Source organism: Psychrobacter okhotskensis (assembly GCF_965638355.1).
GTDB lineage: Bacteria > Pseudomonadota > Gammaproteobacteria > Pseudomonadales > Moraxellaceae > Psychrobacter > Psychrobacter okhotskensis.
The window spans coordinates 1,557,129-1,614,799 of sequence record NZ_OZ281822.1 but is presented as its reverse complement, the minus strand read 5'-3'; the positions used below and the strand labels follow the sequence as shown (position 1 = coordinate 1,614,799).

Sequence of the window (57,671 nt, the reverse complement as noted above, 5' to 3'; positions counted from 1 at the left end):
GTCAAGACGATGCACATGGTATTATTTTTCAGACCAAGATAAACAACAGCAATGACAGCATGGCGTTCTTCCAATTTAAAGAGGATACGCTGACCATTGATAGCCAAGATAAATATGCATTAAACTATTTTTGCTCAGGTGGCGGGACGCTAGCCGGAAACTATGAGAAACTTGAGGGGGATTTAGAGCTGAATTAGAATTCGATGAGGCGATAACATAAGGTAATACGTAGCTTTAAATAATCTAGCTTTAGAGCAGAAAAAAGGTGTCAGATTTATCGTCTGACACCTTTTTTCATTTTTTAGTACTAGCTTTATTTGCTAATAAGACAAATGTTAATTATACGGCTGATGCGCCAGTAAGTTTGATCTCTGCACGCTCTTCACGAGCGATACCAGCGTAGTAATCACGCAAAATCTGCAAAACTTCTGGACGGCTAAAGTTGTCTGGCACATCCTCATCTTCTGATAAGGCTTTACGTAGCTTAGTACCTGATACCTTAACGTGTTCACTTGCATCATGCGGGCAAGTCTTGTCTGATGCCATCGCATTACAAGCATTACACCAAAAGGTCCAGCCAATTTTTAACGGCTGAGTGATAAGGTCGTCTTTACCAACATATTCAAAGATAGTCTGCGCATCAAAGGCACCGTAATAATCGCCGACACCAGCGTGGTCACGACCAACAATCAGATGGCTACAACCGTAGTTTTGACGGAATACTGCATGCAGTAGCGCCTCACGCGGACCGGCATAACGCATGTCTAGCGGATAGCCTGCTTGGATCACGGTATCAGCTCTGAAATAATTATCAATCAAGGTCTTAATGGCTTCTTGGCGTACCTCAGCTGGGATATCTCCTGGTTTTAATGCGCCGAGTAGCGAATGAATCAGTACGCCATCACAAATCTCGATCGCAATCTTGGCCAGATATTCGTGTGAGCGGTGCATAGGGTTACGCGTTTGGAAGGCGGCGACTGTTTTCCAGCCTTTGGCATCCAATATCTCGCGCGTCTCAGCTGGCGTTTTATAAATCTCTGGGTATAAGGCGGGGAACTCGCCTTCGCTTAGTACTTCGACGCGACCTGCGATGTTGACTTCGCCTTGGTTCAGGACTTGCTGCACGCCCGGATGTTCAGGATCAGTTGTGGTAAAGACTTGCTGGCACTCATGGTCTTTGTCGATATCATAAGTTTCTTCGACAGTAATGATGCCCATCACTTCCCCATCATCCGCGACCAAAGCCACTTTATCACCTTGGCTCAAAGTATCGGTCAGTGCTCTTGGAGCAGATAAAGTAATGGGGATTGGCCAAAACAAGCCAGCATTCTCACCACTTTGCAGACGCATGTTGTCAACAACGCCTTGCCAATCGGCTTGATTCATAAAGCCATTTAGCGGGGTGAAGCCACCAATACCAAGCATAATCAAATCACCACGCTCACGTGAGCTTAGCGTGATAGTCGGCAAAGTGCTGGCAAGTTCTAGAGCCTCTTCGCGTGCTTTACCTTTTAATAATAGTGGCTTTAGGGTGTCGCTACCATGAGGGGGTACTAGTTTTGAGGCTGCTTGATTGGGGACTGAAGATGTCATATTAATTTAAAACCTTAATGATGAGTGAGAAAGCTGAGTAAATGGGTTATAAATAGAATACGCATAGGCTACCGAATTTTCGTTATGAAAATTTATGCTGACTTTGGATATGGATATGACTTATAGGAATTTATGTTTTAACGCTATAGCTTATATGATGTGACGCTAAGCTAAACTAAACTGTCACTGAGCAGTTTTTAAGCTATCATATACGTCTATCATTATTGAGATTACGTCATGTACCAATATAATTATGCTGACCAAACCTTGGTAGAAGAACGAGTCGCCCAATTTCGCGACCAAACCGAACGGTTTTTGGCAGGCGAGCTGCCAGAAGAGCAATTTTTGCCGCTGCGTTTGCAGAACGGTCTTTATATCCAGCGTTATGCGCCGATGTTGCGTATTGCGGTTCCATATGGCTTGCTGGCAACCTATCAATTGCGTAAGCTCGCCGAGATTACCCGCAAATATGACAGAGGTTACGGACACTTTACCACTCGTACCAATATGCAGCTGAACTGGCCAAAACTTGAAGAAGTGCCAGATATTTTGGCGGAGCTGGCATCGGTACAGATGCATGCCATTCAGACTTCGGGCAACTGTATTCGTAATACCACCACTGACCCTTACGCCGGTATTCATAAAGAAGAGATTGCTGATCCACGTCCTTATTGTGAGATTATTCGCCAGTGGTCAACCTTTCATCCTGAGTTTGCATTTTTACCGCGCAAATTTAAGATTGCCGTCATTGGTACCGCCAATGATCGGGCAGCGACGCAGGTGCATGATATCGGACTGCATTTAAAAGCCAATGAAGAAGGCGAGCTTGGATTTGAGGTGATTGTTGGTGGCGGGCTTGGACGTACGCCAGTGATTGGCAAAACCATTAATAAATTTTTACCACGCCATCATTTACTCAGCTATTTAGATGCGATTTTGCGCGTCTATAATCTGCATGGTCGCCGCGATAATAAATTCAAAGCGCGTATCAAAATATTAGTCGAGAGCATGGGCGGTCCTGCCTTTGCTAAACTGGTCGACGCTGAATGGGAAGCACACACCAAAGATGGCTCATTAACTCTAACCGATGCCAGCTTTGACAAAGCCAGTAGTTATTTTACCGAACCTGATTATCTAAGCTTTGATGCGCTCCAAGTACAGTCGGACTTGCAGCAGCAATTAAACGCTGATAAAGACTTTGCCAATTGGTATAACCAAAATACGGTCGCCCATAAAATCGCAGGTTATCGCGCCGTGGTGATTTCGTTAAAAGCAGGGTTGGTCAATGGTAAGTACGTGCCTTCAGGTGATATCAGTGAGTCGCAAATGGACGCCCTCGCCGACCTCGCTGATGAACATAGCTTTGGTGAATTGCGTGGTACTTATCAGCAAAATCTGGTTTTCGCTGATGTACAAACCAACCGCTTATACGAGCTATGGCAACAGTTGGTTGCGCTACATTTGGCCCGTCCAAATATCAATACCCTCACCGATATGATCGTCTGCCCAGGCTGGGACTTTTGCTCGCTCGCCAATGCCACAACCCACAATATCGCTGAACAAATCGAAAAGCAATTTGATGATCTCGACTATCTTTATGATTTGGGTGAAATCCGCCTCAATATGTCTGGCTGTATGAATGCCTGTGCGCATCATCATACCGGCGATATCGGTATCCTTGGTGTCGATAAAAAAGGCGAATACTGGTATCAAATCAGCCTCGGCGGAAACTCTAGTAACGACGCCAAAATCGGCAAGATATTGGGTAAAGCGGTGCCATCTGATGATGTCGCGACGACGATACAAAAGATAGTAGACGTCTATCTAGAGCAACGCGTGGCTAATGAGAATGAGGTAGAAGGCTTTGGTGAGCTGATCAATCGTATTGGCCTTGCACCCTTTAAGGAGAAGGTCTATGGGTAATCATCATCTTTTCAATAGCGAGGCTGTGGACATCAGTCAAAACGATACTTGGCATGTACTGACGACTAACGATCTACCAGATGGTATCGCACTGACCCACATATCATTGCTCGAAATTTTACAAAAGCAAGAAAAGCTCGATGTGCTCTTACCGCTTAGCGATTTATTGGATACTAAGGGCAATATTGCTGGCGGTCTATTGCAAGAGGTGTATGAATTACTCGCTCAACATACCAGCAATCTTGGTGTCTGGGTGACATCGAATAGCGATACGGAAGTGCTAACTCGCATACCAGAGTTTTTATTGCAGCAAGATTTAATTGTGATTAATGTGCCAGTGTTCACCGATGGACGCGGCTTTAGCTTTGCCCAGACCCTACGCCAGATCGGTTACCAAGGCGAGATTCGTATGGCTGGCAAGTTTGGGCGTGACCAAATTGCCTACCTACTACGTGCGGGCGCGGACAGTTTTATGATAAGCGAGCATGACCTACAGTCCATCTCCGACATCAGCCAAGCATTTAACGCGCTGGCTAGCAGTTATGACGGTCGCAACGCCGCCGACTTACCGATGTTTGCGGACGCCTAATTTGTATTATTTCAATTTAAATTATGACAGCAACGACCTATTTTTGTAGGCTGGGTTTTTAACCCAGCATTTTACTTTTATAAATTTTCACAGCTGGGTTAAAAACCCAGCCTACGATTACTATTAAATACTTAATTTTTTTATCATCTTTAACTTTATGCATTTAAATTATTAACCACCATTAAGGAACATATTATGAGTCAATTACACCCAGATCTAGACCTTGATCAAGCCAACCAAGCGCTACAAGGAAAATCACCAGAGCAAATCGTTGAATGGGCACTCAGTCAGGCTAAAAACCCTATCATTACCACCAACTTCCGCCCTTACGAGTCGGCTATCTTGCATTTAGTTGCCAAGCAACGTCCTGATATCACCGTATTATGGGTAGATTCTGGTTATAACACGGACGCCACTTATCGTTTTGCTAATAAAGTGATCAAAGACTTAGATCTTAATGTCGTTACCTATATCCCTAAGCAAACGGCGGCGCATCGTGATGCCACGATGAATGGCATCCCAGGGATTGATAACCCACAGCATGATGAATTTACAGAACAAGTGAAACTTGAGCCATTCCGTCGTGCACTAGATGAGCTAAAGCCTGACGTTTGGTTCAACGCCATTCGTAAAGATCAAACCGAATTCCGCCAAGGTCTTGATGTACTCAGCCTATCAAAAGATGGCGTACTAAAAGTAGCCCCATTATTTGAGAAAACAGATGCAGATCTAGATGTATACTTGGACGAGCATAACTTACCTAACGAGCATGACTACTTTGATCCAACGAAAGTAGAAGAAAGCCGTGAGTGTGGTTTGCATACTCAGCTGTAATTTTCAGTAGATTTATAACCAAAACACCTCTTAAATATAAGAGGTGTTTTTTTATTTTCGTTCAGTTTATTTCGAAAAAATTAGAATAGCTGGTGAGTGAAAAGTCATATCTATACATGAATACATGACGCAATGCTGATATTCATTATTCTTGTTTGCTGTGCCTACGCAGAAGAGGCGACAAAAAATTGATTTCAGCGATACCATAGCGTTTTTAGTATATTTTGACTATGTCCTTACCTATTCCAGATTCACCCAAAAACCCTCACTAACATGACAAAAACGAATATGCTAATGCCAATACACTAGGTGAGACGCGCAGCCTGATACCTCATAATGGCAACATATTTCAACTTAATGAATAACTGGTGATGCTATGAACACCTTTCCACTGTTTTTTAAATTAGAAGACCGCAAAGTGCTGATCGTCGGCGGCGGCGATGTGGCGCTACGTAAGGCTGACTTGCTCAGCCGCGCTGGTGCGTGTATCACTGTCCTTGCACCAAGTATCAGTGCTGAGATACAAGCTTTACTATCAGATAGCAAGCACCAACTTATCTATGATAATTATAATAAAACCTATATGACAGGCGCGCGCGTTATCATTGCCGCGACCGATGACGAAATGCTTAACCATCAAGTCCACGCTGATGCTACGGAACTCAATATTCCAGTGAACGTCGTCGATACCCCGCCACTCTGTGATTTTATTTTCCCCGCCATCGTCGACCGCAATCCTATCGTGATTGGTATCTCGTCCAATGGCAAAGCGCCGGTGCTGGCACGTCTATTACGGGCGCGGCTTGAAACTTTGATTCCGCAAGGCTATGGAAAATTGGCCAAACTAGCAGGCGACTTCCGTACTGAGGTAAAAAGCAAGATTCCAACCTTAACGGGTCGTCGGCAGTTTTGGGAGCGTGCTTTTGAAGGTCAAGTCAGTGAGCTGATGTTTGCGGGTAACGAAACCCAAGCCGCCGCGCAACTAAAAGCCGACTTGGATGAAACAGCTGCTAAAATTAAAACCAGCAGCGCCGACACCCAAACATTACAAACAGAGTCTTCGTCTGTATCAACCACCGATACAATAGATCAGCTACAACATATCGAACATCCATCAACATCGCCTAAGCAAACGCCTATCGGCGAAGTGTATATCGTCGGTGCAGGCCCCGGCGATCCAGAGCTGCTTACGTTTAAAGCGCTGCGCTTAATGCAGCAAGCCGATATTGTCTATTACGATGCGCTAGTATCACCGCAAGTATTAGACTTATGCCGCCGCGATGCCGATAAAGTATTTGTCGGTAAAAAGCGTAGCAACCATGCGGTCGCTCAGCTTGGTATCAATGAGCTGTTGGTCAATAGTGCAAAAGAAGGTCGCCGTGTAGTACGTTTAAAAGGTGGCGATCCCTTTATCTTTGGACGTGGCGGCGAAGAGATTGAAAGCCTACGTGCGCACGGCGTACCTTATCAAGTCGTTCCCGGTATCACCGCTGCTAACGCCGCTGCCAGTTATGCAGGTATTCCGCTCACTCACCGTGACCATTCACAATCCGTGCGTTTTGTCACTGGCTTCTTAAAGGCTGGCGCGCCCAATAGCAACTTTAAGAGCTTTTTAAATACTGACGAAACCGTGGTGTTCTATATGGGTCTGCATTCGCTGGCGCGTTTGACTGAAGGCTTGATTGATGCTGGTCGTCGTGCCGATACGCCAATCGCTATCATCTCTAATGCCAGTATGCCAAACCAGCAAGTATTGACTGGTACGCTTGCTAATATCGTTGAATTACAAGAACAAAATCAGCTACCCACGCCAGCTTTACTCATTATGGGTGATGTCGTCGCGCTACATCACGATTTGGCTTGGTATAACCTGCAAAATAAGCAGCATAATCGAAACACCCGTGACACCGCAAACAATTGGTTGCGTGGCGGTACAGCTGCTACACCAAAAGAAGGACATACTGATGCTAACCAGCAGGCCCATGCATTATCAATGGTGGCTAATTTGGCAGCGGCTGATAATGGTTTGGAACAGTTGGTGATTAATTAGTTTATATCTATGCTCAGTAGTATAAATTTATATCTAGATTGCTAAAAAAAGAATCATTGAGCTTCGGCCTAATGGTTCTTTTTTATTCCAAATAGGTACTAAATACTAAATAGCTACTAAGCCAATGCTTACTTTAAACCAGACACTAACAGAGAAAACCAAAGCAAATCTTGCTAGAATGACTACTTTCTACTAAATATCCTAAAGCTCAACTATGTCCATACCTGCTGATACCAAGTTTATGCCTACCAAACCTCTCACTATACTGCATACTTCTGACTGGCATTTGGGACGCAGGCTTTATGGCCGCATGCGTTATGAGGAATTTGAAGCCTTTTTAAGTTGGCTACAAGACACCATTAGCGCGCAGCAAGTAGATGTATTAATCGTCGCAGGCGATATCTTCGATACCATGACCCCAAGTAATCGCGCCCAAGCACTCTATTATGAGTTTTTAGGTAGGGTCTCAAAATCATGCTGCCAACATATCGTCATCGTCGCGGGCAATCATGATTCCCCTACTTTTTTGGACGCCCCAAGTAATGTGCTTAAATTCTTAAACGTGCATGTCATCGGTACTGCTTGTGAAGATTTACACGATGAAATCCTTGTTTTAGATGATGCAGATGGTACACCGCATTGCATCATCGTCGCTGTCCCTTATTTGCGTGATAGAGATGTCCGCAGTAGCAGCGCTGGCGAGTCCGCAGATAGCAAAGACGCCAATGTCATAAACGGCATTCGTGCCCACTACGATGAAGTCGCTAGGATTGCTAAAGCCAAGCAAGCCGAATTAGCCGAAGCAAACCAACGGCACATTCCTATCATAGCCACAGGGCATTTATTTGCGGCTGGTGGTCAGACTACGGATGACGATGGTGTGCGTGAGCTTTATGTCGGCTCACTCGGCAAGATTTCTGCTGATATGTTCGATGAAGGCTTTGATTATGTGGCACTTGGGCATTTGCACGTACCGCAGCGCGTCGGCGGCTGTGAGCATATCCGCTATTCAGGCTCGCCTATTGCGATGGGCTTTGGTGAGGCCAAGCAACAAAAGCAAGTATTGCTGGTACAGTTTGGCGCAGTAGAAAATGATTTTAGCAATCAAAAAGCAGCGTCAAATAGTACATCTGAAAGCAATATGCCTAAGCTTACTAATACAGTGACTAAGATTGAACAATCGGTAGAAAAAGCCGCTAAAAAAGTAGCAAGTCGGTCAACTGGTTTTATAGATGACTTGTTTGACTTTGATGACTCAGTAGAAAGTGATGTAAAGGAAGAAAGCACGGTTGAAGAAGGTTTAACTCAAACAGGTGCTAAGTTAGCATATCAACTGCTGCATGATGATGAGTCACGTCAGATGCAAGTGGTTTCCCTACCCATTCCAAAATTCCAAAAATTGGCGCAAATCTCAGGTGATCTGGAGTCTATTAATAAGACTATCGATAAAACCATTCAAGCTCTTGATGCAACAGAATCTGTTTGGCTTGAAATTATTTATACGGGTGATGAGGTGGTCAGCGAGTTGCGTGAGCATATTCAGGCGATGGTAGATGGTTTGCCGTGTGAAGTATTAAAAATTAAAAACACGCGCACCTATAATAAAGTTTTGAACCAACAGCAAATCTCTGAGACCCTACAAGATTTAAATGAGGAAGAAGTATTTGAGCGCTGCTTAATTGCTCACAATATTCCTGATGAGCAAAAATCATCCTTACGTGACGCCTATGATCAAATCGTTTATAACCTGCGTCATGAAGATACTCAGGCCGAATAATAGCAGCGCATTTTGGATGCCAGCCAACAACTTCTTCACTTTTCATCACTGTTCTCTTTATAACTGTTCTATATAAAAATAAGACCTACCCATGCGACTGATTGAACTACGACTTAAAAATTTGAACTCCCTAAAAGGCGAATGGCACATTGATTTTAGTGATCCGGCTTTTCTGAATGAAGGGATTTTTGCCATTACTGGGCAGACGGGCGCTGGCAAGACCACCATCTTGGATGCGATTTGCTTAGCACTATATAGTCAAACGCCAAGATTGGGTGATATTACCGGCTCAACGAACGAAATCATGACCCAAGGTACGGGGGAATGCTCGGCAGAAGTTATCATCGAGATAGATTCCAAACGCTATCAATGCTACTGGTACCAGCATCGCGCCCACAAAAAAGCCAAGGGCAACTTATTACCGATTAAGCATGAGATTAGTGAGGTCAAAACCAGCAAGATTTTAGAAGAGAAAAAATCTAAGACTTCCGCCTACATTCAAGACCTCATCGGCATGGATTTTAATCAATTTACCCGCTCTATCATGCTAGCACAGGGCAGTTTTGCCGCGTTTTTAAAGTCTGATATCGGCGATAGAGCCGCCATTTTAGAGAAAATAACGGGCACTGCTATCTATGCCAAAATATCGTTAAACGTCCATGAAAAGAAACGCTTTGAAGAAGAAGTGCTTGGTAAGCTACAAGCGGGCGTTAATAGTTTATCATTATTAAATCTTGAAGATGAAAAGCTACTGGTAGCAGAGCTACAGACCCTTAATCAACAGCAAAGCACACAGCGACAAACTTTCAAAACCCTGAGCGAGCAGCTGCAGTGGCTGGATAATGTACAGCAGCTACAACAAAATCTATCGACCTATCAGGCCGAATTTGCAGCGGCACAGCAGGCTCAGCAAGCCTTTACTCCAGAAGCGCAGCGCCTAGATATTGCTAATAAAGCCTTGGAGATTGATAGTCAATTTCGAGAGCTTAGCTATAGCCGAGAGTCGGTCAAGAGGTTGGGTTTCGAGCAGCAAGATTTGCTTAATAAGATTCCAACACAGCAAGCAGCGCTGGCACAAGCCACGACCCATTTAAACAATATCAATACCATTGAAAAGCAAGCCACGGACAATCTGCAGACCACCTTACCTATCATTGCAAAAACGCGCGAGTTGGATGCTGAAATAAAACAGCAATCCCATTCTTTGGAAGATGACAATCAACGTAAAGACGTCTTAGTCAATAATACGCAACGATTACGCCAAGAAATAGCCAGCCACAAACAAACAGAACAAGAGACCAAAGCTCAGCTTAGCAGTATAGAAAAATATTTTAGCGATTATGAAGAGCTAAACGATCTCGATACAGATATGGCGACCTTTGATAGCAGCTGTCGCCGATTAGTGGTGCTGCTGGAAGATAATGTCAGCTTAGCGGCGGATAAACTTGCGCATGACAACCAATCAAGCAAGCTACAAGCTCATTTCGATAAGCTCTCTAAGCAGCAAGATGCTGATAAGTTGTTAATAACTGAGCAACGCGAGCAATTGGTCAGCGTACAACAGCAGCAAGCAATACTCATCGAAAAACAGTCGCTTGCGAGTATGCGCTTCGAGCAAGAGCAAGTGGATCAGATCAACAATCATATTGCGCAAGCCAGCTTTAAATTACAGCAGATGTCTGAACTTGCTCGCCAAATCAAAAAGACTAACCTCTCGCTACCTACGCTAAACGAGGAATTAACGACCTTAGAAGAACTCATTGCTAGTCGTCAGTCAGATATTCAAGATGCTAAGCTCAAGAGGCAAGAAAAGCAAGAACATCTGAATTTACTACAAAAGGTCGCTAAGCTTGAAGACTACATAGCAGAGCTAGAAGATGGGTCGCCCTGCCCGTTATGCGGCGCGCATGAGCATCCTTATGGTAAGCATCATCCGTTATTAGACAGTAATAATATCGATGACAATGCCAAGCAAAACCAGTCGTCCACAATAAAACAGACTAAGACGCAACAAACTCAGCAGCAAATAGCTGAACTAGAAACCATTATTGATAACCTTGAGCAGGCTTTATCAACATACAATATCGAATATGCTACAAAGAAAGAAACGCTTAACAACCAGCAACAACAGCTAGCCCCACTACAGCAGAAATCCGAAATATTATATGGCGATATTCAGTCTTACCTATCTTCACTATTTGAGACTAAGAACGATTACTCTGAAGCAATCGCAGCAATTATCAATCCTCTTACTCAGATAAACGATGATATTAATGCGACCATCACGAATATAGATCATAGCTTATCCTTATTAGACACCGCCAAACATGATCTGACTGAACATAAACAGTCTCTTAAAATTATAGTGGTCGAATATGACAACTTAACTGAGAGTGCGGCAAAGCTCAGTACTGCCATCGAAACCGACGAAAAACAGCAACAAACAGTTAGTCACGATATTAATAATCTAACAACTGACATCAAGCTTAACTCACAAAAGATTGATGGGATAAAAGATAAGATTGCCGCTAATTTCTCGGAGTTGGCACCCCTGATGACCACCGTTTCATCTCTAACGCATAAATACCCAGCGGATAAATATAAAGAACACTTAAACTCAACTATAGCGCTCAATGCGGCAGACTTATCTAATGCACTTAAGCAATTGGGTAATAGTTTTGATGAGCAAACGGTAATAGACAGCGCAGATTATGACCGTCATATTGAAAAACTGCGTCAACAGCGCAGCGCTTTAAACCAGTTAAAACGACAATTTAATGAGCAGAAAAACCGCCAGCAGCAGCTAACCAATAGCTTAAGCAGTTTGACCGCGCAGATTGAAACCAAGCAAGCACAGCTTAGCAATGATGAAGCAGCGCTCAAAGAGTTAGAGAACTTAGTTGCTCATAAAACCAATGCTATCGAACAATTAAAGCAAGATAGAAAAGAGATTTTTGCAGATAAAAATACAGACAATGAAGAAAATCAATTACGCCGTGCGGTTGATGAGGCTAAAGCCAAGCAAGTAGTAGCACAAAGGCAGCTAGACACTGTACAGCAGACTCTAGAGCAATTAACAGCTAGAGAACAACAGCTAGACACAGAGCTACAGGCGGCGATGTCTATACTGAATACGCAGCAAAGCGGATTTACTAACTTGCTCGCAGAATCACAGTTCGTAGATGAAGCTGCTTTTGTGAGTGCCCGCCTGCCTAAAGAAGAGCGTGAGTCACTACAGACACGTAAATTAGCGATTGATAATGCATTGCATCAAGCTAAATTACAGTTGGATAGCACCCAGCAAGCGTTAGAGCAAAAACTTGCCAATCCTATGACGGATGAGGACCGAGAAATACTTGCTGGCCAGCACCATCAAATACAAATAGATATTGATGAGTTAAGTCAAAAAATCGGTGCGATTGACCAAAAACTTAAGGATAACGACAGTCAAAAAGGCCAACAAGCGGCACAGCTCATTGCTATCAATGAGCAAAAACAAAAACTACAAGTTTGGCAACAGCTACATACGCTCATTGGTTCCGCTGATGGCAAGAAATACCGTACCTTTGCCCAAGGCTTAACGTTTGAGGTCATGATTAGCCATGCCAATACTCAGCTACAAAAAATGAGTGACCGTTATTTGCTCATTCATGATGACAGCAATCCCCTTGAGCTTAATGTCATCGATAACTATCAAGGCGGCGATATTCGCAGTACCAAAAATCTCTCCGGCGGTGAAGGCTTTATTATCAGCTTAGCGCTGGCGCTCGGACTATCACAAATGGCCAGTCACAACATCCGCGTCGACTCGCTATTTTTGGACGAAGGTTTTGGCACGCTTGATGAAGAGTCGCTTGATATTGCGCTCGACACCTTAACCAGCTTGCAGCAAGAAGGTAAACTTATTGGCATTATCTCGCACGTACAGGCGTTAAAAGATCGTATCCTAACCCAAATTAAGGTCGAAAAACTCTCTGGCGGCTTTAGCCAAATCAGCGGTCAAGGCTGTCGCCGAGTTACCAATGTTACCGACGAAAAAGCCTCGTAAATTAAGACAGCAGTTAAGGCAGTTAATAAAAATTATGACAATAAGGCAATAAAAAACCACCGTCAATTAATAACGGTGGTTTTTTTGAAAAGACGTTTATCTTGTTATTTATTTCATGACTCTTTACTTAGTCACTTGCTCACTTTCACTCATTTAGTCACTAGGCCGCTCAGCTCACTCATAAGGACAGAGAGCGTTGACAAGCTAATAGCACTTTCATCATTGCTATCGAGCTTATGCATCTCCGTCGTTACCCCTTCAAGATGGTCTTTATGACGCGCTTTCCATTCGCTAAATGCCTGCTGTGCATCTGGCTTGGACAATATGGCGTCCATTAACAGACGCAGACTACGTGACAGCTCATTCACTAAGGCATGACGGGCACGGCGATCCCAATAGTCTTGCTGTGGTAAGTTGGCGATATTATCCATCATCCAATCTAGCTGCAAGACATGGTAGGCCTCGAAGTATAAGGTCGCAATCTCATCGACAGGACGCTCATATTGCTCGGCAAGGCGCGCTGCATCTAACGCATCAACATGATAAGGCAGCATAGCAAACAAGGTAGCATCCGTATCGGATAGCTCTTTTTCCACCAAGCTATGGGTGTCTGCCTCTAAGTACTCGGAAAATTGCTGCTCAATAAAACCGCCTGATTTGGTTAGTTTCTCAACACTTTCACTAAAGCGGCTAATCATATCTGCCACTTGCAAGTTTTGCCCAAAGGCATTGATGAACCACACCACACCGCGCTCGAGAGCATCACGTAGACGCAGCTCGAGGTTCAATAACAGCGTCGCATCGACTTTATTATCTAACGACTCAAGCGTGTTCCAAGCTTTTGCCACATTGAAGACATCACGGCTAATCGCATAACCACGAATAATAGTCGCTAGAGACTGATCGGTTTCTTCATAGAGACGGAACAGTGCCTCGATACCCAAACGGTTGACCACACTATTGGTCAGATAGGTACTGATAATCTCACGATGCAGACGATGTTCAGTCATCTCATCAAAGAAACGCGTAGCCAGCTCGTCTGGGAAGTACTTACGCAGCTCATTGATAAAGTATGGATCATCTGGCAAGTCCGATAGCAACAAGTTGTCATAAACCCACATTTTGCCATAGGCCATGACCACCGCCAGTTCAGGATTGGTCAGACCGGTATCCGCTTTTTGACGTTTGGCGATCTCTTCGTCTGCTGGCAAGTATTCAATGGCACGATCAAGACGACCTTCGCTTTCTAGCATTTGGATAAAACGCTGGTGATCGCTTAGGTTAGCAGCGGCGCGGATATGGCTAAGCTCAATTGCTTGTGGTTGTAGATAGTTTTGGCGCAACACCAGCTCTGCAACAGTATCGGTCATACTTTCTAGCAGCTCGTTACGCTGCTTCAGGGTCATGTCACCTTGCTCAACGACTTTGCCGAGTAAGATTTTGATATTGACTTCATGATCTGAGCAGTTCACGCCGCCTGAGTTATCGATGGCATCGGTATAAATACGTCCGCCCGTCTGTGCGTATTCAATACGCCCTTGCTGGGTAAAGCCCAAGTTCCCCCCTTCACCGACGACGGCTGTACGCAGCTCGTTACCATTGACGCGGACTGCATCATTGGCACGGTCACCGACATCAGCATGGCTTTCATTTTCGCTTTTCACGTAAGTACCGATACCACCGTTCCAGATGAGATCCACTGGCGACTTCATTAGTGCACTAATAAGCTCATTAGGGGCCAAGTTGTCTTCGCTAATATCAAAAATCTCTTTCATCTCAGCGCTAATAGCGATGCTTTTGTCCGTGCGTGAGAAAACCCCACCACCTTGACTAATGAGCGACTTTTCGTAATCGTCCCACGTCGAGCGCGGCGTTTCATACAAGCGTTCCCGCTCGGCATAAGACGCAGCAGTATCTGGATTGGGATCAATAAAGATATGTAGATGGTTAAAGGCCGCGACCAGCTTGGTATGGGTAGATCTCAACATGCCATTACCAAATACATCACCGCTCATGTCACCGATACCGACCACGGTAAAGTCATCACGGTTTTGAATATCCATACCGCGCATACGGAAGTGACGTTTGACTGACTCCCAACCACCGCGGGCTGTGATACCCATGGCCTTATGGTCATAACCGACCGAGCCACCGGAGGCAAAGGCGTCATCAAGCCAAAAGTTGTATTCGGCAGCTAAGGCATTGGCTATATCGGAGAAGCTTGCCGTGCCTTTATCAGCGGCAACGACCAAATACGGGTCGTCTTCGTCATGACGCACGGTATCGGCTGGCGGGACAATTTTTCCATCAACGATATTGTCAGTGATATCGAGCATACCGCGTAGGAATGTCTGATAACAAGCAATCCCTTCAGCTTGGAACGCTTCGCGACCATCTGCCATCGACTTGGTCTTAACGATAAAGCCGCCTTTTGAGCCAACCGGTACGATAACTGCGTTTTTGACCATTTGCGCTTTGACCAGACCCAGTACTTCAGTACGGAAATCTTCCATACGATCTGACCAACGCAAGCCACCACGGGCAACTTTACCACCGCGTAGATGCACGGCTTCAACGCGTGGTGAATAGACAAATATCTCAAACATCGGCTTCGGTTTTGGCAAGTTTGGAATATCTGCAGCTAAGAACTTAAACGACAGACGGTCTTTACGTGCGCCTTCACTATCCGTTTGATAGAAGTTGGTACGCACCATGGCATTGATTAGGTCTAAATACCAACGCAAGATACGATCTTCATCCAAGCTATCAACGTCTATCAAGGCGGCGGTGATTTGCTCTTGAATTTTCGTAGTTTTTTCTGTGCGCGCCTCTTCACTATACTTAGGATTCATACGTGCATCGAACAAGCTGCTTAGTGCCACGCTAATGTCGTTGTTTTTTACCACCGTTTGCTGAATATAAGCACTAGAGAATGGCGCGCGTGCTTGCATCATATAGCGGGACAAGGCACGGAGTACGACCACATCATAAGTGTCTAGTTTGGTGATTAATACCAGCTCGTTAAAGGAATCACTCTCAACGCGTCCCGCCCAAATCTGCTTGAGACTGTCTTCAAATTGATTACGCACCACTTGCATATCAACCGTATCGACATGCTCCAAGGTCAGTTCATACTCTTGCATCCAGATAGGCAGCTCAGGTAAGTCAAACTCATAGGTTTGCGCAGAAATCACTGAAACACCAAAGTTCTCTAATATTGGCAAGACTTTGGACAAAATAACGGGTTGCTCACGTCCATACAGCTTAAGATGCAGCTGATTGCTTGCGTCACCGGTTGACTGATATAGGTGCCAAATCATTGGCTGCTCATCGGTCAATCCTGATAAGCGTTTAACATCTTCGACAGCCGTACGGGTATCAAAGTGCTCTTGGTAAGCGGCAGGTATGTAGTTGAAGAAACGACGATTAAGTGCATTGGCTTGTTGCTCACCGACATTGTCGAGTAACATTTTTTGATAGTGGTCGCCCCATGATTGCATGAGTGCCGACAGCTTTTCTTCTAAAGCGGCTGTATTCACATCATTAACTTGACCGGGCACAGTACGTACGTGGACATGCACACGGGCGTGGGCAGATTCATTAAATTCAGTGGTAAAGCCAGATGACGTGCCACCATACGCGTCTTTCAAGACATTTTGCACTTTGATGCGCAGTTCAGTGTTGAATTTATCGCGGGGAATATAGACCAAGCAAGAAACAAAACGCTGATAATGGTCGATACGACTGAATAAGCGCAGGCTCTTTTTGTCTTGTAATTGACTGATACCAGAGACAATCGGATAAAGCTCTTCGACGCTGGCTTGAAACAAATCATCACGCGGTAAAGTATTAATGACGTGCATCATCTTATGATGTGCATGACCATCACGCGGTAAGTCTGCCATTGCCATGATTTTATTGGCTTTTTCACGCAGTAATGGTATCTGTTGGACAGTAAGTTGATAGGCTTGCGACGTCAGTAAACCAATAAATCGATATTCACCGACCAGTTTGCCATTGTCATCAAACTTATGAATACCTAAGAAGTCCATATATACAGAACGATGTATAGGTGAGACACGGCTCGATTTGGATAACATCAATACTCGCGGCTCGGTCAACAGCTGCTTTAACACTTTTGGCAATTGGCTAAAGCTTTCTGACAAAGTGTCTTCTGCGGCACCGCGTAGCAAACCAAGACCGCTATTGCCAATGGCAAATAAATCCAAATCTGCGTTCTTAGAATTGGTAGCGTCGCTGTTGACATCCATCATGCTATCGCCTTCTAAGCGATATTCACGGTAGCCTAAGAAGATAAAATGATCGTCCAATATCCAATCTAAGAACGCTTGAATCTCTTGCTGCGAATAGAATACTTCTGGCAATGGTTTTTTTGACAGCTCCGACTGGATGTCCGTTAGCTTCTCGCGCATTTGTTTCCAGTCACCAACGACGGTATCGAGCGTATCCACTTTTGCCAACAACAGTTGCTGTAATGCGGCCAACTCTTCGTTGTCTTGATAGGCAATTTCACAATGAATCATAGATAAGTGCGACGTCGCGCTTTCATGAGCACCTTCAATATGAGCAATGTTGCCGTCATCATCGCGTTCAACACTGATAATAATGTTATAAGTGCGATGCACGTCGATACCTTGAGCCTCAAGACTCATCAAAATAGTATCTACTAAAAATGGTCTGTCGTACGCCACTATTTGTATGACCGTGTGCGAGCTGTGGAAATGCTGCTCTTCTGCTTTTGGGTTCAAAATAGCGAGTTGCGGTTGTTTACCATCATAAGACTTGAGTAGCGTAAAATGATGGAGCGCCATGCCTGCTAAGTCAGTATTGCTGATAGCCTCTGCCGTCTCTTGATGCAGGGGCTGATAATAACTATGAATAAAATGATCAAATAGTGATTTGTCATTTTGTACATAATTGGTGGCAATATCGCTTATCTGGCTGATGCGCTCTTTTGCGATACTTAGGGAGTTTGGCATGTCCTTTGTCCTTTTTATAGGTTTAGTATTTCAAGTGTTTTTCTTTTCAAGTGCTTTTCTTTGTTAGCACTTAGTTGGTTTCTACTTATTAATCAGTATTAATTATTAGCAAGGTCTGAATGTAATGAATCACCAATATCAGATAGCAGTACATCCATTAACGAGCTTCTAAACATCCATTAACGAGCTTCTAATAAACCACATCGTTCTCTTTGGCATCCTCTGTTGTTTTTTATTGCCTAATGTTTATAAGAGCAAACGGCTGGCTAGATTTAATACCATTAATATATTGAAGTGTAACGCACCTAGGCGCATAGCTAAAGCGTACAACATCATTTCATGAATCAGCAACATGCCGATAACCTTTGCTAATGAGACAACACACCTTAATTATTGATGAATAACGGCTGGCAGGTGGATACTCATGGCAATCAAGGCACTTTTTTTGTTAGAATACGGCTATCTCTCAGAGTGTATGACTAACTCATTATTAACTTTAATGCTAAGGGCAAGACGTATGATGAATATTTTGGTGATTGGCTCAGGTGGTCGTGAACACGCGCTAGCATGGCAATGTGCAAAAGATAACAACGTCCAACACGTCTACGTCGCCCCAGGTAATGCTGGTACTGCCCTTGAACCCAAATGCCAAAACGTTGTTCTCGAGTCTACAGGTAGCGGAACTGATGAACACAATGCTGTCATTGAGTTTTGCCAAAACAACGCCATCGATATGGTCATCGTTGGACCAGAAGCCCCATTGGTGACGGGTATCATCGATGCCTGCCGTGCTGCTGGTATTAAGGCGTGGGGCCCAACGGCATATTGTGCGCAGTTAGAAGGCTCAAAAACCTTTGCCAAAGAATTTATGGCACAGAACAATATTCCGACGGCAGCTTATCAAGGGTTCACAGATACTGACGCTGCCAAAGCTTATATTGATGAGCAAGGCGCGCCCATTGTTATTAAAGCGGATGGTCTGGCTGCTGGTAAAGGCGTCATCGTCGCGGAGACTATCGAACAAGCATATGAAGCAATCGATGATATGCTGGCCGACAATAAGTTTGGCGATGCAGGCAGCCGTGTGGTGATCGAGCAGTTCTTGCAAGGTGAAGAAGCCAGCTTTATCTGTATGATTGATGGTGACAATATATTACCGATGGCGACTAGCCAAGATCATAAACGTGCTTTTGAAGGCGATACAGGTCCCAACACTGGCGGCATGGGTGCTTACTCTCCTGCGCCAGTTGTCACCCAAGATGTCCACGACAAGGTCATGGCACAAGTTATTCAACCAGTGGTCGATGCGATGAATGAGGCCGGTCATCCTTATACTGGATTTTTATATGCAGGACTCATGATTAATGACGCAGGTGACCCTTATGTCATCGAATTCAACTGCCGCTTCGGTGATCCAGAGACACAGCCAATTTTGATGCGCTTGCAATCGTCGATGGTAGATTTGGTCGCTCAAGGGCTGGCAGGCCAGTTACCAAGCGATGCTCAATGGGATGCGCGCCCTGCCCTTGGTATCGTTGTTGCCTCAAAAGGCTATCCTGAAACTTCTTCGAAAGGTGATGTGATTGCTGGCTTGCCTGAGCTGGATGCTAACAATAATAGCGCAGTTAAGGTCTTTCACGCAGGCACGGCATTTTCGGATGATAACAATGCTGATGCGGACAACGTTAATGCAGAAATCATTACCAACGGCGGGCGAGTATTATGTGTGACGGCGTTAGCAGATAGTATTGCAGACGCTCAGCAAGCAGCACTGGCAGTGACAGGTGCGATTAGTTTTGATGGGGCACAGTATCGCCGCGATATTGGTCATCATGCCATTGCCCGCGAACAGGCGTAATTCATCATCAGCTATTTAGCAATATTGGATAATTCACTTATCTGGTACGTTTAAACCATCGTTGACGTTATGTATTGTATTGAGTGCTATGTTCTCTAAGTGAGTTATGATTCGACCTAGTACTATACTAGGTCGAATTTTTTGCTACCTTATTAGGGCGTATCATCATTTAGATTAATACGTTAGCTTACAAACTAACTGCTAGCGGTCGGCTAAGGCTTATAAACCCCTGCCCCTTTATATGATACAATTTTGTACCCGTTTGTACCTGCGCGTCGCATCTCTCTTGTATTGTCGGTTTCAAACCCGCACATCAATACCAACCGGATGAATGATTATATTTATGGCAAATGATACGTCTAAACCTTCTAATAATAAGCAATCAATTGACAATCTAAAAACCTCAGGGTTTGAACGTCGAATGTCGATTGCCAAAACTTCTCTAAACATTGGTCGTCGTTGGGCAGGTAACAGCGTGTCTGGTATGTTTTTGAATAAAGAAGCGCGCACGGCACGTAACCAAGCTTTTATGGAAGCGCAGGCAAATTATGTCGCAGAAGAGCTGGGCAAACTAAAAGGCTCCGTGGTCAAAATCGGTCAGATGCTGGCTATTTACGGTGAGCATGTATTGCCACCTGAGATAACGCGCGCACTACAAACACTCAATGACGATACCGCTACCCTGTCATGGCCAACCATCGAGCAGACCTTGCGTCAATTATTAGGCGATAGACTCAGCGAGCTCGACGTCGATACTATTCCGATCGGTACGGCTTCTCTCGCCCAAGTTCATCGCGCCACGGTATTAGCCACTGGTGAGCAAGTGGTGTTAAAAATTCAGTATCCAGGGGTAGCAGATGCCATCAATTCTGATCTTGCCTTGTTTAAGCGTTTGCTAAAAGTCAGTAATATTGTCCCGCAAACGCGCTCGCTCGATGCATGGTTTGAAGAGATACGCGACCTACTTCATCATGAAGTCGATTATGAGGCAGAAGCTGCAACTACTGAGCGTTTTTATGAGCGGCTGATAGATGATCCGCGCTATGCTGTGCCCAAAATTAATCGCGCTTACTCAAGCAAACGCCTATTGTGTATGTCTTACGAGCCCGGCATTAGCGTCGTCTCGGAAGCACTGCAGCTTTTACCGCACGAACGTCGCAATGCCATTGGTCAGTCGGCAATAGAGATCATGATGCAAGAGATTTTTGTTTGGGGCGAGATGCAAACAGACCCAAATTTTGGTAATTATCTCGTTCGTGTCAGCGACAATGACCACGAGGTCGATAAGTTAGTATTATTGGATTTTGGGGCGATTCGTCAGTTTGATAATACTCTTTTGACAATTGCTCATGGCTTACTAAAAGCTGGCTACCGTCACGACCATCAGGCAATGATGCAAGCCATGACTGGTTATGATTTTTTTGACACGATGAGTGAAAAAGTTTGTTCCGATATCGCCTCTTTGTTCCTCTTGGCAACTGAGCCTTTTAGCGATCCAGCGACCAATCCTGATATTCCTACTGAGTGTTTGGATGAACAAAATCGTTATATCTGGGCAAATAGTAAACTACACTCACGCCTTTCCTCTGCTGCGACGCGCGCTATGCAGTCTTTTGAATTTAATCTGCCGCCAAAAGAATTTATGTTCATTAGCCGTAAGTTTATCGGCGCCTATACCCTTCTAACGGTTTTAGATGCTTATACGGATTCTAATAAACTTGTGAAGCCTTATCTGTAATATGAAATGAGTGTAATTTTTGAACTGCCTTTTAGGGGCAGTTTTTTGTTTTGCAATTTTACTTGCTTAGGCTATTTCATATGTAACAACTGTCTTATTTATACGGAAGCTAATCCTTATTAGGTTTATTTTTTGCTTAGGCTATTTTTTAATGTCCATTTCGCTAACTTGCTAATCATCAAACCTTGTTTTATAGCCTTTTGGCTTATGCATAGTCAACTCCCAACATGTTTCTCCACGCGCTAAGTACTTTACCTCAAAGTGGGTACGCTCGCTGTCTATCGGCACATGATAACGCTTGTTTGGTAAGCACCATACCGTGCAAGCTTGTTGCTCTGCAGTATCCATATACGCTTCGATATTCGTCGCTAATACTACCTCTCCTCCTACTTGTAGTCGCGATAATAAAAACTCAAAAAACGGCATATTCAGCCATTGCTGGTTGGGATTGTGCTGCTCTGGGTTAGGGTATAATATAAAAATTTTGGCGATACTACTGGCCGCGACGGCATGTACGATCCAGGCGATGGCATCCGCATGAATGGCGTTTAAGTTGGATAAATTCTGCTGTGTTGCAATCTTAGCAAAGGCTTCAAACTTATTACGGGTACGCTCAATGGCAATCAGTTGCTTATCAGGATTTTGTGTGGCAAAACTGAGCGCGTGCTTGCCCTTCCCGGCACCAATCTCTAACAATAAAGGGGCGTTGTCTTGGTTTTCGCTGATTATCTTTGGAACAATAAAGTCGCGCGGCGCTGACAGCTTTTGTGGTTGAAAGGCACGATTTTTCTGATGGGAAAGCGTTGCTTGTTGCGTCATAGTAGGATTTCGTCCTGTAAGCGATAGTCTTTAGTAGGCTATCAATTTGATTATTAAACTATTACTGATTTAGTTGTAATGTCTATTTTATAAAAACTCTGTTAAGCACTACAGCATATGCTTTAGGTGTATTCTTTATTCGCTTTGTTTAGGCTGGTTTGACATAGAAAGCTATTTGCCTTTTGTCATTCTTTAGCCTCATGCTATTATACCGACTCCCATTCGCTGAGCATACTTTTCCTACTACCTATGAGGATGACCTCACTTATTATGACTGATACTGCCAACACTGTGCCCAAAACTTACCCTTGTCCATGCTGCGGCACTCAGACCGCATGGCAAGACAATAAATATAAGCCTTTTTGTAGTGACCGCTGCAAGCTTATTGACTTAGGTGCTTGGGCCAACGAAGAGTACACCCTACCGGCCGAGTCGACTCCATTTTCGGATGAGCTATAATCAATCCGTCTAATCACTTTATAACGTTATCACCGCAAGGATATTTTGTATGTCAGCTACTTACCTGATGCCCACTTATAATCGTCAGCCGATCAGCTTTACTCGTGGTTCAGGCAGCTGGCTGTATACCAAAGATAATACGCCTTACTTAGATGCCCTGACGGGTATCGCTGTTTGTGGCTTGGGGCATTGCTACCCTCAAATCACCGATGCCATTCAACAACAAGCTGCTACTTTGGTGCATACGAGCAATTTATTCGGTATCGATTGGCAAGAGCGTGCTGGCGAAGTACTGTGTACGGCAGCTCAGATGGACAACGTGTTTTTTGCCAATAGTGGTGCTGAAGCAAATGAAGCTGCGTTAAAACTGGCGCGTTTATACGCTCATCAGCAAGGGTTTAAACGTCCAAAAGTCATCGTTATGGAGCAATCATTCCACGGTCGCACCTTATTGTCATTATCAGCAACAGCCAATCCAAAAGCGCGCGAAGGCTTTTATACCTTAGACGATGACTTTATCCGTGTCCCCTTTGGCAATATCGCAGCGATCAAGCAAGCCGCGCAAGAACATGATGATATTTGCGCTATCTTTGTAGAGCCTATTCAAGGCGAAGGCGGTCTCAATACTGCTCCCAATGGCTTTACTTATCTAGAAGAGCTGCAAGCAGAGTGTGATGCTCATAACTGGCTATTCATGCTAGATGAAGTACAAACTGGCAATGGCCGCACTGGCAAATATTTTGCGTATCAGCATAGCAGCGCGCGTCCTGATGTTTTGACGACAGCGAAAGGCTTAGGCAATGGCTTTCCAGTCGGTGCTTGTATGGTACGTGGCCGCGCCAACGGTTTGTTCGGTGCTGGTAGCCATGGCTCTACTTACGGTGGCACGCCCTTAGCCAGTCGTGTGGTGCACAGCGTCTACGAGGTATTGGCAAATAGCGATATTATGGATAATGCAGTGACGGAAGGTCAGTTCATTCGCGAATGCTTGGTCAATAGCTTAGGACAACATGGTGTCACCAGTCGCGGTGCTGGGATGATGATCGGTATTGCCTTACCTGAAGACATGGACTGTAGTCAGCTGGTCGATCGAGCCCGTGATGAGCAAAAGCTGATTATCAATGTGACTGGTGGTCATGTGGTGCGCTTACTACCACCGCTTAACATGAGCCGTGATGAAAGCACGCAAGTGGCTGATCGTTTGATTGAGCTATTAAAGGTGTTGTTTTAATTTATTGATTTAATCAAACGCTAACACTAAAAAAGCCTATAGATAGTAGCTATCTATAGGCTTTTTGCTTTTTAACGCTTTAAAATACTTTCAAGTAAAGATCATTAAATGCTCGACTTAATTAGCATGAAAGTATTTTTTCAATACTTCTAAACAACGCGTAATTTTTGCAGGTTGCTGATCGCGGTTCAAAGTAACGGCATAGAGCACAAAACTCGGCAGCTGATAACCGGTCAAGACTTCCACCAATTCACCACTTTCGAGCTCTTTTTTAATATCCATTTCCATCATTCTAACCAAACCGTGCCCTTCTTTGGCTAAAGTCGTGGCCATAAAGACATTGTTGGTATAAATGCGCGAATTCATTTTTATACGTGATTTTTTACCTGTTTCGGTCTGAATCATATCAACCTGATTGGCGTCCTTCATGATTTCAATACAAATCAGCTGATGCTCGGCCAAATCTTTAGGCGTTTTCAATTTTACATGTTGGCGCAGATACTGTGGTGAGGCGACAAGCATTTGGCGTACATCCGTCAATGGATGACTGCTCAAATTAGAATCATTAATCGTTGGACTCATACGAATCGCAATATCGATACGCTCATCAATCATATCAATATAATGATTGTCTGCTAAGTAAGTAATACTTAGGTCATCATGTGCCGCCATCCAAGTCGACAAGGCCGGTAAAATATGGTTGACCCCAAGCTCGGGTGTCGTGGCCACACGTAAGCTACCAGCGAGCTCATCACGTAACTGATTGACCTTGATTCTACCTTGTTCGGCCGCGCTAACCACGTCTTTTGCCGCTTCATAAAAGCTCTCACCCGCTTCCGTTAAGCTGAGCTTACGAGTAGAGCGATGCAATAGCACCACGCCAAGCTCATTTTCTAACGAACGAATTTGTTGACTGACTGCACTGGTTGTGATGCCAAGCTCTCGAGCTGAACCACTAAAAGAGCCGTGTCCGACCACACTGGCGAACACGGCCATACCGCGTAAATTATCTAACATATACTCACCTAAGCCACTTTTCAGTTTTTAATATAACTTAACCATTATAAAGTATTTTATTTAATCTTACCGTTTTTAAATGTAGCTTACCTTATAAATAGATCCTATTTATCTGTTAATAAAAGCAAAAATATCAAGGTGATAAACGAACATCACCTTGATATTTTAATCATAACATTACATTTAATGATTATTTAATTGGTAAACAATGCCATTACTAAAATTTGCAACTTTTTAATATAACTGAACTTTGCCCATTTTTCCTTCGCCGCGCTCGGTCAGATATTTCATCACGGGTGTATCTAGCAATTTTGCCTCTGCAACCGTCTTCGCTTGGATCAAACGCTTTTGTTGGCGACGCTCAGGCGTTTTGTCTTCTGCTTGCATGACGCTACCATCGATTTGCAAGCCAATCTCTGCCTGTGTAAATTGCTGCTGTAGTTTTTCTGCCAGTTGCTGAAAGGTCATCTGCAAGTGCTTACTGTCGACACTGGTAACAAAGGTAGCTTTACCATTGCATAGACCAGTCATCATACCTTGACGGGCAAGTGCCAATTCATCTTGAGCCAAAACCTCCGCTTCACGAGCGGTTTGTAGCCAATAGTCCCACTTCTCTGGTGTCCACGCACCTACCAACTCTTGCGGTGGGCAACGAAGTAAAGTGCGTGGATCATCAGATTCAGATGTTAATTGAGAATCATTCGCCTCAGGCTCAACAACGGGTTCAGGCTCAACAACGGGTTCAGGCTCAACAACGGGTTCAGGCTCAACAACGGGTTCAGGCTCAACAACGGGTTCAGGCTCAACAACGGGTTCAGCATTTGCGCTACTATCCAACACATCCAACGTGTGTGCTGATTCATGAATTGGATCAACACTGACTTCATTACTGTCAAAACTAGCGTTTGGCTGCTCAATACTGACCTGCTCTTGATAGTCGATATCATAAGGCTGTAACGGCGGCATCGAAGCTGAATGGGTAATGGTCGCCTGCGTAGAAGATGTATTTTCTATGGCGGGTACTTCAGATGACACGGAGTCATCATAAGTAGGGTTTAGTATTTCGTCTATTGGTAATGGACGAAAGGCCAACAGACGTAAGATACACATCTCCAGCGCTTGCATCGGTGTACTGGCAAGTTTCACGCCTTCACGCGCTTGCACAACGATTTCGTAATAGAGCTGCAATACCTCAGGACTGATATGCTGTGCCAGCGCATTAATATCTTGGGCTTGCGCCTCATTGACATTGAGAGCGACTTCGGGCAGTAGCTGGGTCAATGCCAACTGATGTAATAGCTCTGCCAGCCCATCAAACATACTCGTCGCATCAACCATTTGCGCACGCATCTGCTCAATATGAGCGGCGACGGCAGATTTGTCATGATTATAGATATCAGTGATGAGCCGCACCAAGTCAGCGGCATCAATCAAACCGAGCATGGCATTGACCGTGACATCATCAAGCGCACCTTGGCCAAAAGCAATGGCTTGATCGGTTAGGGATAAAGCATCACGTACCGAACCTTTTGCTGCACTGGCCAATTGCCAAAGTGCAGGTTGGGTATAGCCTACTTGCTCTTGGGTAAGGACATTTGCCAAATGCTCACTCAGCAAGGTTTGCGGCAACGGGCGTAGAACAAACTGTAAACAGCGCGAGATAATAGTAATTGGCAATTTTTGCGGATCAGTGGTCGCGAGCAAGAACTTCACATGTTCAGGCGGCTCTTCCAAGGTTTTGAGTAGTGCATTGAAGCTATGCGTGGACAGCATATGCACCTCATCAATCAGGTAAACCTTGTAACGTCCTTGGCTTGGTGCATAAGGCACGTTATCTAGTAGCTCGCGGGTGTCTTCCACTTTGGTGCGAGAGGCCGCATCAATTTCGATCAGATCAATAAAACGACCTTGATCGATGGCAACGCAATTATCACACACACCGCAAGGCGTACTGGTCACCCCAGTATCACAATTCAGGCACTTGGATAATATACGGGCAATCGTCGTCTTACCGACACCGCGCGTACCCGTAAACAGATAGGCATGATGCAGACGATTGTAATCAATGGCATTTATCAATGCTTGCGAGACGTGCGTTTGCCCAATCAACTCATGGAAGTTTTTTGGGCGGTATTTGCGAGCTAAAACTTGATATTGCTGCGTCATAGTAACTGCCAATATAGTAACTGCCAATGTGAAAAGTACGAATATATAAAAAAGTACAAATATAGTTAAAGCATCAAATCAGCGATCTATAGTAAGGAAAGTCTATGACTGCGATCGCAACTCAGCCAACTGCTCGTATAAGCGCTGCGTGTTTGCATCGATAGCCGAGCCATTCTGATGAAAAGTGTCAATATACACCTCGGTATTAACGCTGTCCTCGCACGGTCTAACTTCTACGCCAATTAAAAACAAATCATCCATTACCGGCTGCTGCATTTGTGAATTAAGCTCAAACAATAAATCCTGATGCGATGCGCGAACTTTGTCTGCACTCAATGCACTATTTTCATCTTGTCCATAGAACACCATCAGATAATGGCGACCAAATACATGATAAGAATGCTCATGACGAACATAACCATTCCATCGTGAATTTTGATCAATCGTTCTATGTGCCAATATTTTTTCTATTAAACACGCATAGGTATACATCGACTCATCAACTAACACATCGACCTGCTCTTTTGGCAGTGGCGTCCCCGCCTCATAATACTGCTGAATCAAGCGATTAAAGAGCTTATACCACATGCGAGTATTCTTTTGAATCTCTAGCATCAACGCATTAGCAAAAGCAGTTTGGTCAGGTTCTGCAGCTTTAAGCAAGCGAGGTTCCACTTGGTCTATTAACTGGTGAGCAACCAACTGCTCTTGCACCTCAACGGCTCTTTGATGAAAATCAGGTGACTGTAAGAACTGGGCAAGTAACGTTGACTCGTCTTGAAATGTCTCAAAGCCAGCAAGCTTGCGGCGGTGAAAATCCAAATAAGCACTGAGATCACTTGGAGTCACCAACTGATTAAGAATGTCGACAAAGTTTTGATGGCTAAATACTTGTAAGACACTCTGCTCATCGTCCAAGTCCAGCACACAGTCTTCAGCAAAGAACTGACTGCCGTATTCGTAATTGACGGTATAGGGCTGCGACTCTGGGTTATCGCCTTCATGCTTGATGGCGAGTGACGTCAAACCAATAAAATAAATTGCCTTGTCCGATGCCGACGCGTTTACGTCAGCCAGTACCTTGTCATTTTTTAGATAAAGCTGGGCATGACGCTTGATTAATTGGTTGACAACTTCCTTTCTCCACTCACGCACCTGTGTACTATCAATCTCTTGCTGGTTAGCCTGTATCACCACATCATTAACGATAAGGTAAACCGTCGCACCAGAGAATTCACAAACAAAGTCATAACCCTGAAAGGCATGCTCGGGATGATTGCTATTGTCCTCTGATACATCATACAAAGATAAGAAGCTTTGCTGAATCATCTGCTGCCAAACTGAGAGCGGTGCGTGCTGAGTGTCCATAATATCCCTATAGATGAGTGCTCATAAATAACTGAGTGTCTGCCACCAACGTTGCAAAACTCGCTTTATACTCAGTTCAGTAACAGTGTGATAGCCAGTTCAATATAATTTAGATACAAGGAAGGCGAGTAAAGTACGACAAGTAGTAGACTAAGCGAGCCTGATACCCTATCTAAATTATATAGGAGTGACTATATTTCATAGTAAGTAGACTCTAGTCTAGTTGTCAAGCTTGCGACGCATATGTGGGAATAAAATCACATCACGAATGCTTGCTGAGTCCGTAAATAGCATCACTAAGCGATCAATACCAATGCCCTCGCCTGCTGTCGGTGGTAAGCCATAAGATAAAGCTTCGATATAGTCTTCATCAAAATGCATCGCTTCATCATCACCAGCGTCTTTTTCAGCGACTTGACCACGGAAACGTTCTGCCTGATCGGCAGGGTCATTCAGCTCACTAAAACCATTGGCCAATTCACGACCACCGATGAATAGTTCAAAGCGGTCAGTAATCTCAGGGTTATCATCGCTACGGCGTGCCAATGGCGACGTCTCTGCAGGATATTCAGTGATAAAGGTTGGCTGACGCAATTGATGCTCAGCGGTCTCTTCAAAGATAATCGTTTGCAATTTACCCACACCAAAGCCCTCTTTTACTTGCTGTTTAAGGGTGGTCGAGGCGTACTCTGCCAGATATTCACGGTCATTGATACGTGCCATATCGAAATTTTCAGCATATTTTGCAATTGCATCAGACATAGACAAACGTATAAATGGCGCTTTTAGACTAATGTCTTCTTCTTGATAAGTAATCTCAGTTGTGCCCAAAATATCCATCGCCAATTCATTAAATAAGCGTTCGGTCAAATCCATCAAGTCATGATAATCAGCATACGCTTGATAAAACTCAATCATGGTAAATTCAGGATTATGGCGAGTTGATACGCCTTCGTTACGGAAGCTGCGGTTAATCTCGAACACTCTTTCAAAACCACCAACGACTAAGCGCTTCAAGTAAAGCTCAGGCGCGATACGCAGATATAAAGGCATATCTAGAGCGTTATGATGCGTCACAAACGGACGTGCCACCGCACCACCTGGGATAGGATGCATCATCGGCGTCTCAACTTCCATGAAACGCTCATTTAACATAAACTTGCGAATGCCGCTAATGACTTGACTGCGAATCATAAAGGTATCACGAGTCGTCTCATTGGTCATCAAATCAAGATGACGATTACGATAGCGCGCTTCGACATCAGCTAAACCATGAAACTTGTTTGGCATCGGACGTAGCGCTTTAGTCAATAACTGAAACTCTTCGATATGCACATATAGATCGCCCTTGCCTGAGCGACCAATATAGCCTGATACGCCAACAATATCACCCAAATCTAATGATTTAATGGTCGCTAACGTCTCTGGATCCAACTCTTTGCGTGCAACATATAACTGAATGCGACCCGTCATGTCTTGAATAACAATAAAGGCACCACGGTTCAGCATGACGCGACCTGCCACGTTGACCTGTGTTTTTTCGCCATTCGCCGCTTTTTCTTCAATTTCTTGTTTTGAGACGCCGTCAAAAGCAGTTTGCAAATCTTGCGCATAATCGGTGCGTTTGAACGTATTTGGATACGGCTGTTTGCCTGAAGCAGTGATATCGTCTAGCTTGGCTTGCAGTTGCGCAATCAGCTCGTTAGCGTCTTCTACAACTGGGGTTTGGTCTTGGTTCTGATTTTTATTGTTGGGATTTGACATAACACTCTCAAAATTATTAGGTAATTAAAGGAACAAACGAAAACGGTGAATTGAATCTATACTTATTATCATCATAGTCAGCTGTAAAAAAACAGCTATAGACAAACAAACACTGTCAGGTGGACAGTGTCTCGCTTTTATAAACCAATGGCTTTAGTCCGCACCAATACTGGCCATCAAGTCCGCCTGATGCTCACGCAACAGTGCATCAAGAATCTCATCCAAGTCGCCTTCCATAATGGCATCAAGCTTGTATAACGTTAGGTTAATACGATGATCGGTCATGCGACCTTGTGGGAAATTATAAGTGCGAATGCGTTCTGAGCGATCGCCACTACCGACCAAATCACGACGGATGGTGTCTGCGGCATCAACTTGAGCCTGTACTTTGACTTGCTGAATCTTTGAAATCAGCATTTTCATCGCTTGCGCACGGTTTTTGTGCTGGCTACGCTCTTGTTGACACTCTACCACGGTACCCGTTGGAATGTGTGTTAAGCGTACAGCTGAATCCGTGGTGTTAACGTGCTGACCACCCGCACCGCTTGAGCGAAAGGTGTCAAAACGAATGTCTGCTGGATTTAGATCTACTGTATCATCAATCTCAACTTCAGGCATCACCGCCACGGTACAAGCTGAGGTATGCACGCGACCTTGGCTTTCGGTTTCAGGCACACGCTGCACACGGTGTACACCAGACTCAAACTTTAGACGACCATAGACGCTGTTGCCGGACACACGAGTAATGATTTCTTTATAGCCGCCATGCTCGCCTTCATTGGCTGACAGCACTTCCATTGTCCAGCCTTGAGTCTGCGCGTACTTTTGATACATACGAAACAAATCACCGGAGAAAATCGCCGCTTCATCACCACCTGTCCCAGCACGAATCTCTAAGAAAGCTGGCACTTTATCATTGGGATCTTTTGGCAACATCATGACGTTGAGCGCTTCTTCCATCTCGACGATGGTATCACGTGCCGTCTCAATCTCATCGACCATCATCTCTTTCATGTCAGGATCTGTCGCATCGGCTAGCATAGTCTCAGCATCGGCCTGATCCGTCTCTGCACGCACATAGTTCTGCCATAAAGTAGTGATATCCATCAAGTCGCTGTGCTCGACAGACAATTCACGGAATTTATTATTATCGCTGATGACACTGGGGTCTGATAATAAGGCGGTGACCTCTTCATAACGGTCTACCATCTGGTCTAAACGCAGGCGTAAGGATTCTTTCATAAAAGGACTTTTAATTGGATAAGAGGAATAAGACTGTGATTATAGCAAATTTTTTGGGGTAAATTAAAACCTCTAGGCATTCTTGTCGATATATGGACAAACTTTTCTGCTACTTGTGTCATATCGACACTTTTTTCTGATGATTTGAATACAGCATAAGCTTTGCTTAAAATTTAAGTAAAAAAAATAGCCAAGAATATTCTTGGCTATTTAAACAATAATTAAGACTTAAGGCTTAAAAAATCAGACCTTACGAACCAGTACCGACCCAATAGAGTAACCAGCACCAAACGAGCAAATCACACCTAAATCACCAGATTTTAGCGCGTCTTTATAACGATGAAAGACAATCATTGGGCTGGCTGAACTGGTATTGGCAAATTCTGCGATAACACTTGGCACAATCGCCTTATCGGCATCACGTCCAACAACGGTGCGCAAGATTAAATCTAGCATGTTGGCATTGGCTTGGTGTAACCACATCATTTTTACATCACTGGCTTGCATTTCGTTCTCATGCAAATGCTCGGTGATGATTTCTGATACCTTTGGACAAACTTCACGGAATACTTTGCGGCCGTTTTGTAAAAACAGTTTATCAGTAACCGGCTCTTTGATATCTGGATACATCTCAGTCTGCGCCGCCAAAAACTCTGAGCGATCCATAAAACCATATTCGTTTTTGATATTGGTTGAAAATTCGGTAAACAACTTCGAGTTGATGATCTCATAACCTTTTGGCGTCTCAAGCTCTTCAACGATAGAAGCGGTTGCCACATCACCAAAGATAAAGTGGCTATCACGATTGCGCCAGTTAAGATGCGCTGAAGTAATCTCAACGTTGACCACCGCAATGCGCTTGGCAAGCCCAGAGACGATAGAGCCATGCGCTTGCGATAAGCCAAAAGTCGCGGCACTACAAGCGACGTTCATATCATAAGCAAATCCGCCAATCATGCCGATTTCTTTTTGAATCTCGATAGCGACTGCTGGATAGGTACGTTGGAAGTTTGAACAGGCAAGGATGATACCGTCTAAATCATTGGCCTCAAGTCCAGCATCAGCAAGGGCATCTTTGAGCGCCGCAGCACCCATCTCAGCCATAATTGACAGCTCTTCGCCTAAATGACGATAAGGAATCACGGGCGCCATGATTTCTGGGTTTAAGATACCGTCTTTTTCCATGACATAACGAGATTTGATGCCAGAGACTTTTTCGATAAAAGCGGCCGATGAGGGCTCAAGTGCAGTCACCGTGCCTGCTGCTATGTCATCAGCATGCTTTGCATTATAATTATCAACATACTGGTTAAAAGACGCCACCAGCTCTTCGTTGCTGATGCTATAAGGGGGAATATATAGGCCGGTGCCTGTGATACAAGTCGTCATGATAAGCTTCCTTGTCTACTACTATAGGGCTTGGAATAAGCATAAAAATGGAGAAAATAACAATCGTTCATTTTCAGTGAATAATTGTAAACTTAAAATCAGTGCCTTTATTATGCCTGAATATTTTAATTTTTCTAATACTTTGTTACAAATAATCTGTTTCTTGCTAAGATTTAACAAAGACTGGCTTCATTTCAAGTTAGCTACTTAAGACAGCTACGTTATAATCAATAGTACATACTCTCGTAAAATCCATGACGGATATAGTCAAAGAAGTCTAAAATGGTTACCAGGCAACCGAGCGAAACTACTACTAAAGTAGACTTAGAAAGGTTAACACTGTAACCGTTTAGCCGTTCGCTGACTATACTTATAAAAGCTCATATTTGGAATATTAATGGTTGAACTTCTTAACTGGTTATTTGGGCAATATGCCGATTACCCTACCGTATTTATTGCGCTCGAATTAATCGCGGTTATCTTTGGCGTGGCGAGTGTATTACTTGCCAGCAAAACCAATATCCTCGTCTTTCCCATCGGACTAGTCAGTACTGCCATTTTTGTCTATCTGCTATGGAAATGGCAGCTATTCGGCGACATGTTTATCAATGCGTATTATACGGTTATGAGTCTATATGGCTGGATTAACTGGTCAAAGAATAAAAAATCTCACCATAGTGAGGTTCAGCAAGTAGACAATGTCCAAATAGAACATCTACATTCCGATGACATTCCTATTCTATCAGCCTTAGCAGCAGGCACGATCGCTTTCGTTGCCTTGGTTTATTACTTCCGACCGGTGATTAATAATGGGTTTAGTTTCGACGGTGCCGTACTTGGAGTGCACTTATTTACTTGGGTGGACTATACCGATATGCTGACTACCGCGCTGTTTTTGATGGCTATGTGGCTGATGGCACGGCGCAAAATTGAGCATTGGCTACTGTGGATCGTCGCCGATGCTATTTCTGTGCCGCTGTACTTTTACAAAGGATTGACCTTCACCGCACTACAATATGTAGTCTTCACTCTCATTGCAATCTGGGCATATTATGAATGGCAACGACGCTACCGCTTGCAACCTAAAGCAGCATACGCCTAAATCGGTCATCAATGTCGCTATCCTAGGGGCAGAGAGCACTGGTAAGACCACACTATGTCGCGACTTAGCCGAGCATTTTGGCTGTCCTTGGGTGCCAGAATATATGCGCACTTATCTACAAACGAAATGGGATAAGGAGCAACTGACCTGTACATGGGACGATTTACTTCCCATTGCGCAGGGTCAAATAAAACTAGAAAATGAACTGGCTCAACAAGCCGCTCAAATGCCGGATAAAGTGCGCTACTTATTCTGTGATACCAGTCTGTTTGAGTTGATGGTTTACGCCAATTGGTATTATGGCGACTGCCCTAAAGCGCTCATCAATGCGGCGTTAATACATCATTATGACTTGATTTTATTAACCGAAGTTGATATCCCGTGGGTCGCTGATGATTTGCGCGATAGCCCGCATCAGCGCGACGAAATCAGTGCTTATTTTGAAAGTCAGCTGACTCGTCACCAAAAGCCGTTTCATCGCATAGGTGGTGCTAGAGACGAGCGCGTACAACAAGTGCTCAAATGGCTTTCTTAAATCCATCCTATCCCACGTTATAAATAAATGACCTACAACCTTTAGGAATATTAAGAGATGTCGATGCTAAAAAACCTTGAACCTTACCTAGAAAAAACCATCTTTAACAGCCGCTGGATATTAGCGCCTTTTTATTTAGGGCTGATCTTAGGGATTGTCTTATTATTTATAAAATTCATTCAAAAAACAATCATGATGTTTAATACTGTATTTAGCGCTTCTGTATCAGACGTCATTGTTAATATATTAGTATTAGTCGACCTCTCCTTAGTAGCCAGCTTATTATTAATTATCATATTTAGTGGTTATGAGATATTTGTCTCAAAAATTGACACTGGTGATCACGTTGATCGACCTAGTTGGATGGGTAAAGTAGATTTTTCTGGTCTAAAACTAAAAGTCATTGGTGCCATCGTCGCTATTTCTGCAATTGATCTTTTAAAATCATTTATGGACATTCCTAATGAATTGAGTAATGGTGAAGCGGACAAGCTCATGTGGAAAGTCATCATTCATATGACTTTCGTAGTGTCTGGCTTATTGTTTGCTATTATGGATAAAGTGGTTGGTGATACTAAAAAACACTGATGCCAGAAAGCACTGATATCAGAAAATACTGATATCAGAAAACACTAAGGCTTATTTTTTCCACACACTCTCCATCGTTCTTACATATTTTTTCTTTATCTCTCCTCTATGATCTTCTTTGAACCTACTGACTGTTATATGCACAGTTTTGGACTAAAGACTCATATGAGGCACTCTTATGCAAAAAACACTATTCACGGTGTAATGGACATTATTCATGCTGGCGTAGGGTCTAACGCTATATACTGTCTATATTTGCAAGGAATCAAAGCCATGAATCAAAAAACTGCCCTTTTTGTCGTGATAAACACACTAAAAAGAACGGACGCAAGCTAGGCAAACAACAGTATCAATGTCTAGCTTGCAAACGGCAGTTTTTAGGTGGCAAAAGACTCAATAACCAAACCCTTTGGACGGAATACACTCAGGGCAAACAGACCTACAAACAACTGGCTGACAAGTATAGCTGTAGTCTTAAAACCATTCAAAGACGCTTAGACACAGTCAGTATTGACTATCAAGTTAAGCGACCGAATACTGCTAACATCATCATGGACACCACTTACTTCGGTCGTAAGTTCGGTTTAATGGTTTTTATGGACAATACCACTAAAGCCGTTCTTTACTACGCGATAGTCAGTCATGAAACCAACAGTGCCTACAAACAAGGAATTGATCATCTAGCATCGTTAGGCGTTGATATACAAAGCATCACCTGTGATGGTAGACGAGGACTGCGTACGTTATTCACCCGCACCCCTTGCCAGATGTGCCAGTTTCATCAGGTGCAAATAGTGACCCGCTACCTCACTCGTCGACCTAAGAACAGTGCCAGTATCGAGCTTAGACGACTTACTTTAGAAATAAAACTGCTTGATAAAGAGGCGTTCATACAGCGCTTAGATCACTGGTATGTGACTCATGAAGCCTATCTCAATGAACGTAGTACCAATGACGATAACAGTAGAACGTGGTACACGCATAAGCGCCTTAGAAGTGCTTATCGTAGCCTCAGAACCAATAGTGATTGGTTATTCATTTATCAAGAATATAAGCATTTAGATATACCAAATACCACCAATTCTCTTGAAGGATTATTCAGCGAGCTCAAGCGACAATTACACAGTCATCATGGTCTAAATGAGCAGCGTAAGTTGCGGTTTATTAAAGACTTTTTAGGGTCAAAGTCTCTCAAATAGCATGAATTATGTCCATTAGCGACTACCTTCTACTTTTTAGCATGAATTTTGTCCATTACACCCTATTCACCAAATTGACTATCATCGTGGGGCTCTGCATTATTTTTGTCGTCGGGCTCATGATGTTTCGCACTGTCATCGCTGAACGACAATATTATGCACAATCAGTGGTGAAGGAAATCGCCCAGCAGCACGTCAATCCGCAAGAAGTCATTACCCCTTTCATCATTATTCCAACCACCATAACGCCAGAATGCTCAATAGTAGGCGATACCGATGCCGCTAAATGCAAATCCGCTTATTCATCGACGCTAACGGTCTTTGCTAATAAAACTAGCGCCACTCAAGACCTTGAAGTCAGTACGGACACCTATCGACGAGGGATTTATCATGCCACTAGCTATAACGGCGCGTTAAAATTCGATCAAAGTTATACCATAAATCAAACCCTACAACGCTTAATAGCAGATAACCAGTCGGTGAGTAACGACTCAAAAACCTTTAGCACAGCTAACAATAGTACCAATGGAAATGGCAACACAAAAACAGAAAAGACCGATATACACTGGAATGACGCTAAGTTGATTATTCCAGTTTCTGATTTGCGCGGTGTGGCAACCTTACCAACAGTAACGATCGACAAGCAAGCCATCAAAGCAACCTATCCGCAGAGTGCCATGCTTAATGGCTTAAGCTATGTTGAAGTATCGTTGCCCAACGATGTTTTGAATCGATTAACCACAACGAGCGCAAGCCAGCAAGAAAAAACAAACCTTGTGGCTGAAAATCTGAATAGCGAACCACTAAATACGCAAAGTTCTAACATACAAACGCCTATTAGCCAAAACCCAAACCATCAAGACTTAGACGGTCAGCAATCAGATAATAGTCGTCATCAAGCGCTTGATATTGTGGTGGACTTGCCTCTCTCAGGTATTAGCACCTTAAATACCGTGCCAACGGGGCAAAACTTTGAGCTATCTATGCGCAGCAATTGGCATGCCCCAAATTTTATTGGCAGAGCCTTGCCCAATGCTAAAAAATTCACCTCAAAAGGCTTTGAGGCCAAATGGCAAAATCAATATCTAACGGTCGCTAACAATCAAAATTTATCAAAGTGTGTCAGCACTGCCAATAATCAATGTATGGTAGCCAGTAGCGCCGTGCTCGATAGCGCTGACCAAGATGATGAGGCTATCACAGCAATAGAAGGCATTGTCACAGCAGAGGGTAATATCGTGTCCAATAGCGAGCGAGATGTGCGCTTAAGTAGCTTTGGAGTGAGTTTCGCGGAGCCAAATGACGTGTATTTACAAACAGAGCGCACGATGAAGTACGCACTGCTATTAATTTTGGTGTCGTTCGGTACATTTTTCTTATTTGAGGTGATCAAATCCAGCCGTATTCACCCTATCCAATACTTATTGGTCGGTTGTGCACTGCTGTGCTTTTATGTCTTGTTGCTACCGCTGGCCGAGCAAATCGTCTTTTGGCAAGCCTATGCAGTTGCTGCAAGCGCCTGTGTCGGATTGATTGGTTGGTACACTTATTATGTATTAGATGGTATCAAGCGAGCGGGCATATTTACCGCTATATTGGGAAGTCTGTATGCCGCCTTTTATGGTATTTTGACCACAGAAGACCTAAACCTGTTATTGGGTGCTATCTTCTGCTTTGTATTGCTAGCCTGCGTGATGGTCATGACCCGTAAAATCGACTGGTATAAGATTGCTTAATATAGGGTCTGTTGAACATTTGAATGTTCAACAGACCCTAGTCGATACTAAATAAAATAGACACACAACATTATGATGCGTGACTGCTACAAATTTTTCTTGCTTACTGTACCTACCCAGACAGAGGCTATAAAAAGTTTATATCAGTCACGCTGTATCTTTTTTATATTCACCTGATTAGAGTCGGTTCACTATAAGCTCATCTTTCATCGTCATTTTTCAATCGCATCTATTTATAGGGTATGTTTACATTTAATTTGTCAGTCAGGTTTTTTGGTATTGCACTATACTATCGTCATTACGATATAGGGCTAAAGCGATAAGCCGTAGTCATTGTCGTTATTATTATCGTTGTCATTACGACTGCCATTTATTCAAAAAGCCAATTTAACGACTGTAGGGATTATTTTGAAAGCCACGTTATATACGATTATTGCTTTAATAGCATTTGCCGCAAACTCTCTTTTTTGTAGAATGGCGTTAGCAGAAGGTTATATAGATGCATGGAACTTCACCATCATTCGCCTGCTCAGCGGCGCGCTCTGTCTGAGCATTATTATGGGCGTTTATAGCTATAATTTACGACGCAACGAGGCAACTCTTAAGCATCCCACTAGCGAGGCCATTTTAAGCGACAGAGGTAGCTGGCTCAGTAGTATAAGTTTGGTGGTTTATGCACTTTGCTTTTCAATCGCCTATGTTGAGATTGATACCGGAACTGGCGCACTGATTCTATTTTCAGCGGTTCAGCTCACCATGATTGGCTGGGGGATATATAAAAAAGAGCAATTAAGTGCCTTACAATGGCTGGCTTTTATAGTGGCAGTGGCAGGATTTGTCTATCTCATGTTGCCATCAGCGGCTGTGCCGTCAGTATTGGCAGCGACATTGATGGCCATCAGTGGCGTGGCATGGGGGATATATAGTATACGCGGTAAAGCGTGCGTGTCACCGCTACGAGCGACAGGCTTTAACTTTCTCAGGAGCCTATTTGCGATTCCGCTACTACTCACCATGAGCATGGTTTATTTAAAAAACATATCGTTAGCAACGATCAGTATCGAGGGCATCTTATTGGCTTGCGCATCGGGCGCAATTGCTTCTGGCATGGGCTACAGCGTTTGGTATATGGCAATGCCCTTACTGAAAAGTACGCAGGCGGCAGTAGTACAACTCTGCGTACCGGTATTGGCTGCCATGCTTGGTGTGGTATTTTTATCGGAGCAACTGACCATAAACTTTATCATAGCAAGCACGGTCATTTTGGGTGCGGTTTTAATATTTATTTTAAATAAAAAAACGCCAAAGACGGTAAGTTAGATCATAAAAAATTTCGACCTGTTTTAGGGTCTGTTGAACATTCAATTGATCATATCTAAACGGACTAAAAATGGCTAAATTTTGCCAAACATCGTTAAATAGCTGGTTAATATCCCGATATTATCTGCGCTATTTTCCTTGTTTGACTGCAATTTATCTCATTTTTATCACCATTTTTAAAATGAGGACACGCCCTAAAGACTATTTGTTTTTATGAAAAATAAATAGTCCCATTATTTGTAATAAAGAAAGTAAACGTTACGCTGATAAACTCGAACCACAACACGAAATAACAAAGTTTACTGTATGATATTGCTTTGTGAAATTACAAACAATCATTAACAATATTAAGGAATATTATGAAAAAACTATTAGCTGTTGCGCCTTTTGCTGTACTTCTAACGGCCTGTGCCACTAACGCTCCAACAACAACTACAACCACAGCAAGTGGCAGTGCAAGCAACCAAGTTCAGACACTAACGTGCGAAGACAACGGCAAAGTGACAGCCGCCTATACCGCAAATGGTCAAATTGCTAACTTAAACGTCTCGCTACCTAAAGTCGGCTTAAACAATGCAAAAATATCGTTAAAGCAAGTGGTATCAGGTTCTGGTGCTCGTTATGTAAATGACACCAACCCTAAAACGACATTCGATTGGCACACCAAGGCTGATTATGGCATTATGACCATCAGCTCAGATAACGGACAGCAGTACAGCGTAAACTGTCAAGTATAATCAATAATAATAAAATGACTGACAGTATGTAATACTCGTTAAAAACAAAAATGCCAGTAGCGCCCATAACTTACGCTACTGGCATTTTTTATGAGCGTCTATTGTGCAATATAGTCGATTCAATTTAAAAGCATTACAAGGCAACCGAGTGTAGATGTATATTTGATACGTCAAGCGAGGTTAACGCAGTAATGCTTTTATAGTGGAATGATTCTAGTTAATTAATTGGTCTCTCTATGAATAAAGAGTCATAAACTGGCTACTGATATAAATTTTTTGTAGCATCGAAACTACGCAGACACAGCGAGCAAGGAAAATTTATACCAGTGCCACGTTGTAATACTTGTACTCATTTTATTTGGGACTGACTATAGGATAGCTCATGAGTGAATCAACCAGTCATAACTCGCTGTCTAACAAGCACATATGGTTGATCCCAGTGATTTGCCTGTTGGCCGGTGGCGGATTGATCGGAATTTCTACCAATCTGGCCAAGGTTGCTGGGCAAATTGGCTTATCGCCGCTCGCCTTTCTTTTTTGGTCGATTACTGGTGCAGCGCTCCTATTATTGGTCGTAACGATTGTGCGACGTGATTTGCCGCCGCTGACGCTACGTAGCTTGGAATATTATTCGGTCGCTGCCCTTGTCAGTGTCGCAGGCTCCAACCTGATTTTCTTTTCCGCCATTCCACAAGTTGGTGCAGGCTTCGTGGCCTTAATGATCGCTTTGCCCCCACTGCTCACCTATCTTGGTGCGTTATTTATGCGTATGGAGAGATTTAATATCGTGCGTGCCCTTGGCGTAGCAGCAGCACTAGGCGGTGTCGGTGTCTTAGCCATCCGTAAGTTTTCGGCCCCTGATGCCAGTATTTTTTGGATTTTACTCGCGCTTTGTGGCCCTGTTTTGCTAGCGATTGGTAATATATATCGCACCTTGCGCTGGCCAGACGCAGCTTCTCCCAGCTCGTTGGCGCCTGGCATGCTCATTGTCGCCGCTATCTTATTAGGTCTGGTCGGTATATTGCCAAACTTCTCGCTTACGGTGCCAACGGACGCATTACTGCCGCTAGGTTTGATTGTGCTACAAGCCTTTATCTTCGCTGGGCAGTTTTTACTGCTGTTTTTATTACAAAAAACAGGCGGTCCTGTGCTATTGAGTTTATTGGGGTCAGTCGGCGCCATCGTTGGTGTGCCAGTGGCTATTTTTCTGCAAGGGGAAAGTCCACCAGAAGGTCTGTTATTAGGCGCTTCATTAATAGCCATTGGCGTGGTATTGGTCACATGGGGCGGCATAAAAATGACCGTGATTCCAGATAATACGCATTACGAGCTATGACGATAGAGATATTATGATTGGTTGCGTAATAAAATCGCTGTTTATTGTGGTGCCTCCATCTGAAAATCATATTTATTGATGACGAAAAAAACGCCAGTAACTTAAGCTATTGGCGTTTTTAAAATATAAGCACTCTACTGCATAGAGCTTATATTAGACAACGGTCACGTGCAGGCGTGCATCAACATTACCACGCGTGGCATTGGAGTATGGGCAGACTTGATGGGCTGCTTCAATCAACGTTTGCGCTTGTGCTTCGTCGATACCAGACACTTCAACGTATAAATCTATATCTAAGTTATAGCTGCCATCTTGCTTCATGCCAATACCAACTTGGGTAGAGGTTTTCGAAGCCGTGATCGGCAGTTTCATGTGTTGCGCCGTCAGGTTCAAGGCACTATCAAAACAGGCCGCGTAGCCCATCGCAAAAAGCTGCTCTGGATTGACACCCTCTTTGTCTTGCTCTTGAAAAGAGACCAAGTCAAAGCCTAATGAGCCATCATCTAAGCCTGTATGTCCAGAACGACCACCGGTTGCTGTTGCGCGAGTTTTGTAAAAAATTTTCATAATATATTCCTTGTTTGATGTTATTAGAAGTCGTGCTTGTTTTGTTTCAATGGAGTTATTATAGGCACTCTCAGCTTAAAGCGTTAGAATAGTCCTCCAAAATTCTTGCCTAATTCTATAAAAAATTATATGATTAAGCTATTCATTACATCAAACGCATACCATAAAAAACATCAAGCCGAGAAACACCAAGCTTATAAACTTTCAATCAACACCCCTTTATCTAAGATAAATATTATGCAGCCAACAACGATTGTGCAACTACTTAACATACTGCCCAAGAATCAAACCATCGAGTCTGCTATTGCTGGTTTATTTTTTTACTGTGCAGATAGACCCAATAGAACCGTCAGCTATATTCAAGAGCCTAGTATTTGTATTGTGTTGCAAGGTGAGCGAGAGATCTATTTAGGAAATGATTGCCAAAGATTTGATAATAGTAATTTGATGTTTTGCCCCGTAAATATTCCTCTGAGTATGCATGTCAAACACGCCTCAGTAGACAATCCTGTCATTGTGCTGTCTATGAAGTTAGACCTTGCTATGATTAGAGAAATATTGGCCCAGATACCGCCCGCACGAAATACAGAAGAAAAGCATCTGGGTATAAAATGGCATCTGGATAACACCATACTCGCCGCTTTTGAGAGACTCATCAACTTGCTCGATTATCCAAACGATATCGAATTTTTATCTAAATTAATTCAACAAGAAATCTACTACCGACTGCTCTCAGCACAGCAAGGCAATAAATTGCGGCAGCTCGTCGTCAATGGCAGTCATACGCATCGTATCAGCCAAGCGACGGATTGGCTCAAAGCGCATTTGAGTGAACCCGTCATCATCGAAGAGCTGGCCAGTAAATGTGGTATGAGTATCTCAGGGTTTCATCAGCATTTTAAAGAAATTACCCAGTTAAGTCCGCTGCAATACCAAAAAAGCCTACGCTTGATGGCAGCGAGGCAGCTTATTCAACGTGGTGAATCACAAGTTTCGCAAGTCGCCATGCAGGTAGGCTATGAAAGCCCTAGTCAATTTAGCCGTGAATACAAGCGTTTGTTTGGAGTCAGTCCGAGCAGTGAGCTTAATTAATAACTGACGCACCTTGAGCGCTATAAAGGGTGTAGATTCATTATCTTAACCTTAACCATTATCATAATTATATAAGGAAATATCGTGCAAGAATTACGACGTTTTGAGGATTATTTATATAAGAGACCTAAGCCCACAGGTATCGACGTTGTCTGCGGATTAAAACATTTTTCTATTATCACGTATGCAGTGCCAGTACACAGATTCGAGGGAATATTTCCTGACAGGTTCAAGCTCGATACGGTCATGATAGACGGCGAAGAAAAAGGCTTGATCTCTATTGTACCCTTTATCGATGTTGACTTTACTTCTGCGGTTTACCCCTTTCCAACATTCACCATGGGACAGACCAACTATCGTATCTATATCATAGATACAGAGACTGGTGAGCGCTGCGTATGGTTTTTGGGCACCACTTTAGATTCTTGGACATTAGCAGTACCAAGGTACTTATGGAGTCTGCCTTGGCATAGCGCGAAGATGACTTTTGATTGTCAATTTGATGACGCAACTGGCAAGTATGTAAAGTATTCGGTAAACGCTGAGTCAGAATGGGCAGCGGCGTCGGTATCGCTTGCGCAACATACAGTGGATAATTTTTCGTTCCCAGGCTTCCCTGATACAGAATCAGCGCTTATTTATTTGACCCATCCGCTAGCAGGATTTTATCATCGCCGTGATGGCAAGCTTGGTACTTATCGGGTCTGGCATAAAAGACTTGAGGTACAGCCAGCCTCTTTGATTTCTGCCAATTTCAAGCTGTTATCAGACTTAGGTATTGTCACTCTTTCAGAGCAAAATACTCCCTATAGTGTACTCATCCAGCCTTTAAATAGGTTTACTATCTATTTACCGCCAAAAGTGATTGGTTGACCCATTTGCTATCTGTCTGGCGCATACATTATGAAATAATACTCAGACCTTGATGACTTTTGTCTTCTAAGTCAATGTAGTCTTTGACTTCGTTTTATTACTTTACATATTTACGTCAAGAAGCCACTTGGACGACTCAACTTCCCAATCGAATCACTCATGAGATATTTTAATCAAGAAAATAACAGTTGACTTGACTTATATATTCATAATATAACATATACTATATATAGTATTTATGAATATTGAAACACTGTTATTCCTAGGTTAATCACAAGTATATTTCGTGAGGAGCTACTATGATTCGTTTAAGCTACACTCTCAAATGCTGGGCTTAAGCATCGTCTTTTACTCGGTGTTTTACTTTGCCGTATTAATGACAGATCCTGATTTTGGTAAATATAACTATATGTTAGCGCTAAGCACATTGCTATTCCCCCTTTCCAAGCGAGCGATTGACGTATTGAGTGACTCTTTAAGGCTCGATTTCGATATGTTTGATGGCTTCTTATCACCCTTACTCATCAATATTACGATATGGCTGTTTACCCCTTTTATCGTCTTTTTAACATTCATTGCTTTCTTGGCTTATGGCATGGGCGTGATAAAAGGAAATCTAAATAATTAAAACTAATGTCTAAGGCAACCTAATGCTAGCTTGAATGCTTTATTCTAGTTTTTTTTAAACAAACGGTATTGGCTTGAATATTAGAGTTCACGTAGGGTTCACTAAGTTCACTGATAAGAAATAGATCTGATAAAATTAGTGCGTAGAACGCAACCTACTCAAACTACGTACACATTCTACGAACCGTTATTTGCATTTGATACTTACCTAGATGACCATATTTACCCATAGAGCCAATCTTCCCAACGACGCAAGTTTCAAAATGTTTGTAATAGCCTTTTTGATTTATACTTTTCGAATCTTTTATTAATAACTGCTTTGGATCTGACACATAGTAAGTAATGCCATTAGAGACAAACTCATGAACCTCAAAGCTTCTTTTAAAACTGCCCCGTAACTGCACCTCTTTTTCTACGCTTGTTGGCGCGAATGCCTTCGCATTTTTATTATTACTGGCCTGTGTTTCATTACAGCCCGTACTCATAAATATAGTTGATGCAAATCCTAATATTATCAATCTACCTTTAATCATTATTTTTTATCCTGCTCAAACACCTACGTTAATGTATTGAATAAAGTCCAAGAAACTCTGGTGTAAAAGAATAATAGCCCTTTAATTTAATCAAATATTATCGACTAGATTAAAGGGCTATATCAGGCAATTGTCATATATTGTCAATTAGCAAGTTTTAAAACTCAAATCGAGCCTTAACTCACTTTATCCCACATCTTGCTTAGACGCTTCGGTGATACCGCCATACGGGTTTTCATCGGCTGGGCGAATAGCTGGATTCGATATTCCTCGACCATCCAGCGGTACTCGCTGATAGACTCATTGTTGGCGCGACCTGACAGTCGCTCCATATGCAAGTCTAGCGCATAGACACCATCGAGGTCGGCATCTAAGTTGTGCTCAAGGCGCTCAATGCGAACCTCCAGCGCCTCTAGATAGCGCGGATACTGCTGCCAATGACTGTAATCCATGCGATAGACGAAGTTAGCCAATTGCAAATCTTCCAACTGATCTTCGATGTCTTCGATAGATTCACCAAATATCTCCCGATCGAGCATGAGCAAACTCTGACGGATACGCTGCCAGCGGGTATAGACATTTTTAAGGGTTTTTATGACCGCTTGACCAGTCAATAAGAAGTTGCTCAACACAACTTCAAGTGTTTGCCCATACTCCTCTGGCGTGAACGGCAGCTCCTCGCTTAAGCCAACAGCGATATCATCAGCGCTCTCTGGCAAGGCGTCACTATGGTTAAACAAGACATAGTGCTCTTCGAGTGTAGCATCTAGTGTCGCATCGATAACGATAGTTTTTAGGGCTTCCATATCGCCAAGGGGCGCAAATGCCAGTTTGAATATCTTGTCTATTTGACTGGTCAGTTGTTTTTTCTTCGCGCCAAGCTTGCCTTTGATTAAAGTCAAAACGCCGATACGATGCGCCTGCAATGCAGCGTTTACATCGGTATACTGATGAATCGATACTGCCTCGCCGGCCTCGTCAGCGACCAAGGCGGCAAATTGCTTCATCACCACGCCTGCACTGTGATGGTTTTTGCTAAAAGCAAAGTGCTCAGGGAATTCGGTATGCGTGCCTTGCTGCTCATTCACGGCTTGTCTGGTTTCACTAGCATGGCGAATTTGTAGCGTTTGTAGGTCGCGACCTTTTTCGATAATACGGTTTTTGTCATCGACCACACAGATTTGCGGCTGCAAATAACGATCGATACTAGAGGGATTAAAATTGTCTGCTGTCACCGACATAATGCCGCGACGATTTAAGGCTTGGCAAAGCTGCTTAAGTAAGCCTTGACCACCAGCGGGCTGCAATTCATCAAACAAGCTATCAGCGGTGTCAGGAATTGGTACGATTTGACGGCGGATATCTTTGGGTAATGACTTAAGTAATTGCAATACCAACTCAAAACGCCAACCAGGTACGCCCCATAACAGCTCGATAGCATCTAGCTGCGGTAGCGCAACGAGTGGCACGCGAATCGTCACTCCATCGTCATCGCTCGCCGGATCGAAGACATAACGTAGCGGCAGCTTTAAATCACCCAACTGCCACACTTCAGGAAAGTCACCTGTGGTCGGTGCTTGACTATTGAGCACGTCATCATCGGTGAAGAATAGATGCTTGGTATCAGTTTTTTCAACCTCAGCCCGCCAGTCTTCAAAGGCCTTGCGACTGGCGACATGCTCAGGGATTTTTTTGTCGTAGAACTGGTATAGCGTCTCTTCATCGACGAGTAAGTCACGACGGCGCAGCTTGTCTTCGATACGCTCAACATGAGCGATTTTGTCCATGTTATGCTGCAAGAATGGCGCTTGGCGACCTAAGTTACCCGTGACCAAACCATCGCGGATAAAGATTTCTCGTGACTCAACCAGATTGACTTGCTCGTAATTGGTCAGCTGCTTACTGATAATAATCAAACCAAATAAGCTGATCTGCGCGTAAGCTTTGACACGCCCCGTCTTTTTCGACCAATGCGGCTCAAAGTAGTGATATTTTAATAAATCACCTGCCGCTGAGATAATCCATTCTGGTTCAATTTTGGCAACGGTACGCATAAAGACTTGCGACGTTTCTACGACTTCAAACGCCATGACCCAAGGTGGTATCTGTTTAAATACCGTACTCGCTGGGAAGATTTTAGCTTTTTGCTGGCGCGCGGCTAGATATTCACCACGATTTTCAGTCTTGTGGGCGATGGTAGACAACAGACCTGTTAATAATGCGCGATGTAAATTGGCATACTTAACCGCTTTGATTTCTTCATCATCAATCGCCGTTGGATCGTTAGTCACGTTTTCTAACGTATCCGTAGTTTTTGCCTCTTTAACATCCGTAAGCTTGAGGTCGGTGACCATTTGCACCAACTGGCGATGGGTCTGACTCCATTCACGCACCCGCGGAAAGCTCAGATAGTTTTTCTTCGTGAATTGCTTGCGTTGATTACCAGAGAGCTTATTGCCGTCTTCATCGGTTTCAAACAAAGCCTTCCACAGACTTAGATAAAACAAAAAATCCGAGTCATCTTGACGAAATTCTGCATGCTTTTGATCTGCTTGTTGACGCTTATTGGCAGGGCGCTCGCGAGGATCTTGTACCGCAAGCGCGGCGACCACGATAAGCATCTCTCGAATACAGTCAAAATCGCTACCGGCAACTAGCATACGTGCTAGCCTTGGATCGATTGGCATACGTGCCATCTTTTGACCAGTGGGCGTCAGGCTTAGATGATCGAGACCTTTTTTTGCTTTTGGCTTGTTGGTTTGCTTAGTAGAAGTTGCTTCATCTTTAGACGTAATCGCCCCTAATTCATCAAGCAATTTATGCCCATCTGTGACCAAGCGACTATCGGGTGGCTCAATAAACTCAAAGTCATCGACACTGCCCAAACGTAGATTGGCCATCTGTAAAATAACGGACGCTAAATTGGTACGTAGAATCTCAGGCTCAGTAAACTCAGGACGACCAGTAAAGTCCTCCTCACTATAGAGACGAATACAAACACCCGGTGCGACACGACCACAGCGACCTTTGCGCTGATTGGCAGCCGCTTGTGAAATCGCCTCAATCGGTAAACGCTGTACGCGTGAGCGATATGAATAGCGTGAAATCCGCGCAAATCCTAAGTCAATGACATAGCGAATGCCGGGTACGGTCAGCGCAGTCTCAGCGACGTTGGTCGCGATCACAATACGTCGACCTCGACCTGAGGGCTGAAAAATACGCTGCTGCTCTTCATAAGTCTGCCGTGCAAATAGTGGCAGTACTTCGGTATGCTTGGGTCCATGACGTTCAAGTACCTCTTGGAGTTCACGAATTTCTGCTTCAGTGGCGGCAAATATCAAGATATCTGCTTGGTCAGCATGACCTTTGCTTTGTGCATCACCAAAGCATTCCTCTACCGCAGCCACAACCGCACGCGGCAGATTTTCTTCAAAATCATCGTAGCTGTCATCATCCGAGCTGTTTACTGGCTCATCAGTCAGCGGACGATAGCGAACTTCGACGGGGAAGCTGCGCCCTTCGACATTAAAAATCGGCGCAGGTACGTTACGCTTTAGTTTATTATCATAACGGCTAAAGTATTCACTAAAGCGCTTGGTATCAAGCGTTGCTGAGGTAATAATGACTTTTAAATCGGGGCGTTTTGGTAGCAACTTTTTCAGATAACCCATAATAAAGTCAATGTTTAAGCTACGCTCATGCGCTTCATCAATAATAATAGTATCGTATTTACTTAAAAATCGATCATGACCCAATTCCGCCAATAAGATACCATCAGTCATAAGTTTAACGACTGACTGCGCGGTACCTTGTTCATTAAAGCGAATTTTAAAACTGACCGTATTACCAAGCTGCTCGCCCAATTCTTCAGCGATACGGTTTGCTACACTTCTAGCCGCTAGTCGCCTTGGTTGGGTATGCCCTATCTGTCCAGTAATACCACGTCCTGCTAGCATTGCCAATTTCGGCAATTGCGTTGTTTTACCTGAGCCCGTCTCCCCTGCGACGATAATGACTTGGTTATCGATAATAGCCTGAATTAAGTCATCACCACGTTGGCTAACGGGCAGATCAAGATTTAATTTAGCTGGCAAGTCCTGAGGAATACTATTGATACGCGCTTGCACGGTTTGCTGTGAGCGGGTTTTAATTTTGTCATACTGCGCACGTTTTTTAGCTAGCTCATCAACTGCTTTATTATCAGAATTGCTACTGGCTTTCTTATTCTTAGCAACAGCTGCACGCGCCAGCTCACGCTCTAAGCGACTTAGATAGTAGCTGTCTTTTGCTAGTACGGGTAAGTCAGTGGCAACTTTAGCGTGCGAAGATGTGTTATCAGTGTGTAGCGTAAGATTTGAGTCATCATTATTTGGGTTAACAGCTTTACTTGATTCATTGCTTGGCTGATTGGGGCTAAAGGCACTGGCGTTTCGTTCATTGGCGGTGTTTTCAGTAGGCATTTCTGAGACATTTTTAGAAGTATTGGACATATTTACTTAGGCTATTTATTATTTGGAAGTGGTTAGATTATGGGGGTAATTTGGGCATGATTCAAGATGGTTATAGTGCTTGGTTTGCACATTGAAATCTTTTATCAGTTTTGAGAGCCCTAGCTTTGATGGCATTGATAATGTAATAGCTATTTTGATGCCCTGGTTAAGCCATCAAGCACGCCCTAAAACTAATGAAAACGGCCTAAAAAGTAAAATTAAGCGTTACTGGTATGAATGAGCTGTCGACTAGTCGCAGCTCCCGTAAAAAAGGTCTGCAAATTTTGCAGTGGCACCCTAGGAAAAGGTAGGTGTAGCGAGAGTATTAACTTTTCAAACCCTACCATCTCATCAGCCAATGCTTGAGCAATATCAGGTTGAATCTGCGGATTGTCATAAAGATTATCAATCAACCATGTCAACTGTGGAAAACTGCCATTATCATGAATCTGATATAGGGCGGGTACTAGCTCATCAGAGATTTGGCAGCGCGTTTTGCGAATTATGCCGTTCTTAAAGTACATATTTAAAGCCATATTATGTCAACTTCCTTAAATTCTTAATACTGAGGTAACCGACGTACTCTTTATCATCGTCGGTTTTTGCAAGTGCATGACTATCATGAGCAATAGGTTCAATTAAAATCTGTACGTTTGAGATAAGATCATTAACGTTATAAATATCATCGATATCCACCGCAAATTTATCATCAATATGCGACGCGGCATCGAAAGGTGAATCTTTATCTTTAAAAGTAAATTCTTTATAAAATGCACTCTGTTTGGCTTGTTTGATAGCCTCTGCTTGAGTGGCAGCAACGATAAGTAGTTTGTAATGAAACTCTTCGAAGCTCCCCTGCTGATAGCCGCCTAAATTAATAAAGAACAGTTTTAAACCATTATTGCTATCTCTAATTGCTGATTCGACTAACTTTATCGAGTGATTACCAACCTTAGTAATAGCGCGATACGAGTCGATGTGCCATTTATTTTTGACTTCAGGCCAATGGTGATTAATATCCTCTATCAACTCGCTCACCTGATTGGCCACGCCAAAAAACATGTCATGCTGCTCAATCAAACGACCTTTTGGGCGACCACCAAGTTGCACCATAAATAGTGTTGGCATCTTACACAGTCCTTATTAAATATATAAAATCCATCGTTAGTCTACTCAATGTTATCAGCTTGGTCTAAAGGCAGTTTGACCATTCCTATAGTTATAACACCCGCCCTGTCCTTAGCGCAAACGCCCAATCTTCACGACCGTTCATTGCAGCCAATTTGGCCGCAGCTTCATAATCGTAAGGCACTTTGATATGCTCAACTTGCCAGCTTGTATCTTGCTTAGTACTTTGTATAGTACCTTGCTCAGCACCAACGCATTTTTTAATAAGTGCGTAACTAGCATGGGGCGAATAGGTTTGCATTTTATGCGCGATAGGCAAATTATCTTCATAGGCTGGATAACCAACGCTACCTGTATTGACTATCGTTTGCCCTGTCGATAGCGTAACGGTACGTGGGATATGAGTATGACCACAGATGATAACGGCACTCTCAATACTGTTAAGCAATGTCAGAATATCTGCGTCATCACGTACTATCGGCTGCCCTGTTTCGATATTCTCGAGCATATATACCATGTCATCGGTTGGTGACCCGTGGCATAGATATACATCTTCACTGACATGATAATCAAACGGCAAAGCTTGCATCCATTCAACCGCTGCTTTAGGTAAGTCTTCAAGGATAAAAGCCATGGTTGCGTTATCAGCAATATCCGCCGCTGTCGCTTCATAAATCTGTCTATCCTGATTACCTCGAATCGTAATGATATCGTTCTGATGCGCCATGAGAAGCGCATAGGTATCTTTAGGGGCAATAGGTCCGTATAAAATATCACCCAGATTGACAATTTGATCGATATCGCGACGTTTGATATCAGCCAACACAGCTTCAAGCGCGAAGACGTTGCTATGAATGTCGGAAACAGCGGCTATTGTCGTTATTCGTTTGTTTTTTGGATTATTCATCTATTTGTTCACCAACCAAAAACTGCTGTACTACTTTAACCGTCGCTACGGAATCCTCTTCGTGTGGTACATGTCCCAAATTATCAAATACCTTTAACTGGCTATTAGCGATATCTCGATGAAACCGTTTGGCGTTTTCTACTGGGATTAGGTCGTCTTGCGCACCCCATAAGATGAGGGTTGGTAAATCCAATTGTTTGATTTGTGCTTGATTTGCCGTGTTATCCATCTCCAGCAAGCGGCGGTTTAGCGCCAGACGGTTGCCTTGACGCAAAGTCAAATCGTAATAACGATCCACTAAAGCCTCATCGACTTTGCTGTCGTCCGCGTAGACGCTTAAGATACTTTTTTTCACAACATCACGCGGTAGCACACGGCTAAGCAGTGGAGTCAATATGGGGTATTTCGCCAGTTTAAAACCAATAGGCACCTGTTTTGGCGTTGCAGGGTAGCCAACTGCATCGATCAATATGAGTTTATTAACCCGCTCAGGATATAATGCCGCAGTACGCCACGCGATTTTACCACCCAGCGAGTTGCCTGTTAACGTCACGCGACCCACTTCTAAATGATCAAGCACATCAATGACAAACTTAGCATAATTAGCACTGTCATACTGAGTGGATTCATCGGTATAAGGGCCGGTCAAGCCAAACCCCGGCAGATCCATGCTGATGACACAATAGTCATCACTTAACTCACGTGTCCAGCCCTGCCACGTATGCAAATTTGCTGAAGTGCCATGTAGTAATACGATAGTTTTAGAGCTCTCAATGGTTTTAACACTATTAAGATCAGATTCTATCTCATTTTCTACGGCATTTTTGCTCGGATAGGCTGTGCATCTTGGCGATTTGATCACATGCGCCTGCATCCCTTGCACGTCTATAAACTCACTATTGGGCAGTTGCCAGCGCTCTAGGTCGGCGACGCTTCTGTCGGCCGCCCAATAAAGTGCGATTAAAGCTATCAATAAAACAAGTAGCCCCAAAACAATAAAGACCATGATTTTCGTTAGACGTTTTGCCATTTTTATTAAATCCGTTTAATGAGATGACGTTATTGATTATGTTATACAGTCATTAAACCTAAAAGGAAACAAAAAACCCGATGCTTGAGAGTAACTCAAACATCGGGTTTAATGGTTTTATAGTCAGATTATTATAAGGCTAAATTAAGAAAAAATACGCCCACAGCCCTACTACAAAGGTGGCGATGATATTGAGAATGATACCAGTACGTATCATCTCTGACTGCTTGATAAGCCCCGTACCAAATACAATCGCGTTTGGTGGTGTGGCGACAGGAAGCATGAAGGCACAAGAGGCTCCAATACCGATGACCAATACCAACACTTCATGGGGCAAACCCATCTGCTCAGCAATAGCAGCAAATACCGGTACTAATAATGCGGCAGAGGCAGTATTAGACGCAAACTCTGTCAAGAAGATAATAAATGCCGATACCGCAATCATCACGATAATAAGCGGTGCAGAGGATAAAGCATTAGCCACGGTCTCGCCTAGCACTAAGGAGGCGCCAGAAACTTTCAAGATTGTTGATAGTGCGATACCACCACCGAACAACATGAGCACGCCCCAGTCGGTGTTGTCAGAGACTTGCTTCCATGACACGAGCCCTAAGCTCACCACCGCTGCAGCTGCTGACAAGGCAATAACAGCGTCAGTATCAGTGATATCAAGTGCCGCACCGATTTTTTTGGAGAATATCCAGCTGAGTGCTGTCACGATAAAGACAATAATAGTCACTACCCGAGGTTTATTCCATTCAATAGGTTCCTCTTCGACAAGGACGACCGTACGATTAAGATTGGGTTTCAGGAACAAATACATCGCCCCCAGTAATAGTGGCAATAGCACTAACATCATTGGAATACCGAATTTCATCCAATCGATAAACGCAATATCAAGCGCTTTTGCCGCGATGGCGTTAGGCGGTGAACCAACAATCGTACCCAGACCACCCAAACTGGCAGAGTAAGCGATACCCAATAATACAAACACAAACGTACCGCGATCTTTTTCGCGGTCAACCTGCGTCAGGATACCGAGTGCAAGGGGTAGCATCATCGCAGCCGTGGCAGTGTTCGATATCCACATCGACAAAAATGCAGTGACCCCAAATATTAAAAATACAGCCGTACCAAGCTTGCCACCTGACATCGATAGAATTTTTAGCGCTATTTTTTTGTCCAATTGCTGTACATGCAAAGCGGCAGCCAAAGCAAAACCACCAAAAAACAAGTAAATCGTTGGGTTAGCAAAACTCTGCAAGCCGATTTCGGCATCGAACTCTGGTATACCAATCAGTGCGCCAACCACCACCACTAATAGCGCAGTAATGGTCACATGTAGCGCTTCTGTCAGCCATAACACACCGATGAAGAACAGCAGGGCCAAGCCTTTATTGGCATTGATATCGAACGGCAACACGTTATAAATAATCATACTGATAATGGCAGCGATGATGACCACTATCAGCCCTTTACCTGTACCCTTTGGAAAGGTGTCGGTAAATAAATACTCATTGCCATCATCAGGAAGATGGCTGTCTAACTTTTGCTCTGACATAACATATCCTTATTGTCCTCAAAGACGTTATAAAAAACTGAAATATAAAGATAACTTTTAATCATAATTGCTAACAGCAATTTATTACGAAACTTATCATCTGCTATTGTAAATGACATTGAACAGAAATCATCAGCATCCCAGTGATACCTCGTTACACATCGTCACTAAACAAGCCTACACCGTACCTGTACAACAAGGTAGCTCTATCTCATACTTACTATGTGATATAAAACCAAACGCCCATAAATATTGCATATAGCTATTTTTATTGGCAGTTAACAAAAACAAACAGGAGCACGTTATGACAGACCCAAACAAAACGGATGCAACCACGAAGATGGCACCGAAGGATATCAATCAAGATGGTCTAGATAAAAAAGACCAACAACGTACTGATGACTCTGCCTTAGATATGATGCAAGGTATGCACGAACATGAAGATCACAATCCAGAAGAAGATAAATAGTTCGGTTCGGTATAAAAAGCCATAAAATATAGTCTAAAAGCGCCTATCTTGCTGATGAGCGCTTTTTTGCTTGTGGTGGTCTCTGTTCTGGCAAATGATCTGAGGCATAGTTATAGACAAATGCCGCCGTTAGCACGATAGTGATCGGTACAAACAATGCGCCATAGCCAATTTTGGCATATAAAAACGCACCCACTACCCCGCCACCGCAAAAGCAATACCAAATAATCGCCTGAAAGCCCAATGTCGGCCTACTGATTGAGCGTCCTGCTAGCCAATTACCGATAGCAGCACCCATGTCTGACGTTAGACCCGTTAGATGAGTAGTACGAATGACTGCGCCGCTATAGGTCGCCACCATAGCATTCTGTAATCCGCACGCCATGGCAGCGGCCAATTGTCCTAGATAATCATGCTGCTGATATAACCAATAACTGAGCAATAATAACGCCGCTTCAATATAAAGCGCAGTGCCATAGCGCCGTCCTAACTTCAATGAGGTTTGCCCAATGACAAAACCACTCAATACTGCCCCCGCCAAAAATGATAACAACGACGCGCCAATATATAGAATACTGACAGCATCAAAATGAGCAATAGCGGCAGCAAATAGGCTCACATTGCCAGTGACATGCGACACGGATAAATTGGTAAATCCCATTAATGCTGCCGTATTGAGGCAGCCCGCACTAAAGGCAAGTACAGCACCGCCCCACAATATCCACCTTGGTAATTTGGTTATCATATCTAGCACCTAAAGGCTTGTTACCAAAAAGCCCGTAGTATAACCAAAAAAGACAGCCGGTTGGCTGCCTTCTCTGTCATTACTATGATTGCACTAAAGGTTTGTCATGGTCAATGGATTTTATAAATCTCAAGAATTAGAGCATATTGAATATTCAACACACCCTGATAAAACACAATTAAAGACCTTTTAAACAATTACTGCTGTGGCTCATCAAGCATCATCAATTGCTCACTGATAGCAACAGTATTAAAACCAGCGTCAACGAACATAATCTCACCAGTAATACCTGAAGCCCAAGGCGACAATAAAAATAGTGCCGCATTTCCCACTTCTGTTTGGCTGACATTACGCTGTAGCGGTGCAATTTTTTCGCTAATATCCAGCATTTTACGGAAAGACTTAATACCACTGGCAGCTAGCGTGCGGATAGGACCTGCCGAAATAGCATTGACGCGGATACCTTCACCGCCCATAGAGGTCGCTAGATAGCGAACACTGGCTTCAAGACTGGCTTTTGCCATACCCATGACGTTGTAATTTGGCAATACCGAAATACTACCTTCATAAGTCAAGGTCAGCATTGAGCCGTGGCGCATGGCCAAAAGCTCTCGTGCTGCTTTGGCTAGCGCGACAAAGCTATAGCTGGAGATATCATGAGCAATATGGCTGCCTTCACGCGTTGTGGCGCTAACGAAATCACCATCGAGTTGATCCATCGGGGCAAAGCCAATCGCATGTACCACACCATCGATACCGTCGCCCCAATGTGCGGTGACTTGCTCAAAACACGCCGCGATAGACTCATCAGAAGCCACATCACACTCTAATACCAAGTCCGCTTCGAACTTCTCCGCAGCCATATCAACGCGTTTCTTAATCTTATCATTAGGATAAGTTAAGATGAGTGACGCGCCTTCGCGATGCAACGCCTCTGCGATAGCCCAAGCAATAGAGAGCTTGCTGGCAATACCAGTGACGACGAACCGTTGTCCTTGCAGTAGCATAATATTTCCTTTTGAGTCGATCAACGTTATTTATTTAGTTTGTTTTAATAAGATAATAACCATGAATAAAAAAGATAGATATAAAGATGACTTATTATACACGAAATAATTTAAGTATACAGTCGTAAACTGTTTTGAGTGTTCAATGAGTGACTATATTGATTAAACACTTAACTACTGCCACAGCGGTATGAAGTTGAGCAGATTTAAAGTATAATCACAGCCCTCCCAGCTTGCACAATTTTTATAAAAATCCTTTATAACCGTTGTTTATAAACAAGGATTTAGCGTTAAGCTACACCCACATTTTGGATGGCTGCCAAACTTATGAGTAACACCCCTATCGTCTCCTCAGATTATCAAGAAAGTATTGTATCCTATCGTCAACTGATTGAATCAACTGGCGAAGACTTAGATCGTCCTGGATTGCTAGATACGCCCATTCGAGCGGCGAAAGCATTTGCTCATTTAACCCAAGGCTATCATCAAAGCTTGGATGAAGTGGTCAATGACGCGGTATTCCCGTCGACCAATCGCGAATTGGTTTTAGTACAAAATATTGAGTTTTATTCGTTATGTGAGCACCATATGCTCCCCTTTCATGGGGTGGCACATATCGGTTATCTGCCGAATGGACAAGTCTTAGGGCTGTCAAAGTTTGCACGTATCGTCGATATGTTTGCTCGCCGTTTGCAAATTCAAGAAAACCTGAGTGAGCAAGTGGCACAGACCATCATGGACGTGACGGGCTGCCGTGGTGTAGCTGTGGTAATGGATGCATCACATATGTGTATGATGATGCGCGGTGTCAATAAGCAGCATTCGACCACACGCAGCACAGCAATGCTTGGTGAATATGTGCATGATAACCAAGCACGCAACGAGTTTTTAAATGCCGTACCTAAGCGTCAACCGGCATTTTAAAATGGTATTCTATAGTGAGTGAAAAGTAATATCGAACCATCATGCACTGCTGCTATCAATCTTCTTGCTTGCTGTGCCTGCGTAGACAGAGGCTACAAAAAAACGATAGCAGCAATACCGTCGCGTTTTTAGGATGTTTTGACTATAGAACAAAAAAAGGACACTCATCAAGTGTCCTTTTTTTATGCAATTCAGATATGTTTAAAACAGAGATACTGTGCCGTGTTGAGCAAATCCTAACTCACTGATTTTACGGCATCAATCCAGTTGCCATAACCTGCTTCTTCCATCTTCGCTAAT

The 57,671-nt window shown here is 43.6% G+C and carries 44 protein-coding genes (2 of these 44 cut by a window edge); 24 read left to right on the top strand and 20 right to left on the bottom strand.

What is annotated here, in order from left to right:
• Nucleotides 1-197: the 3' portion of a hypothetical protein gene (locus ACSUPM_RS06845; RefSeq protein WP_436880299.1), read on the top strand. The gene continues 331 nt to the left of window position 1, outside the view; 197 of the gene's 528 nt are visible here — the last part of the coding sequence; the start codon falls outside the window, past its left edge; it ends in the stop codon at nt 195-197.
• A gap of 142 nt (nt 198-339) precedes the next feature.
• Here the strand turns inward: ACSUPM_RS06845 and sat are convergent, their stop codons facing one another.
• Complete coding sequence (gene sat, locus ACSUPM_RS06840; protein WP_025652042.1) at nt 340-1,593, bottom strand: sulfate adenylyltransferase; 1,254 nt, start codon at nt 1,591-1,593, stop codon at nt 340-342.
• 237 nt (nt 1,594-1,830) lie between these two features.
• On the opposite strand from sat, the gene ACSUPM_RS06835 reads away from it, so the two are divergent.
• The 6 genes from ACSUPM_RS06835 to ACSUPM_RS06810 all read left to right on the top strand — a co-directional run bounded on the left by ACSUPM_RS06835 (nt 1,831) and on the right by ACSUPM_RS06810 (nt 12,814).
• Nucleotides 1,831-3,516 carry a nitrite/sulfite reductase gene (locus ACSUPM_RS06835; RefSeq protein WP_025652043.1) on the top strand — a complete coding sequence of 562 codons (1,686 nt, stop codon included), beginning with the start codon at nt 1,831-1,833 and terminating at the stop codon, nt 3,514-3,516.
• Nucleotides 3,509-4,105, top strand: coding sequence for a DUF934 domain-containing protein (locus ACSUPM_RS06830; RefSeq protein ID WP_201576716.1), 597 nt, complete (start codon nt 3,509-3,511; stop codon nt 4,103-4,105). Before ACSUPM_RS06835 ends, ACSUPM_RS06830 begins: the two co-directional genes overlap by 8 nt.
• 195 nt (nt 4,106-4,300) lie before the next feature.
• On the top strand, nt 4,301-4,939 hold the full coding sequence (locus tag ACSUPM_RS06825) for a phosphoadenosine phosphosulfate reductase domain-containing protein (protein ID WP_201576718.1): 639 nt from the start codon (nt 4,301-4,303) through the stop codon (nt 4,937-4,939).
• A 376-nt stretch (nt 4,940-5,315) separates the two neighbouring features.
• Nucleotides 5,316-6,989 carry a uroporphyrinogen-III C-methyltransferase gene (gene cobA, locus ACSUPM_RS06820; RefSeq protein WP_201616499.1) on the top strand — a complete coding sequence of 558 codons (1,674 nt, stop codon included), beginning with the start codon at nt 5,316-5,318 and terminating at the stop codon, nt 6,987-6,989.
• 241 nt (nt 6,990-7,230) lie between these two features.
• On the top strand, nt 7,231-8,766 hold the full coding sequence (locus ACSUPM_RS06815; protein WP_436880321.1) for an exonuclease SbcCD subunit D C-terminal domain-containing protein: 1,536 nt from the start codon (nt 7,231-7,233) through the stop codon (nt 8,764-8,766).
• 91 nt (nt 8,767-8,857) lie between these two features.
• Nucleotides 8,858-12,814, top strand: coding sequence for an AAA family ATPase (locus ACSUPM_RS06810; RefSeq protein WP_436880298.1), 3,957 nt, complete (start codon nt 8,858-8,860; stop codon nt 12,812-12,814).
• Nucleotides 12,815-12,963: 149 nt separating this feature from the next.
• Here the strand turns inward: ACSUPM_RS06810 and ACSUPM_RS06805 are convergent, their stop codons facing one another.
• On the bottom strand, nt 12,964-17,814 hold the full coding sequence (locus ACSUPM_RS06805) for an NAD-glutamate dehydrogenase (RefSeq protein ID WP_436880297.1): 4,851 nt from the start codon (nt 17,812-17,814) through the stop codon (nt 12,964-12,966).
• 520 nt (nt 17,815-18,334) lie between these two features.
• Between ACSUPM_RS06805 and purD the strand changes: the two genes are divergently transcribed.
• Nucleotides 18,335-19,672 carry a phosphoribosylamine--glycine ligase gene (gene purD / locus ACSUPM_RS06800; RefSeq protein ID WP_436880320.1) on the top strand — a complete coding sequence of 446 codons (1,338 nt, stop codon included), beginning with the start codon at nt 18,335-18,337 and terminating at the stop codon, nt 19,670-19,672.
• Nucleotides 19,673-20,015: 343 nt separating this feature from the next.
• Entirely contained in the window at nt 20,016-21,410 is a 1,395-nt protein-coding gene (locus tag ACSUPM_RS06795) for an ABC1 kinase family protein (RefSeq protein WP_173240278.1), read from the top strand.
• 171 nt (nt 21,411-21,581) lie between these two features.
• Here ACSUPM_RS06795 and ACSUPM_RS06790 read toward each other — a convergent pair whose 3' ends face one another.
• Complete coding sequence (locus tag ACSUPM_RS06790; RefSeq protein WP_037025194.1) at nt 21,582-22,229, bottom strand: DUF938 domain-containing protein; 648 nt, start codon at nt 22,227-22,229, stop codon at nt 21,582-21,584.
• A 270-nt stretch (nt 22,230-22,499) separates the two neighbouring features.
• Between ACSUPM_RS06790 and ACSUPM_RS06785 the strand changes: the two genes are divergently transcribed.
• Nucleotides 22,500-22,688, top strand: coding sequence for a DNA gyrase inhibitor YacG (locus tag ACSUPM_RS06785; RefSeq protein WP_101211590.1), 189 nt, complete (start codon nt 22,500-22,502; stop codon nt 22,686-22,688).
• Nucleotides 22,689-22,737: 49 nt separating this feature from the next.
• A complete protein-coding gene (locus ACSUPM_RS06780; RefSeq protein ID WP_436880296.1) occupies nt 22,738-23,919 on the top strand; it encodes an aspartate aminotransferase family protein in 1,182 nt (393 codons plus the stop codon).
• Nucleotides 23,920-24,036: 117 nt separating this feature from the next.
• Here the strand turns inward: ACSUPM_RS06780 and ACSUPM_RS06775 are convergent, their stop codons facing one another.
• The 6 genes from ACSUPM_RS06775 to ACSUPM_RS06750 all read right to left on the bottom strand — a co-directional run bounded on the left by ACSUPM_RS06775 (nt 24,037) and on the right by ACSUPM_RS06750 (nt 32,865).
• Nucleotides 24,037-24,936 carry a LysR family transcriptional regulator gene (locus ACSUPM_RS06775; RefSeq protein ID WP_025650795.1) on the bottom strand — a complete coding sequence of 300 codons (900 nt, stop codon included), beginning with the start codon at nt 24,934-24,936 and terminating at the stop codon, nt 24,037-24,039.
• A gap of 234 nt (nt 24,937-25,170) precedes the next feature.
• Nucleotides 25,171-27,102: a DNA polymerase III subunit gamma/tau gene (gene dnaX, locus ACSUPM_RS06770; protein ID WP_436880295.1), complete on the bottom strand. Its 1,932-nt coding sequence runs from the start codon at nt 27,100-27,102 to the stop codon at nt 25,171-25,173.
• Between the two features lie 102 nt (nt 27,103-27,204).
• On the bottom strand, nt 27,205-28,470 hold the full coding sequence (locus tag ACSUPM_RS06765) for a hypothetical protein (RefSeq protein ID WP_101210663.1): 1,266 nt from the start codon (nt 28,468-28,470) through the stop codon (nt 27,205-27,207).
• A gap of 219 nt (nt 28,471-28,689) precedes the next feature.
• A complete protein-coding gene (lysS, locus tag ACSUPM_RS06760; protein WP_201566481.1) occupies nt 28,690-30,234 on the bottom strand; it encodes a lysine--tRNA ligase in 1,545 nt (514 codons plus the stop codon).
• A 153-nt stretch (nt 30,235-30,387) separates the two neighbouring features.
• Entirely contained in the window at nt 30,388-31,476 is a 1,089-nt protein-coding gene (gene prfA / locus ACSUPM_RS06755; protein ID WP_427646752.1) for a peptide chain release factor 1, read from the bottom strand.
• Between the two features lie 243 nt (nt 31,477-31,719).
• Nucleotides 31,720-32,865, bottom strand: a complete 1,146-nt coding sequence (locus tag ACSUPM_RS06750) for a beta-ketoacyl-ACP synthase III (RefSeq protein WP_025650800.1) — start codon at nt 32,863-32,865, stop codon at nt 31,720-31,722.
• Between the two features lie 397 nt (nt 32,866-33,262).
• Here ACSUPM_RS06750 and pnuC point away from each other — a divergent pair, with 397 nt between their 5' ends.
• From pnuC to ACSUPM_RS06710, 8 genes are all read left to right on the top strand, one after another.
• Complete coding sequence (gene pnuC, locus ACSUPM_RS06745) at nt 33,263-33,967, top strand: nicotinamide riboside transporter PnuC (RefSeq protein ID WP_436880294.1); 705 nt, start codon at nt 33,263-33,265, stop codon at nt 33,965-33,967.
• The gene (locus ACSUPM_RS06740; protein ID WP_436880293.1) at nt 33,918-34,502 is read left to right on the top strand and encodes an AAA family ATPase; all 585 of its coding nucleotides are present in this window, start codon (nt 33,918-33,920) and stop codon (nt 34,500-34,502) included. Before pnuC ends, ACSUPM_RS06740 begins: the two co-directional genes overlap by 50 nt.
• Nucleotides 34,503-34,565: 63 nt before the next feature.
• Nucleotides 34,566-35,090, top strand: coding sequence for a TIGR00645 family protein (locus ACSUPM_RS06735; RefSeq protein ID WP_101210666.1), 525 nt, complete (start codon nt 34,566-34,568; stop codon nt 35,088-35,090).
• Between the two features lie 251 nt (nt 35,091-35,341).
• Nucleotides 35,342-36,289: an IS256 family transposase, variant Zn-binding type gene (locus ACSUPM_RS06730; RefSeq protein ID WP_436880307.1), complete on the top strand. Its 948-nt coding sequence runs from the start codon at nt 35,342-35,344 to the stop codon at nt 36,287-36,289.
• Nucleotides 36,290-36,408: 119 nt separating this feature from the next.
• The gene (creD, locus tag ACSUPM_RS06725) at nt 36,409-38,025 is read left to right on the top strand and encodes a cell envelope integrity protein CreD (protein ID WP_436880292.1); all 1,617 of its coding nucleotides are present in this window, start codon (nt 36,409-36,411) and stop codon (nt 38,023-38,025) included.
• Between the two features lie 408 nt (nt 38,026-38,433).
• Nucleotides 38,434-39,345, top strand: a complete 912-nt coding sequence (locus ACSUPM_RS06720) for a DMT family transporter (RefSeq protein WP_201566473.1) — start codon at nt 38,434-38,436, stop codon at nt 39,343-39,345.
• 359 nt (nt 39,346-39,704) lie between these two features.
• On the top strand, nt 39,705-40,082 hold the full coding sequence (locus tag ACSUPM_RS06715) for an MliC family protein (protein WP_101210733.1): 378 nt from the start codon (nt 39,705-39,707) through the stop codon (nt 40,080-40,082).
• A gap of 382 nt (nt 40,083-40,464) precedes the next feature.
• Nucleotides 40,465-41,418 carry a DMT family transporter gene (locus ACSUPM_RS06710; protein ID WP_201566469.1) on the top strand — a complete coding sequence of 318 codons (954 nt, stop codon included), beginning with the start codon at nt 40,465-40,467 and terminating at the stop codon, nt 41,416-41,418.
• A gap of 153 nt (nt 41,419-41,571) precedes the next feature.
• On the opposite strand, the gene ACSUPM_RS06705 is transcribed toward ACSUPM_RS06710, so the two are convergent.
• A complete protein-coding gene (locus ACSUPM_RS06705; RefSeq protein WP_173239998.1) occupies nt 41,572-41,985 on the bottom strand; it encodes an organic hydroperoxide resistance protein in 414 nt (137 codons plus the stop codon).
• Nucleotides 41,986-42,222: 237 nt separating this feature from the next.
• Here ACSUPM_RS06705 and ACSUPM_RS06700 point away from each other — a divergent pair, with 237 nt between their 5' ends.
• The 3 genes from ACSUPM_RS06700 (at nt 42,223) to ACSUPM_RS06690 (ending at nt 44,578) form a co-directional block, all read left to right on the top strand.
• Nucleotides 42,223-43,077, top strand: coding sequence for an AraC family transcriptional regulator (locus ACSUPM_RS06700; RefSeq protein ID WP_201566467.1), 855 nt, complete (start codon nt 42,223-42,225; stop codon nt 43,075-43,077).
• Between the two features lie 84 nt (nt 43,078-43,161).
• Complete coding sequence (locus ACSUPM_RS06695) at nt 43,162-43,950, top strand: DUF2071 domain-containing protein (protein ID WP_227674824.1); 789 nt, start codon at nt 43,162-43,164, stop codon at nt 43,948-43,950.
• A gap of 376 nt (nt 43,951-44,326) precedes the next feature.
• The gene (locus tag ACSUPM_RS06690; protein ID WP_436880291.1) at nt 44,327-44,578 is read left to right on the top strand and encodes a hypothetical protein; all 252 of its coding nucleotides are present in this window, start codon (nt 44,327-44,329) and stop codon (nt 44,576-44,578) included.
• A 163-nt stretch (nt 44,579-44,741) separates the two neighbouring features.
• On the opposite strand, the gene ACSUPM_RS06685 is transcribed toward ACSUPM_RS06690, so the two are convergent.
• From ACSUPM_RS06685 to ACSUPM_RS06655, 7 genes are all read right to left on the bottom strand, one after another.
• A complete protein-coding gene (locus ACSUPM_RS06685) occupies nt 44,742-45,110 on the bottom strand; it encodes a hypothetical protein (protein WP_101212592.1) in 369 nt (122 codons plus the stop codon).
• 176 nt (nt 45,111-45,286) lie between these two features.
• Nucleotides 45,287-49,600 carry an ATP-dependent RNA helicase HrpA gene (hrpA, locus tag ACSUPM_RS06680; protein ID WP_436880290.1) on the bottom strand — a complete coding sequence of 1,438 codons (4,314 nt, stop codon included), beginning with the start codon at nt 49,598-49,600 and terminating at the stop codon, nt 45,287-45,289.
• Nucleotides 49,601-49,818: 218 nt separating this feature from the next.
• Nucleotides 49,819-50,136: a hypothetical protein gene (locus tag ACSUPM_RS06675; protein ID WP_101212593.1), complete on the bottom strand. Its 318-nt coding sequence runs from the start codon at nt 50,134-50,136 to the stop codon at nt 49,819-49,821.
• 1 nt (nt 50,137) lies between these two features.
• Nucleotides 50,138-50,728, bottom strand: coding sequence for a DUF1543 domain-containing protein (locus ACSUPM_RS06670; RefSeq protein WP_201566460.1), 591 nt, complete (start codon nt 50,726-50,728; stop codon nt 50,138-50,140).
• A gap of 91 nt (nt 50,729-50,819) precedes the next feature.
• Nucleotides 50,820-51,635: a metallophosphoesterase family protein gene (locus ACSUPM_RS06665; protein WP_101212595.1), complete on the bottom strand. Its 816-nt coding sequence runs from the start codon at nt 51,633-51,635 to the stop codon at nt 50,820-50,822.
• The gene (locus ACSUPM_RS06660) at nt 51,628-52,665 is read right to left on the bottom strand and encodes an alpha/beta fold hydrolase (protein ID WP_101212596.1); all 1,038 of its coding nucleotides are present in this window, start codon (nt 52,663-52,665) and stop codon (nt 51,628-51,630) included. Before ACSUPM_RS06660 ends, ACSUPM_RS06665 begins: the two co-directional genes overlap by 8 nt.
• Before the next feature lie 139 nt (nt 52,666-52,804).
• Nucleotides 52,805-54,226: an SLC13 family permease gene (locus ACSUPM_RS06655; RefSeq protein WP_201566454.1), complete on the bottom strand. Its 1,422-nt coding sequence runs from the start codon at nt 54,224-54,226 to the stop codon at nt 52,805-52,807.
• Nucleotides 54,227-54,530: 304 nt separating this feature from the next.
• Here ACSUPM_RS06655 and ACSUPM_RS06650 point away from each other — a divergent pair, with 304 nt between their 5' ends.
• Nucleotides 54,531-54,695, top strand: coding sequence for a hypothetical protein (locus ACSUPM_RS06650; protein WP_173239989.1), 165 nt, complete (start codon nt 54,531-54,533; stop codon nt 54,693-54,695).
• A 43-nt stretch (nt 54,696-54,738) separates the two neighbouring features.
• Here the strand turns inward: ACSUPM_RS06650 and ACSUPM_RS06645 are convergent, their stop codons facing one another.
• Both ACSUPM_RS06645 and ACSUPM_RS06640 read right to left on the bottom strand, forming a co-directional pair.
• On the bottom strand, nt 54,739-55,440 hold the full coding sequence (locus ACSUPM_RS06645; protein WP_101212599.1) for a YoaK family protein: 702 nt from the start codon (nt 55,438-55,440) through the stop codon (nt 54,739-54,741).
• A gap of 197 nt (nt 55,441-55,637) precedes the next feature.
• Nucleotides 55,638-56,447 carry an enoyl-ACP reductase FabI gene (locus ACSUPM_RS06640; protein WP_025651168.1) on the bottom strand — a complete coding sequence of 270 codons (810 nt, stop codon included), beginning with the start codon at nt 56,445-56,447 and terminating at the stop codon, nt 55,638-55,640.
• Between the two features lie 327 nt (nt 56,448-56,774).
• Between ACSUPM_RS06640 and folE the strand changes: the two genes are divergently transcribed.
• Nucleotides 56,775-57,371 (top strand): GTP cyclohydrolase I FolE, encoded by a 597-nt coding sequence (gene folE / locus ACSUPM_RS06635; protein WP_201566450.1) that lies wholly within the window; start codon nt 56,775-56,777, stop codon nt 57,369-57,371.
• Between the two features lie 236 nt (nt 57,372-57,607).
• Here the strand turns inward: folE and msrB are convergent, their stop codons facing one another.
• On the bottom strand, nt 57,608-57,671 hold the 3' portion of the coding sequence (msrB, locus tag ACSUPM_RS06630) for a peptide-methionine (R)-S-oxide reductase MsrB (RefSeq protein WP_201576852.1). It continues 1,151 nt past the right edge of the window; the window shows 64 of its 1,215 coding nt (coding positions 1,152-1,215); the start codon falls outside the window, past its right edge — the gene reads right to left on this strand; it ends in the stop codon at nt 57,608-57,610.

Coding starts and splice junctions, on each gene's coding strand:
- sat (WP_025652042.1), bottom strand. CDS start 1,593: ATGACATCTTCAGTCCCCAATCAAGCAGCCTCAAAACTAGTACCCCCT.
- ACSUPM_RS06835 (WP_025652043.1), top strand. CDS start 1,831: ATGTACCAATATAATTATGCTGACCAAACCTTGGTAGAAGAACGAGTC.
- ACSUPM_RS06830 (WP_201576716.1), top strand. CDS start 3,509: ATGGGTAATCATCATCTTTTCAATAGCGAGGCTGTGGACATCAGTCAA.
- ACSUPM_RS06825 (WP_201576718.1), top strand. CDS start 4,301: ATGAGTCAATTACACCCAGATCTAGACCTTGATCAAGCCAACCAAGCG.
- cobA (WP_201616499.1), top strand. CDS start 5,316: ATGAACACCTTTCCACTGTTTTTTAAATTAGAAGACCGCAAAGTGCTG.
- ACSUPM_RS06815 (WP_436880321.1), top strand. CDS start 7,231: ATGCCTACCAAACCTCTCACTATACTGCATACTTCTGACTGGCATTTG.
- ACSUPM_RS06810 (WP_436880298.1), top strand. CDS start 8,858: ATGCGACTGATTGAACTACGACTTAAAAATTTGAACTCCCTAAAAGGC.
- ACSUPM_RS06805 (WP_436880297.1), bottom strand. CDS start 17,814: ATGCCAAACTCCCTAAGTATCGCAAAAGAGCGCATCAGCCAGATAAGC.
- purD (WP_436880320.1), top strand. CDS start 18,335: ATGAATATTTTGGTGATTGGCTCAGGTGGTCGTGAACACGCGCTAGCA.
- ACSUPM_RS06795 (WP_173240278.1), top strand. CDS start 20,016: ATGGCAAATGATACGTCTAAACCTTCTAATAATAAGCAATCAATTGAC.
- ACSUPM_RS06790 (WP_037025194.1), bottom strand. CDS start 22,229: ATGACGCAACAAGCAACGCTTTCCCATCAGAAAAATCGTGCCTTTCAA.
- ACSUPM_RS06785 (WP_101211590.1), top strand. CDS start 22,500: ATGACTGATACTGCCAACACTGTGCCCAAAACTTACCCTTGTCCATGC.
- ACSUPM_RS06780 (WP_436880296.1), top strand. CDS start 22,738: ATGTCAGCTACTTACCTGATGCCCACTTATAATCGTCAGCCGATCAGC.
- ACSUPM_RS06775 (WP_025650795.1), bottom strand. CDS start 24,936: ATGTTAGATAATTTACGCGGTATGGCCGTGTTCGCCAGTGTGGTCGGA.
- dnaX (WP_436880295.1), bottom strand. CDS start 27,102: ATGACGCAGCAATATCAAGTTTTAGCTCGCAAATACCGCCCAAAAAAC.
- ACSUPM_RS06765 (WP_101210663.1), bottom strand. CDS start 28,470: ATGGACACTCAGCACGCACCGCTCTCAGTTTGGCAGCAGATGATTCAG.
- lysS (WP_201566481.1), bottom strand. CDS start 30,234: ATGTCAAATCCCAACAATAAAAATCAGAACCAAGACCAAACCCCAGTT.
- prfA (WP_427646752.1), bottom strand. CDS start 31,476: ATGAAAGAATCCTTACGCCTGCGTTTAGACCAGATGGTAGACCGTTAT.
- ACSUPM_RS06750 (WP_025650800.1), bottom strand. CDS start 32,865: ATGACGACTTGTATCACAGGCACCGGCCTATATATTCCCCCTTATAGC.
- pnuC (WP_436880294.1), top strand. CDS start 33,263: ATGGTTGAACTTCTTAACTGGTTATTTGGGCAATATGCCGATTACCCT.
- ACSUPM_RS06740 (WP_436880293.1), top strand. CDS start 33,918: ATGAATGGCAACGACGCTACCGCTTGCAACCTAAAGCAGCATACGCCT.
- ACSUPM_RS06735 (WP_101210666.1), top strand. CDS start 34,566: ATGCTAAAAAACCTTGAACCTTACCTAGAAAAAACCATCTTTAACAGC.
- creD (WP_436880292.1), top strand. CDS start 36,409: ATGATGTTTCGCACTGTCATCGCTGAACGACAATATTATGCACAATCA.
- ACSUPM_RS06715 (WP_101210733.1), top strand. CDS start 39,705: ATGAAAAAACTATTAGCTGTTGCGCCTTTTGCTGTACTTCTAACGGCC.
- ACSUPM_RS06710 (WP_201566469.1), top strand. CDS start 40,465: ATGAGTGAATCAACCAGTCATAACTCGCTGTCTAACAAGCACATATGG.
- ACSUPM_RS06705 (WP_173239998.1), bottom strand. CDS start 41,985: ATGAAAATTTTTTACAAAACTCGCGCAACAGCAACCGGTGGTCGTTCT.
- ACSUPM_RS06700 (WP_201566467.1), top strand. CDS start 42,223: ATGCAGCCAACAACGATTGTGCAACTACTTAACATACTGCCCAAGAAT.
- ACSUPM_RS06690 (WP_436880291.1), top strand. CDS start 44,327: ATGACAGATCCTGATTTTGGTAAATATAACTATATGTTAGCGCTAAGC.
- ACSUPM_RS06685 (WP_101212592.1), bottom strand. CDS start 45,110: ATGATTAAAGGTAGATTGATAATATTAGGATTTGCATCAACTATATTT.
- hrpA (WP_436880290.1), bottom strand. CDS start 49,600: ATGTCCAATACTTCTAAAAATGTCTCAGAAATGCCTACTGAAAACACC.
- ACSUPM_RS06675 (WP_101212593.1), bottom strand. CDS start 50,136: ATGGCTTTAAATATGTACTTTAAGAACGGCATAATTCGCAAAACGCGC.
- ACSUPM_RS06670 (WP_201566460.1), bottom strand. CDS start 50,728: ATGCCAACACTATTTATGGTGCAACTTGGTGGTCGCCCAAAAGGTCGT.
- ACSUPM_RS06665 (WP_101212595.1), bottom strand. CDS start 51,635: ATGAATAATCCAAAAAACAAACGAATAACGACAATAGCCGCTGTTTCC.
- ACSUPM_RS06660 (WP_101212596.1), bottom strand. CDS start 52,665: ATGGCAAAACGTCTAACGAAAATCATGGTCTTTATTGTTTTGGGGCTA.
- ACSUPM_RS06655 (WP_201566454.1), bottom strand. CDS start 54,226: ATGTCAGAGCAAAAGTTAGACAGCCATCTTCCTGATGATGGCAATGAG.
- ACSUPM_RS06650 (WP_173239989.1), top strand. CDS start 54,531: ATGACAGACCCAAACAAAACGGATGCAACCACGAAGATGGCACCGAAG.
- ACSUPM_RS06645 (WP_101212599.1), bottom strand. CDS start 55,440: ATGATAACCAAATTACCAAGGTGGATATTGTGGGGCGGTGCTGTACTT.
- ACSUPM_RS06640 (WP_025651168.1), bottom strand. CDS start 56,447: ATGCTACTGCAAGGACAACGGTTCGTCGTCACTGGTATTGCCAGCAAG.
- folE (WP_201566450.1), top strand. CDS start 56,775: ATGAGTAACACCCCTATCGTCTCCTCAGATTATCAAGAAAGTATTGTA.